This is a genomic window from Microcoleus sp. Pol7_B2, assembly GCF_036701035.1.
Taxonomy (GTDB): domain Bacteria; phylum Cyanobacteriota; class Cyanobacteriia; order Cyanobacteriales; family Microcoleaceae; genus Microcoleus.
In genome coordinates this window covers 1-51,406 of sequence record NZ_JAUBQB010000052.1, presented here as the reverse complement: position 1 = coordinate 51,406, position 51,406 = coordinate 1, and the positions used below count along the sequence as shown (strand labels likewise).

Below are 51,406 nucleotides of genomic sequence, written 5' to 3'. Positions count from 1 at the left end.
CTATTCTTTCTCTGCGCTGTGCTTATCTCAATGGTCAACTTTCCACTTGATATATGTGCAAAACTGAGATGCACCCCAACAATACTTTCCGTTGCACCGGAATTGATATCAATTGACTCCTGATAAGCTTTGGAAGCAATCATGTATCCAACGGAAGAGGGTGTAGTGGAGTAGAGCGACTTTTCTTTTTGTGATTATATTCTTCCGATACGCCAAGATAATCAGATGGTTGATATCTACCGAATATCTCAGCGAAAAGGTTAGGCAATTTTCGATAAGGAGAAACACCCATATCTTTAAGCATGATGTCAATATATTGTTGAAAGCGAGTATTAATCGCACAGGATCGCGAAGGTTCAAATTGAATATTTGCGCGTTTCCACTCGCGGATATATTCAATACTTTTTTCCATATTTTCGCAGGAAGGTAACTCAAGTTCACCACGCAAGTAAGCACATAGCCATTGTGTGGCAATTTCGACTGCTGGCACGTGCATATATCCATGATTGAACCCGGCAAAGGCAATGCCAGGAATGCGAGGATGAAGCAAGTGGCGATATAACTGCACGCCATCGGATTCGGTTTCCAACATTTTTCGATATTTATCAGGCAAAAATGGAAAAATCGGCGTTTGCGAACCCAAAGATAGAACGACTACATCGCATGGAATCTCGCAACCATTTTTCAACTTTACTGCTTCTGGCGAAAAACCAGATAATTCTGCACGGTGGGGCGAGATTTTTCCTTCTGCAATAAACGGATAGTAATTTTCAGGCGCAACCGCTGTGGCTGAACGCAAATCAGGCAATAGTTTGTGGTCTGGTTGTACAGCTTTGATTCGACCCTGGGCGGCTTCGCTTTTTCCAGAAACATTTCGCTGAACTTGAAAGCGGAAGATGGATGCAATCAAATCCCAAAAAGCTGAAACAATGAAGCCAAGGCGATTGTGCAGGAAACGTTCAATGGCGGTTGGATGCGCCCAACTTGTCATCATCACTGTCCCAAAGCGGCTGAATAATGCGTAGGTAAAATGTACGCCCAAAATCCATTCGGGGATAAGCCAGCGCGGTGTACGAAATACATGATTTACTTGCGCGCCTTGTTTTGCTGCGAAAGTCGCCATGTCCAAGGCGCTCTTTCCGAAGCCAACGATTACAACTCGTTGATTATCAAATATATCAAGCGTGTGAACATCCCGTTCAGTGATGATTTTCCCGCCGAAATCTTCGATACCTGGAAATTCAGGTTTATACTTTCCTTCTGTATATTGCCCAACTGAGATAACGACGTATCCAAATAATTTTTCGTGAACGCCGTCCTGGTTTTTATATCTTAATAGCCAGCCATCTTCTGTTTCTTTTAGTTCGATAACTTGGTGATTTAACCGCACATCAAGCTGTAGATGGTTGACCGCTTGCCCCAAATAATTCAGGATTTGTTCTCCGGTGGGATGTAAATCAGGTGTGAATGGCCAGGGAAAATCTGATAAATGATACTGTTCCCTGATATTTTGCAGGTGTACGTTTGGGTATGCAACTGCCCATACTCCGCCCATCTTTTCGGATTTCTCAAAAACAACTGCTTGGAAGCCATTTTTCTTGAGAATATTGGCTGTCGTAATGCCTGATATTCCCGCGCCAATAATGGCAATTGGCATACCGTTTTTGTATTGCATATATTTGACTCTCCTGATTAGGTAGGGTTATTAGAGTAATTCTCCTGACGGAGTGACAAAAAACCGGAAATCCTTGCACTAAGAATGGTTTAAATTGATCGCTCTCAAAAATACAGAGGCGTTGTCACCCCGTCAGATCCGCGACCTTAACCCCAACTGCTGATAGTAGCTTAGTTGGTTATAGACGCTTGGGGGAGAGGAATCCTTGCAGTCTGGCTGCTACAACCTCAGTTGAGGCGAGCTGGCACTTTCCGATCGCCCCAAGGATGTAACTAATAACTAATAACTAATAACTGCTTAATTAACCAAGCGATCGCCCCTTAAACATCAGCAACCTGCTCAACATCGGGAATCTGCGGTCGCTGCACCATCACAACCGGAATTTTCAGTTTCCTAGCCGCAGCAATTTTAGCATAAGTAGCGCCGCCGCCGCTGTTTTTGCTAACAATTGTATCCCTTTGATCTTCTAATATCAATTGCCGCTCGTCTTCCAATGAAAAAGGCTCCCTTGCTAATAACAATTTACCGTTAGGTACAGGAGTATTTAGTGCAGGATGATCGATAGCCCGCATCAAAAACCAAATAGTCACTGATGTAGGATGCGTCAGGGAAAACGATATTACCCGAAATCAGGGCACGGCACTGGCGTTTCCCTACAAATCCGGCGATCGTTACATCCGATCCGCTTGATTTTACCCTTTACCCGAAATTAGGAAACCGCAGTGCAGTTTCCCTAAAATTAACCGGGCAATCGTTATATCCGATCGCGCGAGCGCCCAGAACTCCGCAAGATTCTGATGGAGTTCTTCTCTATAATTTTCACAGTGAGGACAAACTATTCTTGACTCTACAACACGAGCGTCGAAAGTAAATTTCTCCTTCAAGTTGAGGACAAGTTTCCACCTTGACTCCAGGAAAGTCTCATCGAGAGTCTAAATGAAAATTCATCACTCTAACTGTATTGATTGCTAGATTTTACGCCATAAACTCAGGAGAGCCTTTCCTTCTGCCTCCTGCCTCCTGCCTCAAAACTCCAATTTCTAGCTTGGCTGCAAAAGTGAGATGCTCCCTACATACCTTCGCGCTCTGGCGCGATGGGGCGCGATCGACAAGATTGCTGTAAGGAAACCGCACTACCCTTTCCTGACTGCCGTTTCCTTACTCACAGTTTTTTTAAAGTCGCATAAATTTTCAGTAAATACCGATCTACACACTCCCCAAACCCAAAGTTAAAATATAGCCAATAAAAAAAAATAGCTCCTCCTAGCTGTTTTTTTTGCCCGCTAAATATTAGGGAGTGCATCTACGTGTCAATAAATAAAACGCTCAAAGGCAGAGCCACTACACCTGCCGCAGGTTTTACAATGATTGAGCTATTGATAATTATTTTAATCATAGGAATATTTTGTGCGATCGTCGCCCCCTCTTGGCTAATGTTTATCAACAATCACCGTTTAAAGCTATCGCTCGATCGAGCTTATTGGGCAATGGAACTTGCCCACAGCAACGCAAAACGCGACAAAATTTCATGGCAAGCCAGCTTCAAACAAGTAGGAGAAAATGTACAAATAGCCGTTCACCCAGCCGACATCTCCCCCGGCCAAGTAGCAGCCAGTCAATGGGAAAACCTAGAACCGCAAATTCAAATAGATACAGATGAAACAACAGTGCTCCAAGTAAATGAAAGCAACGAGCAAAAAGCAAACGGCCCAATCCGGCGCGTCATGTTCAACCACAGAGGTTGCCCCGTATCTCGAAGCGACCACGACTGCACGCTAACGAGTATAAGAGCCAAAGGAACCCTAACACTATATCATCCCAACTTAAGAAACAGCCAACGCTGCATCATTATCTCCACTCTTTTAGGACATAAACGCACCTCCAAAAGACAGCCCACAGCTCAAGACAAAAGATATTGTTACTAACTTATTTTGGAGTAGGGAAACGGCATTACCGCGGCCTCAATAGCCTTGTTGTCGATCGTTAGATCCCCGATCGCGCGCTCAATTATTTTGGGGTAGGGAAACGGCATTGCCGTGCCCTCAATAGCCTTGTTGTCGATGCTTATCTTCGAGGTCAATTCCTGACGCAACATCTCAGATATAATCAACTACTTCTTACTCGGCGCAATCTTCTCAATAGAAATCAGCGCCTCCATCACCGACTCCACAATCGGCGCCGCCACCGTACCCCCCGAACCATCCTTCGGCTCATCAATCACCGCCAAAACCACATACCGAGGAGCCTCCACAGGCATTATCCCCACAAAGCTAGTAATAATCGCCTTGTCAGAATAACCCCCACCAGCATTAGCTTTTTGAGCCGTACCCGTTTTTCCAGCAATCCGATACCCAGGAATTTGTGCAGCTTTCCCCGTACCACCATCAACCACAGTTTCCATCATTTCTAACACCTGCTTAGTAGTTTCCGGCGAAAAAACCTGCTTAGGAACCGGCCTCGGAAGCTTCCAATAAGCTTCACCGTCCCTATCAAAAAGTCCCCGCACAACGTGAGGAGTCACCAACTTGCCACCGTTAGCCAAAGCGCCGTTAAGCTGCACCAACTGCATCGGGGTAATCGAAAAACCTTGCCCAAATGCGGTAGTAGCAACTTCCACCGGAGAGTTAATAAATTGCTCTCGATTTTTAAGCTGACTGGTTACTTCAAAAGGCAAATCAGTTCCCGCAGTTTGTCCGAGTCCGAGTTTTTCTAAAGCTTGATAGTAAAGAGAAGCCTTCATACTTCTCATTACGTGTACCATCCCCACATTGCTAGAATGTTTCAAAATCTCAGTAACAGTCGAAGGGCCGCGCGCCCCTACGAATTTGTAATCGGAATTTTGGATAGTCCAGCCATCCATGAAAATTCGACCTTCGTCCTTAAACACAGTATTAGGTTTCACCGCACCCGCTTCTAGAGCGATCGCCACATTAATCGCTTTAAAAGTCGAACCAGGCTCATAAACATCAGTTACAGCCCAATTTTTATAGCGCGACAAATCGAAATTAAAATATTGATTCGGGTCATAAGAAGGTTCCGCTACAACTGACAGCAATTCTCCGTTACGGGCATCCATCACAATCACTGTGCCCCGCTTCGCATCGTGTTGCTTCATTTTTTCCTTGAGAGCAACTCGGGCAGCCCGCTGCAAGCGAGTGTCGATCGTCAATTGCAATTTCAAGTCATCAAGCTGCACAAATCCGGCCGTCAGCCGATCGGGAACCCAATTCCCATTGCTCGACCTGCTAAACTGAATCGACGGCATCGATCGTTCCAACAAATTCTGCTGGCTGTATTCCACCCCGGCTTGTCCCTTCCGTTCCCCGTCCACATAACCGAGGATATCCGCCGCCAACTCCTGCTGCGGGTAAAAACGCTGCTGCTGCCGCAGCAACTCCAAGCCATCGACCAGACTCTCTTTAATTTGGATCTGAGCGACGCGATCGGCAACCTCTTGAGGCAGAGACTCCGCAATTGTAATACCGCTTTCAGCAAGATTAAACCTGCGTATCAATTCAGTTTCCGACGTAGTTCCCGGACTCAGATCGATCGCCAGCATCGGAGCCAATTTAGCAGCAATTTCCGCCTTCGAGTGGTTAAACAACTTCGGGTGAGCGTAGAGCGTGTACACCTGTCTGTCGATCGCCAAAACATTTCCTGCGCGGTCAATTATCGGGCGTCTCGGTACAAACGGCTTCGTTTTGAGAGTTTGCTGCTGCTCCGCCTGTTTACGCAGCGCCGGAGCTCGCGTCACCTGCAAATAAAACAAATTCACAGCCAGCCCCAGCCCCCCCAGCATCAACACCGCCCACACCGCCCACAAACGGAACTTGCTGCGCTTTAAACGCTCCACCGGCCGCCCCCAAGATGCAGCCGTCTGTTGTGGCGATCGGCCGAAACTGCCCGAAGATCTAGGTTTGGCTGGTTTTTCCCGCCCAGTACGCGCGGCGAAGCTATCCCGTAAGGAATCGCCCGCCTGTTTTGTGCGTTTGAAATTCGGCGATCTGTAGCGGTCAAAACGGGGGTCGTAGCTCATGGCATTAAAAATTCAATAGCAAGTTAGAGCGTTTTAGAATTTATAATTTATAACTTAAATCTTAAAAGATAAAATTTACAACTTGGGAATGAGCAGTCCCTATCAGGGTTGGCATCACACCTAGAGTTGGATTCTGTTTTTTGAAGTGGTCTTAATTATTTTTAATCTGTAACTTCCGGTTGGAAGCAGAAAATCGATCGCGACTTGCAAAAAAGTCAAAAAGGAAATTAGAGCCTCCAATTCTCAGGCCCTCGGACACTCAGGCCCTCGGGCGCTCTCCGCTTTGACACAGGTTTAATAGCCCAGCGGTGTTTCCACACCGGCTCCCTTCTTGAGAGCGGGTTCAGAATTTGGTGCCGCAACGGGCGATCGAGTTTCAGGGGCCGGCTGCAAGAAAATCGTGTCCCCAGGATTCTGCGGAGCCAAACCGGTTTCGGGATTTTGGGCTTCTTTAGCCAGTTGGTGTTTCAAGACTTCGCTAGAAGCACTCAATTGCTGTTCCCGGAGGCGCAGAGTTTCCAGTTTTTGATACTCCTGACTCCAGCGCTGCTCGCCGTAAACAGTCAAGCCGTAGAGACTCAGAGCACCGCCCAAAAGCATAACTGCTACCACTGAGGAGGCGCGCTGTGCCTGCAGGAGCGATCGCAACCACACTGGCTGCTGCTGGCGATTGGGCAGGACTTTGATCACCGATGAGGACGATCGAGCCTGAGCCTGTTCGTCGGCTGGCGAGTAGTTGGGCAATAACGGTCCTGTCTTCGCCCGCCTAGCTCGGGCAATAGAAGTAACTTTGCTTTTGGCTGCGCCAGCAGCGGGCTTGCGGGTCGATCGGGAGCGGGGAGAATCGGGGGATCTGATAGCAGCGGTCATAGAGTTCACCAATACGTAAAGTGGGGTAGCTTCAGCTTGATTGAGGTTAAGAGTTTTTGTCTCCCAGATCGCCAGTGGTGGCCATCTGCGTTCGATCGGTTATCCTTACCAAAGATACCTCACAAGCCAACCAACCCATCCTACCACTGGTCTCTTTGACTTCAGGATTTGCCAAAAAAAAGAAATCTTTGCTGGTTAGCGAGAATCTATGTGAAATTTATGAATAAATGCAGTATTGTAATCAACGAGCGAATCGTTGAGCTATTCGTGCCAGCATTGTTTCTCAAGTACACTATTCCCTTCCTTGCGATGGGTTTTCAATGTTAAGGAGTTTTTATGAACAAGGGATTAATTCGTTTGACTTTGGTAGTGGGCTTGGCAGTAGCCCTCGGCGCCTGCGGAGGAGATACCACCAGCCCCAGCTCCCCTAGCCCCTCTCCGGGCGGTCCTGGCAGCACTGGCACTACTACTACTCCCCCTGCTTCTTCTGCATCTCCAAAGGCCACTCCAACTACTAGCCCTGCCCCTACTCCTAAAAAGCCCTAATTAGGGCTCTGCCGGAGTCGGTGCCCAACGAGCCTAGCCTCGGGGTGAAAAATGGTTCGCTCCTCGCATTTTTTCATCTCATCGGTCTAGGTCTCAAGTTGGGTGGTAGTGATTGTCTGATGCTTGTACTACTAAAGTTCAGTACGTCCCGTTACCGCAGCAAAGTCCGCTGATTCGCTGCGTTACAACAGCATTCCCTTTCAACTATAAAATTTGACTCCCGGCCTGCACGTTTTGAAACTCAAGCCTGTGACAGGATGTTTGAGGACCTTGCCAGTGCTGCTGCCTCAACTGAATATTAACCGGAGGATCTCGCAGACTCGACGAAAATTTTGCACTTGATCGAGTCTCGCTTTCCTTCCCCGCCGCTGTTCCCACAGACGAGAAAAAAGCAAGCTGAGGCTTGGATGCTCGAAGACTGGCTCGATGAAAGCATCGGCATTGCTACTCGATTTGTTGACTACGAGTTTCGCGCCGGTGCGGGCAAGCAAATCGACCCGTCTGTTTTGAGTCAGTTAAGTGATTCAATTGGCGCGGCGCCAGTTCGGTATTAACCCTGCCTCGGCAGAACTCGCTCCAGTGGCGCCTGAGTGCTGCTTTAAACCTATTGCACCGTCGCTGGTAGGATGGTGCTAGTTTGGTAGGCGATGCCTTGAACAGGGCAGATATTGCTTGCTGCTGTCGCCATGCTGAGTCCTTTAGCTTGGATTCCTCAATACCGAGTTGAGAATCCTTCGCTGTTTGAGCGTATTGCCCAAATTCACCGACTTTGTGGGGAAACCCAGCCTCCGGGAGGTGAAATTCTACCGATCGGGCGATCGTCCCTACCTGAAAATTCCAGGTAAACTATTAACTCCTCCCCAACACTTACTCTACTGGACCCTGCGGCAGCGGCAAATCGACAATAGTTTAAAAAAGTGGTATATCACATTTTAATAAAAAGTCAAGGATATTTTGGAAAAAATATAAATTTTTCAATTTGTTTTAATATTTCTATACTTAGATGTTAGCAGTAAAACCCCAGCTAGGCCACCGGCAAGGCAACCGCCTGCTGTGTGTGCAAGGGAACGGCTGGATCTGCTGGAGGCAAAATTATGCTAATCAGTGGTAGGATCAGCGATCAAAAATGTATCGAAATGTAAAGTGCAGCGCCGCTCTAGGTTTTGAAAGCCATTTAGTTAAAAGATTGAGGTAAGTAGTTTTATGCCCGCGACCGTCCCCTTTGAACAGATTGACCGCATTGTTTGGAATCAGCACCACGATCCATTTGAAGTGCTAGGCCCTCACGCGATCGAAGAAAATGGCAAAAAAGTATGGGTCGTCCGAGCTTATCTGCCGAATGCGGATGCGGTATCCGTAGTTTTGCCGGAGGCCAGGGCCGAATACCCGATGAAATCAGAGCATCACCCTCACTTTTTTGAATGTACGATCGACACCCCAGAACTAGCAAACTATCAATTGCGGGTCAAAGAAGGGGAACACGAGCGCTTCATCTACGATCCGTACGCCTTTCGATCGCCCAAACTCACAGAATTCGACCAGCACCTATTCTCAGAAGGCAATCACCACCGCATTTATGAAAAACTCGGGGCGCACCTCACCGAGGTAGGGGGGATCACAGGAGTATATTTTGCCGTTTGGGCCCCGAATGCCCGAAATGTATCAGTTTTAGGAGATTTCAACTATTGGGACGGCCGCAAACATCAAATGCGGAAATCGCAAAACGGCATCTGGGAATTATTTATTCCGGGACTATCCGTGGGAACTTCCTACAAATACGAAGTGAAAAACCAAGACGGACATCCCTACGAAAAGTCCGATCCTTATGGTTTCCAGCAAGAAGTGCGGCCGAAAACAGCATCAATTGTCACGGACTTAGACACCTACACTTGGAACGACAGCGCTTGGATGGAAAAGCGGCGGCACACGGACCAACTGACGCAGCCGGTTTCGGTTTACGAATGCCACATCGGTTCTTGGCTGCACGCCGCTACTGACGAACCCGCCGTCCTACCAAATGGGGAAATAGAACCCCCCGTGCAGGTTTCGGAACTCAATCCCGGGGCGCGCTTTCTGACTTACCGGGAATTAGCCGATCGGCTGATACCCTACGTCAAAGATTTGGGATTCACTCACATCGAAATGCTGCCCATCGCGGAACATCCTTTCGACGGTTCTTGGGGCTATCAAGTCACCGGGTATTTCGCCCCAACTTCCCGCTACGGCAAACCTGAAGATTTTATGTATTTTGTTGACCAGTGCCACGCCAACGGGATTGGCGTACTCGTGGACTGGGTACCGGGACATTTCCCCAAAGACGGCCACGGCTTGGCTTTCTTTGATGGAACTCACTTGTACGAACACGCCGACTCCCGCAAGGGCGAACACAAAGAGTGGGGAACCCTAGTCTTTAACTACGGCCGCAACGAAGTGCGGAATTTCCTAGTATCAAACGCTCTGTTCTGGTTTGACAAGTACCACATCGACGGGATTCGCGTAGATGCCGTAGCCTCGATGCTTTATTTGGATTACTGCCGCGAACCTGGAGAATGGCTGACCAACCAGTACGGGGGTCGGGAAAATATCGAGGCGGCCGATTTTCTGCGACAGGCGAATCACGTCATTTTTAGCTATTTCCCAGGGGTGCTGTCGATCGCCGAAGAATCTACCTCTTGGCCGATGGTATCTTGGCCGACGTATGTGGGGGGTTTAGGCTTCAACCTGAAGTGGAACATGGGTTGGATGCACGATATGCTCGACTATTACCACATGGACCCGTGGTTCCGCCAGTTCCACCAAAACAACATAACTTTCAGTATGTGGTACAACCACAGCGAGAATTTCATGCTGGCTTTGTCCCACGATGAAGTAGTGCACGGCAAGGCTCACATCATCGGGAAAATGCCAGGGGACGAATGGCAAAAGTTTGCAAACGTGCGGTGTTTGTTTACTTTTATGTTTACTCATCCCGGAAAGAAAACGATCTTTATGGGCATGGAGTTCGGCCAGTGGCACGAGTGGAACGTTTGGGGAGATTTGCAGTGGCAGTTGCTGCAATTCGAGCCGCACCAAAAGTTGAAGCTGTTTTTTAAAGATTTGAACAATTTGTACCGCAGCGAAAGGGCACTTTACAGTCAAGATTTTGCTGAGGATGGGTTTGAGTGGATTGATTGCAGCGACAATCGACACAGTGTCGTGGCATTTGTGCGCCGAGAGAAGGATGGGGACGACTTTGTGGTGACGGTGTGCAATTTTACGCCCCAGCCGCACTCTCACTATCGCGTAGGAGTGCCGGAACCAGGTTTCTATACGGAGTTGTTTAACAGCGACGCGCGGGAATACGGCGGCAGCAATATGGGGAATTTGGGGGGCAAATGGACTGAGGAGTGGTGGTTCCACAACAGTGCTTATTCGATCGACTTGTGTTTGCCACCTTTGGGTGTGTTAATTTTAAAGCTCGATCGGGCAAAAACAACAGCAAAATCTCAAGAGTTTTAAATTGTGAGTCGTGAGAGTTTTGAGTTAAGAAGAATCAAAACTTGATTAAACCTAAAAATTTGAGGCTATTCCGAAACCCGGTTTCTCCCAGAAATCGGGTTTTTTTTGTTTTGTTGTTGTGATGAATATCTCGACGCGGTGACAAACCCATCAAAAGGCATACTGATGGCGGAGCGTTGCATAATAGGGGGACGATTTTGATTTTTTTTGTAGGTTTGCCCATGCTCGCGAAGGCGTGTATTTTCACAGCAGGCGGCACGCTTAACCCATATTCCCCACAAGAATCATCCTCCAATTGTGCCAAGCCGAATCAATGATAATTAGGCGTAATAAACTACCATTTTTTCTGATGTGTATCAGGGCTATGTTCTTGATTATATCTATGTTCTGAGGGGGTTGTCATCCAGGGAAGTGCGTAAATCATGTTCTTTTTTAAGTGGTATTAATTACCAATGCCAATTTTTGATGACCAATTTATAATGCCCAATTTTTAATTCCGAGTATCGGAAGCCCCAAGATTATAAGAAACTTTAGACGGTTCAACTGTTACTACTTCCGAAATAGATTGTTCGGCTGCTACCTCTAAAGTTGGCAGTGGTAGATGCTTCATTTCCCAAACTTTCAGCAAAATTAGATATTCATAAAAAGCTTGCAGCGTGCACCAAGCCAATCCCGCTTGGCCGTCAAGAAATCCGCCCAGTAAAATATACATATAGAAAAAGCGCACCACAGGCCGCAAAGGCAAGCGCAAAGAAAAATCTTTCAAAGCGCGGCGCCTTTCCACCTCCGACGCGCCAAACAATAAATCCCACCAATTTACTTGACCCGCTTCTAATTGACGGAGAGTTTCAGCCGCCTCGTCAGTCGAGTAGCGGTTGTGCTTTTCAATCCAGCGGGAAAGACCTTTGCTGCAAGTATAGTGAGGGTAAGTTTCCTTCAAAAAGTGAGTAGGCCCGTTGCAGACTTCCCGTTCCGTGTGACCGTAGTCAGTAAACCACACTCGGTCTTTGCGAAAGAGACGCATTTGATAGCGGGGATATTGAGTGCTGCGGCGAATCCAGCGCTCCATAAATATTACTTTTTCAGCTACGTAATAGCCGATATATTCTTGACTTTCGATCGCCTTTAAGCATTCAGCAAACAGTGCAGGCGTCATCCGCTCGTCAGCTTCGAGGATGTAAACCCATTCGTACTTGCACGGGACTTCTTGGAGCATCCAAGTCCGCTGGCGTCCGTGAGTTTCAAAGCGGTGCTGCACTGTTTGCACGGCATAGTTCTGAACAATCTCAAGGGTGCGATCGGTGCTGAAAGAATCAACTACAATGATATCGTCACAAAGCAGCGCCGATTCAATGCAAGCGGCGATATCAATCTCTTCGTTGTAAGTCAGAATATAAATTGAGAACATTCCCAGCTTTCAGTAAGGGCAAACTATTGGGTAAACAAACTATTTCTCAGGGATGTCTCGACCAGCGCTATCCCTGCCAGCGCTGGTCAATTTTTGCGGCGGCCGAACCGCAGAATTCCCATGCTTCTCAATCCCGTCCAACCAACAGTAATGTAGCCGATCGCTAAAAGCAAACTGGTGATTCCCGTCTGCAAACTCGAATTTCTCGATCGAGTTCTTAACTCTTTCTCTTTTTGTTGCTTGCGGGTGCGAATCTCATTACGAGCTTGAGTGGGAAGTGATTGAGCTTGCTGTTCCAGGAACTTGTCGAGGGCTTTCGGGTCATTTTTCGACTCCTGAAGCACAGCTTTCAATTCCTTGGGAACCTCTGGACTCTTGAGTGCTTGTTGCAGCTTCCCGTCGTCTTCCAGCAGCGCCCCTATCTGGCTGCGACGCTGGCTTTTGAGCTGTTCTACCTGAGCTTTAAATTGAGGGCTTTTAAGTTGTGCCTCAAGTTGACCTTCCGCTTGTCCCGCTTCTTGATCGACTTGAGCCAGAGCATCCTTGAGTTCCAAACGAGTATTGTTGAGGTGAACGGGAACCAGAGATAGGTAAACTAGACCTAACAAGCTGGAAATCAACAGCGCCCAGAATCGCAAGTCCAGCCAAACGTTGCGTCGCTCAATAGAGACTCCACTGCTGCTGTCAACCCAAAAACCAGTCATCAGGAGGGCGATACCGATCAAAGGAATAATGCCCTTGTCAACTATCTGAGTTGCAGCAGTCAACTGCCAGCCTCGATTGAGAAGGTCTGAAGTTTCTCCCGGCAGCGACAGAACAAAGCAGTCAAGCAAAGCAGAGAGAATCAAGATAATCCCAACTACTTTTAGAGTTCGAGCAGCTACTGAAGAAAATTGACGGCTATTACTTGCTTTCATAATTCGTGTTAGATAATTCTACACCGTTAGATTCAATGGGGTAGTTGAGTGGATTTTGTTCAAGGAGTTAAGCTATTTTCCACCAAAATAGCTGCTTCGGGTACCGACCTCGACTTTCCTCTGGGTTTTCACAAGCTGCGGTTGCGACCCAAAAGGTCGAGTTTCTGCACAGCTATATAGAGTTGGACACAGGAGGCTGCGCGCTTCTGGGATGGCTGTAAGGCTTGGTCAAGATAGCGCCCAGAAACTGCTGCAAGCAACTGCTGGCTTCTTCTATAGTCTGGCGAATCCAGCGTAAAGATGAGCTCTGCACGCTTAGGTTCCAGCTTTTAACTAGCTTTCGCTCGCGCGGCGGTGTCAGAAATAATAGACACAGGAGGAGCGCGTTTCGCTGGGTTTCACCCCCTAGGGTTCTCACTACCCGATCGCCTGCCCGAGGCGGTGGAACTAAATCCCTTGTCTTATAGTAATTGATATAAGAGAGGGCGGGAATAAATAATTGTTTACCAACCTTTTTAACCTCCAGTTACCAACAGCAGGATACGGCAGTCACCGATAGACGAGTACCTGTTTGTGACGGAGGAATTATGTTTTGCATATCTGCTTCGCCCTCGGTAGTTTTTCCTTATCCATTCTGGGTTAAAAGTTACCATTTAGTCATTAATATTTAGTCATAAATAAATATTAATGAGTAGGATATTGAATGATTGATTTTTTAATAGCGAAAGTGCAAATATCACATTTTTTGGTAGGATAATTTTGATCGCTGTTTAAATTGGGTGGTAATGACTGCAATGATTTCTGATGTTTACACTTTGAGAGAACTTGAAAGATCGATCGCATCCGATCCGGACAAGTGGCGTCCGATCGTGTTTACTAACGGCTGCTTCGATATCCTGCACTGCGGTCACGTCCGCTATTTGCAGGCGGCAAAAAAATTGGGGCGATCGCTCGTGGTGGGATTGAATAGCGACGCCAGCGTGCAAGCTATCAAACCGCAGCAGCCGGGATTGCCACCCCGCCCGATCGTACCGGAAAATCAGCGAGCCGAAGTGTTAGGCGCTCTCAAACCAGTAGACGCCGTAGTAATTTTTTCCGAGATTACAGCAACTAAACTGATAAATATCCTGAAGCCTGATATATACGTTAAAGGAGGCGACTATCAAGTCGAAACTCTGCCGGAAGCACCGGCCGTTATCGCCGGAGGTGGCAAGATTTCCTTGATCGAAATAGAAGTTCCGAGTTCTACCAGTGCGATCGTCAAACGCATTTTACAATTAGGTACTTAACCCTTGATCGCAAACAGCAAACAGTGAGTTAAACTCAGAAGTTGCCCCATCAAAAAACACGCTTGGTACGCGCGGCGAAGCTATCCCGTAGGGAATCGCTCGTACAACTTCATCCCAATTGCTAAGCAGGAGATAATTTTAATGGAACTCACAAGCAATAACACGATCGCGGAAATCCTACAAAGACACAAAGCAGAGTTACTAGCAGACTGGCTCAAAGAACTGCAAAATACCGGGCTGCGGCGGGACGACTTGATGAGAGCCAAAGAATTGCGCTCCGAGTGTCAAGAGTTCCTGCAATTGCTCCATATTGCAGTCGGGAACGGTAACTTTAGCGACATCCAGACACCCGAATGGGAAAATATGCGGGTGCTGCTAGCAGAAGTTTCGCGATCGCGCGTTCAGAGAGGCTTTACTCCCTCAGAGATAGCGAGTTTCATTTTATGCTTCAAAAAACCATTGTTCGATCGGCTTTGTCACGAACTGACAGAAAACCGCGACGCACTTGTCGAACAACTTTGGCTTTCCACCAGTTTATTAGACCAGCTTGGCCTTTGGGTGACAGAAATTTTTCTCAAAGCTCGCGAAGAAGTCATTGAACGCCAGCAGCAAGAAATGCTCGAATTGTCAACACCCGTAGTCAAACTTTGGCAAGGCATTCTCGCTTTACCCATGATCGGGACTCTCGACAGTGCCCGCACTCAAATAGTCATGGAAACTCTGTTGCAGGAAATCATGGAAACAGGCTCAGAATTTGCAATTTTAGACATTACAGGTGTGCCGACTGTTGACACTTTAGTTGCTCAACATTTATTAAAAACTGTCGCCGCCGCCCGTTTAATGGGTACTGAGTGCATCATCAGCGGCATTCGCCCGCAAATAGCTCAAACCATAGTTCATTTGGGAGTTGACTTGCAGGATATTCTCACAAAAGCTACTTTAGCGGATGCTTTTAAAGTTGCGTTACAGCGCCAAGGTTTAACCATAAAAAATCTTAAAGAGGAAAGATAAAGATATTACATATTTGACCGAAAAAAACTCAAGTAAAAATTAACGAGTAGGTGAATTGGTGGAACGAATACCGATACTTCAAATGGGAGAATTTCTGCTAGTAACAATTCAAGTAGATATGCACGATCGCTTAGCAATGACCCTGCAAGATGACCTGACGAACCGCATAGTCAAAACAGGCGTTAAAGGTGTGTTAATTGAAATTTCTTCCCTAGAAATAGTAGATTCCTTTATCGGTCGCATTATCAACAATATCGCTAGTATGTCGCGAATTTTAGATGCGGAAACAGTTGTGGTCGGGATGCAGCCAGCGGTTGCTATTACCCTCGTTGAATTGGGGCTTTCCCTGACAGGCGTTCGCACAGCTTTAAGCGTTGAAAAAGGCATGATTTTGTTAAGAAAATCCTTGGGTTTCTCTCCTGACGAGCAAGAAGCGTAAGCAGTCGATTAATTGTCCCCTGAATGAGGCACAGGCAGTCAAGCAACCTAGTTTGTTTGTAGATACCTTGTTGACAAACTAAAGATTTCTGAGGACAGGGCTTACGCACTCAAGGGGGTTAAATCAAGGGTTTGAGATGGCTTCACTATGTTCTCTATTGAGAGAAAATCGTAGTAAGTGCGTAAGTCCTATTAGGAGAAACTAAGTTGACGAGCGTAAGTCCTATATTTTGTGGAGAAGTTCTATTTTGGTACAGTAGCCGCCATGTCAAAACGTGAGACACTAGAAATCCGATCGTCATCCGATATAGTCCACGTCCGGCAGCAAGTGCGAGCTTGGGCTGTAGCAATGGGATTCGGTTTATTAGACCAAACGAAAATCGTTACCGCAGCCAGCGAACTCGCCCGCAATACTGTAGACTACGGCAAAGGGGGAACTGTAACTCTCGAAACGCTGCAATTAGGAACCCGCAAAGGGCTGAGGCTGATATTTGAAGACAAGGGCCCGGGAATTCCAGACATCGAATTAGCACTGACCGACGGTTATACTTCTAATCACGGTTTGGGTTTGGGGCTGAGTGGTTCCAAGCGGTTGATGCACGAATTTGAGATTGTTTCCAAAGTGGGTAAGGGGACTAAAATTGCGATCGTCCGCTGGCGCTGAAGAAGTAATACGATTTGAGAGTTGAGATTTTAGATTAAAGCATTGGGAATGAATGAAGACGATCGGGGTTTGGAGCTTGCGTATAGTTGTATTATTTTTTAAATTGGTATAAAGAGTAACAAGCAAAGCCAAGAAGTGATTCTTGGAATCCCACACCATACCCGGAGAGGGTTGGCGTATTGAGGATTTCATTATGAGAACTGATAAAAAATGATAGATGCCGTAGCCTTGCCCGTAACAGAAGAAACTCAAGTCGGAGAAGCGCGGCGAATCGCAGTCGCCCTGGCGGCCGAAGTCGAATTTAATGATACCGATCGCGGTAAAGTGGCAATTGTTACCACCGAAGCAGCAAAAAACGTGGTCAAGCACGCCCGCGAAGGAGAAATTTTGCTGCGAACATTCAAAACAGCGGCAGGATATAGCATTGAAATAGTAGCGCTAGACCGGGGGCAGGGCATGGCAAATGTCGCGCTGTGTCTGCGGGACGGTTTTTCTACAGCGGGAAGCCCTGGAACTGGATTGGGGGCAATTAAACGCCTCTCTACTTTTTTTGATATTCATTCTGTACCAAAACTCGGGACAGCCTTATTAGCGCGGCTGGAACCGACCCAAAATAGCCGGGAAGCCTTCCAAAACAGCAATTACTTGGAATTTGGGGTCATCCACTTGCCCAAAGTAGGAGAGCAAATTTGCGGGGATTCCTGGGCTGCGGAAAATCACCTTGACAAAAACCTGATTTTAGTTGCTGACGGGCTCGGCTACGGGGATTTGGCGGAGGAAGCGTCTCGCGAAGCAGTGCGGGTATTTCAAGAAAACGCCAAACTCGGGCCGAAAGCAATTTTAGAGAAGGCGCACGCTGCTTTAAAAAATACCAGAGGAGCGGCTGCGGCGATCGCCCAAATAGATCCTACCCAACAAACAATTTGTTTTGCCGGAATTGGCAACATCAGCGGTGTAGTTGTCACAGATAACCAAAACCGCAGCATGGTTTCCTACAACGGCACAGTTGGACATATGATGCGAAAAGTAGCAGAATTTGTCTATCCTTGGTCGCAGCAGTCCCTACTCATCATGCACTCCGACGGTTTGGCGGCGCAGTGGAATTTAAACCGCTACCCGGGTTTAGCCTCCAGACATCCTGCTTTAATCGCAGCCGTGCTCTACCGGGACTTCAAACGCACTCGCGATGACATGACAGTTATAGTAGCTAAGATGAGAGAAGCAGCGTGAGTTACCCAATCCTGACGACGGAAGTCCGCTTTGAACAAGACATCGTACAAGTACGCCAAAGAGCTCGCCAAATTGCTAAAGGGCTGGGATTCGATTCCCAAGTACAAACCCGCATCGCCACAGCAGTTTCCGAAATTGCCCGCAATGCTTTCAAATATGCAGGCGGTGGCAAAGTAGAATTTATTGTGGAAGGGGAATCGCCCCAAATTTTTCGGACTCGGATTTCAGACACGGGGCCGGGAATTGCTGATTTACCGGCTGTGTTAAGCCCCAATTTTCGATCGCAAACCGGCGCGGGACTTGGTTTAGCAGCAGCGAAACGGTTGATGGACGAAGTGAAAATCGACTCGGCGCCCGATCGCGGAACGGCTGTACAATTAGTTAAGCAGTTTTCCAAAAATATGCCTGCGCTGAGTGCGATCGAACTAAATCAATTAGTTGACAAACTAGCGCGCCAAATTCCCGAAGATCCCTATGCCGAAATTCAGCAGCAAAATCAAGAATTACTACGCACTTTAGACGAACTCCGCCAGCGTCAAGAAGAGCTCGTACAATTAAATCAACAACTAGAAGATACCAATCGCGGAGTCCTGGCACTTTACGCTGAATTGAACGACAAAGCCGAATCTCTCCGGCGCGCCAGCGAACTCAAAACCAGCTTTCTCTCCAATATGAGCCACGAGTTTCGCACTCCGCTAACGGCAATTATGAGCCTTTCCGAAATATTGTTAAATCGCCTCGACGGAGAACTTTCAGACGAACAGGACAAGCAAGTAAATTACATTTACAAATCCGCTGAGTCTCTCGCAGAACTTGTCAACGACTCGTTAGATTTAGCCAAAGTCGAAGCCGGAAAACTAACTGTTCGCTTGGCTGATTTTGAAGTCGAAGATTTGTTCAGCGCCCTGCGAGGAATGATGCGCCCCCTGCTTCCCCAAAACTCTGCCGTTTCTCTAATTTTTGAAGAACCTCTCGAACTTCCAATCCTCACAACCGATGAGGGAAAAGTTTCTCAGATTTTGCGAAATCTGATTTCTAATGCCCTCAAATTTACTGAAGCAGGTGAAGTTCGAGTTGCTGCGGAAATAGGAGAGGAGGGAACAGTTACTTTTTCAGTGGCAGATACGGGCATTGGCATTTCTCCACGCGACCAAAGGCGGATTTTTGAAGAATTTGTCCAAATAGAAAATCCCTTGCAGAATGGCGTCAGAGGCACCGGATTGGGATTGTCTCTATGCAAAAAACTGGCGGAATTTCTAGGGGGAAGCATTGAAATCACAAGTTCACCCGGAGTTGGTTCGACTTTTTTTGTCACACTGCCAATTCTGTATCCTGGAGAGGAAGAAAACCCTTTGGAAATGTCGGCTGCTAAGGGAGATGAAATATCGCTGGCAAACGCAAATTCTCGTAGCTTGCGGGGTTCCGGGCGCTTGCCAGCGGCAGATTCAGCAGCAAAAGTTTTGATTGGGGATGATGAAGATAGTTTTTCGGTATTTGCTGAAAAACTTGCTGGCAGAAATTCATTGTACTGCGATATAAACACCCACGGTGCTGCAAATTTGCGATCGGCGGCTCTTTGAGCAACCGCCAGAAATTTTTATCGACATTATGATACTGAATCTGACCGAATTTGAGGTTTGAGAAGGGTTGAAATGCGATCGAACTACTTGTCAAATACCTGCTATCGTGATGAATTCAAAACATTTTGGATTACATCACTTTTTTGCTGTGCGGGATGCTAGACCTGCACGGTGCAAAATATTATTCCGATGCGAAGGGAAACGATATCAGGAATTGTAGCTTTTGAGAACTGAAGTCGGATGCTGCGAACGTAATTATATTTTTTCACCAAAATTTATATTGTTCATAAGAGAGGTAATTTATAGCAGGCAAGATTTATTTAATTTGCAACAGAATTTAACCTTTGTGCTGTAAAATGTAGCAGTTCTCAGTTGCCGACTATATAGTAGGGACTTACCGAGGGCCTGTTTTCGTGTCGGCGATCGGCTAAAATCCATGATAAATCTCGTTCTTAGCAAAGTTTCGATTAGTAAAAATAATGCAACAGTAGGCTCGTAATCCCAACCATACAAAATAAGCCCTTCCCAATTCTAAAATCTAAAATCTAAAATCTAAAATCTAAAATGGTATGACTTTCATCTCCCTTCAATATGCGCTGTTTCTGTTAGTTTTGTTCGCGGCTTACTGGTTGGTTCCGCTGCGGTGGTGGCGGCTGTTCATCATGTTGGCGGGTAGTTTAATTTTTTACGCTTCGCTGCAAATTTGGTACATTCCTCTGCTGTTAGTTGGTGCTTTGTTTAATTACTGCTTGGCAATGGCGATTGGGGAACCTCTGGATTGGCGGATTGCTAATGAATCTTGGAACCGCCGCCGTTTGTTGCTGCTGTGGATAGGCATCTGCCTGAATGTGTTGCTGCTTCTGGGCTTTAAGTATGTGCCTTTTTTATTGAGTTCGATCGGCACTTTGTTAAATTGGCCTTTAGCTATCGACGGGGCTGACTGGGTGAAAAGTCACGTCATCGCACCTTTGGGATTGAGTTTCTTTTGCTTTGAGTGCATTGCTTATTTGATTGACGTGTACCGAGGCGCGCCTGCTGCTACTTCGCTGCTGCACTTTGCGGCTTACAAGTTGTTTTTTCCCAAGCTGATTTCCGGCCCGATTACTCGGTATCACAACTTGATCTATCAACTGAAAACCCAGCAATTTCCGACGCCCGATCGCATTTCTGAGGGACTTTGGACGATCGCCTTTGGTGCAGTAAAAAAAGGTCTTTTCGCAGATAACTTGGGAATTTATGTCGATTTAAGCTTTACCAACTTGCAGCGGGCGGGTAGCGAGGATTTGTGGCTGGCTATTTTTGCTTACGGGCTGCAACTTTATCTCGATTTTAGTGGCTATGTTGACATGGCGCGCGGTACTGCTTTGCTGCTGGGTTGGTATTTGCCACCAAATTTTGATTTTCCTTATTTTAGTGCCAGCATAGCTGATTTTTGGCGGCGCTGGCACATGACTTTAGGCGATTGGCTACGCAATTATTTGTATTTTCCTTTGGGCGGTTCGCGAGTCGGTTTGTGGCGCACTTGTCTGAATTTGTCGATTGTCATGTTAATTGCGGGAATTTGGCACGGGGCAGCTTGGGGATTTATTGTGTGGGGGGGTTTACACGGTTTAGCTTTGGCGGTTCACAGGCTGACTGATGTGCTGTTTAAGCGGTTGCGGATCGAGTTTTTGTGGGAAAATCCGATCGGTATTGCGATCGGTTGGCTGTTGACTCAGGCGATGGTTTTTGGTAGTTGGATATTTTTCCGTCTTCCAGATTTAAAGGATTCTGGATGGGCGATTTCGCATTTGTGGGGACACACTGCTGACGTGCAGTTTGCTGAGAAAGTTTATGGCGAAGCTTTGGGTTTGGAAAGAGTGCATTTAACTTGGATGTTGGCGGCTTTGGCTGCGGCGATGCTGGGGAATTATGCGTTGAGTCGGGGTTTGAAATTGGAGTTAAATTGGCCGCTGAAATTGGTGTTAGTGCCGCTTTGTTTGTATGCGGTTTGGGTGTTGGCTCCCGAAGGGGGTTTGCCTTATATTTATTTTGATTTTTAGGGTATTATTTAATTCGCCGTAAGGTGCAGCGCACCCTACAACTACATTGATGTGCGCCCAAGTGATTCCCAGCTACCTATTAGTGTCAACTTAAGTTTTTAGTTCGCCAGTGCTCCCATTGACGCAACGGTCCGCCAGGGAATGAATTCCCTGTCTCATAGCTAAAGTCCTCTCAAAGAGGACTGAAGAACTTATTAGTCCTCAAAGCGAGGAATTTCGCTTTGAGGCTCTTGCTTCAACCGCTGCCGGACTGAGGGTTTAACGTTAAGTTGACATCAATACCCGCTACCCTACAACTCACACTCAACAGTCAACAATCATCTCGCTGCTGGGATCTACAACTGATAAGAACACCAGTCACTCCAGCTACCCACATAAAGTTTAGCATCGGGAATTCCGGCGATTTCTAAAGACAGTAAATTAACGCAAGCCGTCACCCCGGAACCGCAATAAACAATAATTTCTTCGGCTTTTTCTAATTCCGTCCACCGCTGTTTTTGTTCGGATGCAGATCGCACTTTTCCAGTTTCATCTGTCACCCCTTGCCAAGGATAGTTAACCGCACCCGGAATGTGACCTGCAATGGGGTCGATCGGCTCCCGCAAACCTTCATATCTCTCGCTTTCTCGCGAATCAACCAAAACCTTTCCCGGCAAGTCTTTACGCTCTTTCACAGCCTCGATATCTACCGCCAAATCCTGCTGCACTTGAGCAATAAATTTACCCTCGCGGGGGTCTGGCAAAGTATTTGTTACCGGATAGCCCGCAGCTTTCCAGCCGCTGAAACCGCCGTCTAACAAAGCGACTTTGCTGTGTCCCATATATCGCAGCAGCCACCACAAACGAGCGGCAAAAGCCAGCCGCGAATCGTCATAGGCGACGACTAAAGTTTCTGGTGAATTAATGCCGATCGCGCTCAATTTATCAGCTAATTCTTCAATATTTGGCAGCGGATGTCTACCCCCGTGTTTACTAACTGAACTGGCGAGGTCGCGGTTTAAATCTAAATAGAAAGCTCCGGGAATGTGACTTTCTTGATATTGTTTTTGTCCCAATTCAGGATCGGCAAGGGAAAAACGACAGTCAATAATTACAAGTTGGGGATTGTCGGTATTAGTGGCTAACCATTCAGGAGAAACGATTAAAGTGTTGTCAGTCATAATTCTTCAAATCTCTATTTTAACATTATCTAGAAGGAGATTTTTTCTCTGGTTCTGCTTTTGTGTCGGAAGGAGCTTTCTTAGAAGTTGCTTTCTCTGAAGCTCTATTTTCAGAATTGGCTTTTTTAGGAGTTGCTTTCTCCGAAGTTTCTTTTGGCGAATTGGATTTTTTAGGAGTTGCTTTTTCCGCAGGTGATTTTTCGGCTGGTGCGGGAGTTGGAGTTGGCAGAGGGGGAGTTACTGCTGCTTCTTGAGCGTAAAGCAGATATTTCTGATACTCGATTACTTTTGCTTGAGCTAGTTGATGGTTGGGGCTAGAAACTGGTACTCTTCTCATTAATGAGACCGCTTCTTGCCAGCGATCGGTAACTGTCGTCCAATCTTCCTTGGTTTTTGCCGCTCGCCCCAACTCTGCTGCTGTGAGTGCGCTGTTAACGGCTTCTCGAAAAGTATCTGGTGCAGTATCGGGTGCAGTTGATAAATTTACTGTTTCATCGGGATTATTGCCTGCAGTTGCTGTCGGCTGGTTCAAAATTTTACCCACAAACGCCACCACCGCGATCGCCAACATACCCGTTACTAACCCGACTACAATGAAAGTCGATCGCAGCCGATTCTCAAATGCCGCAAGTTCCGGCGGTTTCTCTTTCTCAATATTGCTCTGGCTTTCTGTGCGATCGTCCATATTAGCAAAAGCAGTATTTGGCACAGATTCTCCTGCAAAGCTCTGTTGTTCAAAATTGCTGTTCTCCAAACTAAACTCTTGACTCCAAGCAGCAGCAATCTGACCGCTTTCTCGGCCCTCAACCTTCACTTTGCGAATCGAATCCGGCTGCAAATTCGTCAGCTCGGTGCGGACAAAATCAACTAATGTATTTTCTATGGGTACCTCCTTGGCCTCAAGAATTACATCCAAACAGTCGCCGTCGAGATTCGCGGAGGCTGTGATGCCTTCAGATTGCAACTGGCTGTTTAGCCAAGATGCGATCGCAGTGGCGAGATTTCCCTGCTTGGCAAGTTCCTGAAAATTAAGCTCTGTCATAGCTGGACACCTGATAATGCAGAAGGTAGAAGGTAGAAGGAATGAAAAAGTCTGAAATAGTTTTTTTAAAGTTGAAAACACCCTAACTGAAATTCAACAAATAGTATAATGTATCGTGGCAAATCCAAGCTCAAAGACGCAAATTATCAGTCTCGCTCCCCCTCCGAGTCCTTGGGAAAAGACTCGCAGTCCTGACTCCCAAACGAACTCAGGTTTGTAGTGAGGAATGCAAGCCGTCTTGCTCAGCCGCCAAATACTGCTGCTGCAACCAGCTTTTTGATACCGGGCGCGCCAGTCCAGATATTGCAAGCATCGCCCCTACAACCAGCATCCGGCTAGAAAAATCCTCGATCCTGGGGATGCCATATGAGAATTTTTAGATTAAAAATTTGTGCGATCGCAGTGCCATCGACGGACAGCGAGTGATATCATCAGTTTGTCAATATTCAAGTTTTTATAGCAAATAACTCGATCGCACAATGGTAGCAATAGCAATTTTAGCGGCTGGACGCGGCACGCGCATGAAATCTGACCTGCCCAAAGTTCTACACGAATTGGGCGGTCGATCGCTAGTTGAGCGAGTCCTGCAAAGTTGTCAAGAAATTCAAATTACCAGGCGACTTGTCATCGTCGGTTATCGGGGCGAACTCGTTAAAGAATCCCTGATTCGAGGTCAAGAAATATCAGGGAAAAATCTTCAATCTCCTCCCCTAGAATTTGTCGAACAAACCGAACAATTGGGAACAGGTCACGCCATCCAACAATTGCTGCCTCACTTAGAGGGATTTCAAGGAGACTTGCTGGTCTTAAATGGGGATGTACCTTTGCTGAGGGCAGAAACTATCAAACAATTGATAGCAATTCACAAACAGCACCAAAACTCTGCTACTTTATTGACAGCTAATTTGCCGAATCCCCAAGGCTACGGTCGAGTATTTACCGACAGTCAAAACTTAGTCCAGCAAATTGTCGAAGACCGCGACTGCACACAAGCTCAAAAGCAAAATCACCGCATTAATGCAGGTGTTTACTGCTTTCATTGGCCGGATTTAGAGAAAATTTTGCCAGAATTGAAGGCAGATAATGACCAAAAAGAATATTACCTAACTGATACGGTAAATTTCCTCAGTCCGGTGATGGCGGTGGATGTAGAAGATTATCAAGAAATATTGGGAATTAACGATCGCAAACATTTAGCCACAGCTTGCGATATTTTGCAAACGCGGATAAAGGACAAGTGGATGACGGCGGGAGTGACGCTGCTCGATCCCAACAGCATCACCATTGACGATACAGTAGAGTTGCAGCCGGATGTGGTAATTGAACCGCAAACTCACTTGCGGGGAAAGACTTCGATCGCCTCTGGGAGTCGCATCGGCCCCGGCAGTTTGATCGAAAACAGTCAGATTGGGGAAAATGTGACTGTGCTTTATTCGGTGGTTTCTGACAGTATGGTTGCTGAAAATTCGCGAATTGGCCCTTACGCCCACTTGCGTGGACACGCAGAAATTGGGGCGAACTGCCGCGTCGGCAATTTTGTAGAATTGAAAAATACTCAAATAGACGATCGAACTAATGTCGCTCACTTGTCTTATTTAGGCGACGCGACTTTGGGAGAAAAAGTCAACATCGGTGCTGGGACAATTACGGCGAATTATGACGGAAAAAACAAGCACAAAACTAAAATAGGCGATCGGAGTAAAACAGGTTCTAACAGCGTGCTGGTTGCACCGATAACTTTGGGGGAAGATGTTACTGTAGCGGCGGGTTCTGTGGTGACAGAAGATGTGCCCAATGATTGTTTAGTCATGGCCCGTTCCCGGCAAGTTGTCAAACCAGGTTGGAAGTTGAAAGAACCTAAAAAGTGAACGATTGTTCACTTTTTAGATGATAAGTTTCCACCCGCAAGTTTCGCACTCGATACCAAAGAAACCGGGTTTTTATAACGGAAGCGATCGCGCTCTAGGGGAGGTTTTGGTAAAAAACCCGGTTTCTGCGTAAGTCGGCAAGCTTGAGCAATCGGGTTGATCGCGATCGGCTATTTTGTCTTATTTTTGCGCGTGCAGATAGTTGTTAATCGCTTTGGCAATTTTTTCTTGCTGGTAGAGGTTCATAGTGTTGGGCAGGGATATGCGAGATCCTCCACAAACTAACAGTCTGACTTCGTACCAAGTGTCATTCTGCCGATCTTTGGTTTGATCGACTTCCACGCCATAAATCTCGCACAGAGAGTATTCAATTACTTTACGCGCCAACAAACCCTGCTGTTTAACAGTCAAGGTTTTTAAATTTCCATCGAAGCTGTAGGTTTCATTATTTCTCAAGACGATCACTGCGGCTGCTGCGAGCAAAAATATGCCTCCTGTCCATCCCAACCAGCGATCTTCTTGGCTTAAGCGCAGCAATCGATCTTTGGCATTTTTAACATAAAAATTGATGTCAGAAGCAACAGCGTCTTGGCTTCCCCAATTAGTGGAGTTAGCAGTGAAAGGAACATAGCCAACAGAAGTCAAAAGTACCACTCTGGTTTTATAGCCGCATCTTTGAACTTTAGCTCCCTGCAAAGAAGCAAGCTCAATTTCTTTGATGTTCGACCCCAGTAAATTCGATCGCACCAACTGACAATTTCCTTGTTTGGCCTGCAATCGCTGGCAGCTCAGGGTTGCTTTATGATAATCAAAAGCCAGCCCGAACAGTCCAAAGGCTATGAATAAACAACTAGGCAACCAAAAATCAAATATGCTTTGAGTCTGAATTATTAATTCACTTGCTGTTTGCTTGATTATTTTCATTTATCTCACCTTGTGATTCCAAAAATGAGGCTACAGATCGACTTCCTGACCCGGATGAGCAGAATTGTTAACTTATATATTATTTGAAGTCGTCCTCTACCATGACCCCTTTTATTGTGCTAATAGATTAGCACTAAAAGCTCTCGCAGACAACCAAGGTCGCGAGTTTACCTGCAGCTGAGTTTAAGATACTTTTCCGTGATTTAAAGTCAATATTCCGGACAGTTGTTCATAGCTGAATGGGTTATTCTCGCTTGACTTAGAGCCACTGTGGATGATTAAATCAATAGACATCTTGCAAAAGTCATTATGAAAGGTTAAGTTCATAGTTATAGATGCCTGCAATCAGGTTGAAGCATAAACCAAATCTACGTCGGCGATTTCGGTAACGTTCCGACAGAATCCGAACAATTTTCAGTTTCCGATTGACGTGTTCAATGACAATACGTTGGGTTGCCAGAGTACGGTTTTCTTGCCGTCGAACCTTAGATAAATTAGAGCTTTTGGGCTTTTTAGTAGGGATCTGACTATTGGCAAGAAGTTTCCCAATTCCTTGATAACCCTTGTCACGCCAAAGCTTAATTGTAGTGGCTAGCCTGACTTTACTGAAGAATGAATAGTCACAAGGAATGCCTTCTGCCTTTACCACGAAGCTCTGCAAATAATTGCTCCCGTCTTTTGATTGACCACTAATTGTGACTTCAAGGTGTGATACTTTTTTGTGCCCGAAAACACTTGTCGTTTTTTTTTTGACGCTCGACTGGACTTTCGGTCACATCGACCACAACCAGTCCTAAAACTGAGTCAGGTTGTGGCAGTGCTTTCTTTCCGGGTAAGCTAAACCGACCTGAACGAATCAATGTCTTCTCTACGTGCCTCACTTGCCGGAACGCAGTGGATTCATTGATGTTCCAGCTTTGAGCAATAGACATCTCCCAAAAAGAAATGGTTGACCGATCGCTCTTAAATTATAAGGGAATTTTATACCCCAAAAAGATGAGCAAACTCCGAGAATACCTGGAAAATCATCCATCCGACACTCAAAGAATGTTGGGGATAGAGTCCGACCAACTAATAGAACTAATTACCAAGGCAAAAAACCTGTACGACCGCCACAAAAAACAGCAAGAAAATCAGAAAAGTCGGCTCATCAAACCTGGCAGCGGTCGTTCTCCTAAACTAACGAGATCAGACCAAATTCTTTTGACATTAGTGTACCTGCATAACTTACCTACTTTTCAAATACTTGGGGTAGAATTTGGCATGGGTGAATCAACCGCTAATTATATTTTTCACCACTGGGTAAAGATTTTAAGAGAGTTATTACCCGCTTCATTGTGAGAACAAGTAAAAAAAAATGATTCCGCTCGGGCATGGGTGCGGGAAATTTTGAAAGAAGTTGAGTTGCGGGGTAGATAGCTACGAGCAGCCCATACAAAGACCTACGGACAATGAAGCTCAGCAATAAAATTCCTCTGGCAAGCAAAAGAGACATACTAAAAAGAACCAGGTAATAGTCATGCCATCCGGTAAAGAGATGGTTGACGTAGTAGTAGGAGAAACCGGAGAAACAGCCGACATAAACATTTGGAGAAAGCAGCGAGCGTCATGAGAAACCTCACAAAACTTTCAAGGGGATAAAGCTTATGTAGGAGAACCATTAATTAATACTACTCATAAAAAACATCGTCAGGTATCTCTGACTCCTGCTTGCATAGAGAGCGAATAAGTCAAAGGCTAAAAAAAGAATCTTTGTCGAGCATCTAATTAGATTACTAAAGATATGGAGAGTAGCATCAGAAAGATTTCGCTTAAGAGCAAAAAATTACGCGAGAGTAATTTTGGTGGTATGTGGATTAGTAAGATGGCGAATAGGTGCGATCGTTATGTGTCAATAAAAGTGCCCACAAGCTGAAAAAAAAACAGTAAAATTTAGGTCATCAAATTGGGTAGTTTTTATCGCTTGACCGTTGAAACCCTTATGGAAGCGTTGGTTTCTGGCCGACTGTCCCTGCGGGAACCGTCCGCCAGAAACCAAGCGGGGAAAGGGATTGGAATTATGGGAGATGTCTAATGTGAAAGTAGGTACGGTACTCTCGTCAATATTGTAATGCCAGTAGTACCTGATCTTCTAAGCTCAGTTTAGGTGGACGACCGGGTTTCTGTTTCTTGCGTTTCTGTTGTTCGCTTTACTGACACCATTTCTGCAAAAGTTGTAGACCCAACGCCACATAATTTCTTGAAGGCTTCTGGCTTTAAGCTTTGCAGTTGTTCGTAAGTCATCAGTTTTTCCTCTCAATCACCTCACTATTGCCCTTATTGGAGACTTTTGCAAGAGGTCTAAGGAAAAATAGCTTCGCAAGTATAATCCTCTATCGAGCCTATAACTAGATATGCAATGGTAGCAATAAGGGCTTGCCTCAATCTTTCAATCTCGTTTTCCGTCAGCACTCAAGAGTTCCTCTACAACTCGTAAAAATTCACCCATTGTTATGTCCAGAGCATTTGTAATGTGACTAAGAACTCTAACAGATGGACTTTTCAGCCCTCGCTCAAGCTGGCTGATATAGGTTCTGTGCAGACCTGTGACTTCTGCCAGATATTCTTGGGACCAACGTTTCTCTATGCGACGACGTTGTATTTCTAATCCTAAAGTTTGGTCTAGTTTGCTAGGCTGCATAGAGAGAAATAGTAAGGTTTTGAATACAAAAGTGCTACAGACTAAAGTATTCAAGGCGGCTATATGAACACTGAACTCACTCCCCTGTGGTGGCAATGGCATCCTGGCTGTGTCCAAAAGCCCAGGTTTAACCAGCTTTTTCCCCATGCCGGGAAACTTCCCGCTAAATTAAAGAAGTAAAAAAATCATTCACATCCTACCCAGGAGATGCCATGCCTCGCGTCAGAGCACCAGAATTCCCCGGAAACTACCCCTGGTTAAACACCGAGAAACCTTTATCCATTGAATCCTTAAAAGGGCGCGTCGTCCTCCTCGACTTCTGGACGTACTGCTGCATCAACTGCTTGCACGTCCTCCCAGACTTAAAATACCTCGAACAAAAATATAAAGATTCCCTCACGGTTATCGGCGTTCACTCGGCTAAATTTGAAAACGAAAAAGAAGTAGAAAACATCCGCCAAGCTATCCTCCGCTACGATATCGAACATCCCGTAATCGTTGACAGCGGCATGAAAGTTTGGCAAAGCTACGCGGTTCGCGCTTGGCCGACTTTAATGGTGATCGATCCTGAAAGTTATGTCGTCGGCTTTGTTTCGGGTGAAGGCAATAGAGAAGCACTTGACGAGTTAGTTGGCAAGTTAATTGCTGAATACAAAGATAAAAATGCACTTAACTTTAAACAACTCAGTTTTCGCTTAGAAAAACAGCGCAAACCTGTATCAACACCGCTGGCTTTTCCCGGTAAAGTGCTGGCATTTGCGATCGCTGCAACGGAGGCAAAACAGCTTCACCCACAGGTCGCGCTTTTGGGCGAAATGAGTCAGGAAAATGAATCTGTAGATGAAACTGTATTGCCCGGGCCTGCTAATTCAGTCATACAAAACTTAGTCGGTTCTTGCTTATTTATTGCTGATTCAGGACATAATAGGATTGTTGTCAGCACCCTCGAAGGTGAGGTGCTGCACGTCATCGGTAGTGGCAAACCGGGTTTAACTGATGGGGACTTTGAAGAGGCTGAGTTTTTTGCACCTCAAGGTATGGCTTTTGATGCAGAAAGTCAAATTCTATATGTTGCTGATACGGAAAATCATGCTCTCAGAAAGATTGATTTTACGACTCAACGGGTGGAAACTGTTGCTGGTACCGGCGAACAAAGTCACGAAATTTCACCCCGCAGCGGCAAGGGTTTAGAAACGCAATTGAATTCGCCTTGGGATTTAGAAAGAGTTGGAAATAGACTTTTTATTGCAATGGCGGGTTCCCACCAAATTTGGGAAATGCAGTTAGACACTGGCACGATCGGCACTTATGCGGGTATTGGCCGAGAATCCTGTGTGGACGGGAATCTTGCAGAATCTGCTTTTTCTCAGCCCAGCGGGCTCGCTACGGATCGATCGGAGTTGTTTGTTGCCGACAGCGAAATTAGTTCGATTCGTGCTGTGGGTATAGATGAAGACCCGAAGGTTCGCACTGTTTGCGGTAGCGGTGAATTGTTTGGTTTTGGGGATAAAGATGGTCGCGGCGATCAGGTAAGATTGCAGCACTGTTTGGGTGTTGAATACGCTCAAAATTACCTCTGGGTGGCTGATACTTACAATCACAAAATTAAACGGATCGACCACCGGGGCGGTACGTGCAGAACAATGATTGGAGATGGTAAAGCAGGTTTGGTTGATGCTAAAGGTCTCAAGGCTCAATTTTTTGAACCTTCAGGGTTGAGTGCGATCGGGCCTCATTTGTTTGTTGCTGATACGAACAATCATGTAATTCGGCGAGTTGAGTTGGATACGCTGGAAGTCACAACTTTGGATTTCCCCAGTTTGTGCGCTCCGGATGTTTGTCTTCCTGATTAAGCCGATCGACCTTTTTGACATCAGGCACGGTTTTCAATTCTCCTGATTGCCAGATTGATTGTGGTAACGTAGGGTGCTCTTCGGCGCACCTTACCGCAACTTTCCAGCAAAGTAAGTTACCCTAATTATTCGTGGCGAGTGTAGTGTCTCACCAGCAATTCTGTCCTGGATGCAGAACCTTTATATTTAGGGTACAGGGGAGAAGAACACCTGACCGATATAAGTAGAACGCCAAACCACTTTTTGCGTCCAGGACTGAATTACTAAATGTTGTTAATTCCATCGCTACTAAAACCGCGATCGCCAGTAGTAAATAATCGCAAAAATCCTCGACCCTATCTAAAATTCCGAATAGCTCAGCAGCCGCACTATTTTTTCATCATCGTTCAATTCCCCGACAATTCGTCGCACGGGCTTCGGCCAGATTTTAATCAAAGTAGGAGTTGCTGAAATCTGATCTGCCTCAGCTTGGTCTGGATGTTTCAAAACATCAATTACTTTTAAAGTGTAGGGACGATCGAGGCATTTCTCTAAGAACTGGTGTAAAGTTTCGAGGGTACGTTCGGTGCTGGGGTTGCTGCCGGAAACAAACAGACGCAAAACGTACCCTTGAGTTTGTGGCGGTGGGGTGAGTGCTGTTGGTTTGGGAAGCCGAGTCTGCTGGGATTGCGGAAAGCCCAAAGGAGTTACTATCGAACTGCTCCAGTCCGATCGAGCTTCGGGGCTGGCATACTGTACAACTAAGTCGTGATTTTCCCAAAGTTCGGGGAATTGTTCGTGATAAGTAGCAATTGCCATCGGTTCGCACATTTCTTCGCTCCGGGGATGCCACACTAAGTCGCCAGTCCCAAAAATGGCGTTCAGCAGCGTTTGATGTCGCAGCACGGGGGGGTAAGCCTCGGCAGCAAGCCGCACCTGCCGATCGCCTGGATCGAGCCAGCAGTCAACGGTTGCCGTGTAGCAAGGTATCAGAAAATGCGGGGGTTCCGACAAACCGAGGATCTCCTGTAGAGCTACGCACAACTGCAAGTGCCACCGAGTTTGCTTGCGGGGGTCTATGCAATAGATTAAGTCTCCCCCTGGTGTAAACAGCGCAATTCCTTTGAAAAATTCCGGCAAAATGGGGCGATCGACTTTCAATTCACTACACCAATAAAAGTTAAAAGTTAACACTTAACTGTTAACTTTTAACTGTTAACACTCGACCTTTAGACTCGACCTCGGAGCATCTGAGCCATTTCGTTCGGGTACGGCGAGTTCTCTACACAAAGTTCTTCAGTAATCCGACCTTCTTGATAAAGGCCGTAGAGCGACTTATTCATAGTCGTCATGCCTTCATAAGTATCTTTGATCATGATTTGATTGATTTCCTCATTCTGGCCCTTCAGAATGTATTCCTTAACCACGTCGGTATTGATCAAAACGTCGTGGAAAGCAGCCCGCTTCCCGTCTGTGGTTTTGCACAGCAGTTGAGCAATAATCGCCACTAGGGATTCGGAAATGGAAACCCGTATGGCTTCCTGTTCTTCGGGCCCGAACATATCCAGAATCCGGTTCAGGGTTTTAATCGCACTGTTGGTGTGCAGGGTTCCTGCAACTAAGTGACCTGTCTGAGAGGCTTTGAGGGCGATTTCCACCGTCTCTCTGTCCCGAATTTCTCCTACTAGCATCATGTCCGGGTCTTGCCGCAGAGCGCCTTTGAGAGCGTTCATAAACTTGAGCGTGTGCCTGCCGACTTCCCGGTGCTTGATCAAGGATTTTTTGCTTTCGTGTACAAATTCTACCGGGTCTTCGATCGTGATGATATTGTAGGCTTTATTCTTATTGATGTAATCGATCATCGCAGCCAAGGTGGTAGACTTACCCGAACCTGTCGGGCCTGTCACCAAAATCAGCCCTTTGTGGTAGCCGCATATTTTCTTAAAGACCTCCGGCAGCTTCAATTCCTCCAGTGTCATTATTTTGGAAGGAATTAGCCGCAGCACCATTGCCGGCCCGGCTAAGGAGTCCATGCAACTGATCCGAATCCGCACGAACCCGAAGTCGAAAGCGCCGTCAAAGTCTAGGGTTTTTTGGAAAATTTCAATTTCTTCATCGCTCATGCACTCGCGCAACCAGCCAAAAAACGTATCTAAATCTGTTGGTGGATAGCCGATGTCGGCAATTTCGCCCCGCGTGCGGAAGCGAGGCACTTCGTTTACGCCGAGGTGAAGGTCGGATACTCCTTCATCTTTGGCTCGGAGGACTAGCTCTTTCAAAGTCGGAGATCCGCCGCTGCTAAAGCTCGGGCTTTTAGGTGTGGCGAAGGATTGCGGCGGCGGTGCTGGTGCGGGCGGCGGTGCGGGCGGCATTCCTGCTGCTCTGGGGGGCATCCCTGGAGCTGGAGGGCGGGGCATTCCTGGCGGTGGGGGAGCTCCGGGTACGGGAGGGCGAGGAGCTGGCGGATGCTGCTGTGTCATATGCGCTACCTTAAGTTGGTGAGAAGGCTGACTCGAACAGATGATTTGTGGGAGTTGGACAATGCCGATCGCCCGAAGAGCGTCTCTTGCACAAAAGCTTAACTGCTCTCCTCAGTCTATCGCAAGATCAGTTTCTACTGGTGCCATACAAAGGAAATATTCTGCCAATAGGAGGATGCGCTCACTCTTTATCTACGCCCAAATAGGGATTTTCCACATTTTTGGATAAATTTTTTAATGGAAAGAGTTTTCCGCACTAAAACAGTATAAATTGATACTTCATCCAACAATTAAGGACTTAAACCGATGAATTCTTTCGATCTGGCTTTTACTCCAGCTCTGGAGTTGGCGGAGTCGATCCGCACCCTGGAAGTGTCGCCTTTAGAAATTGTCAATCTCTACTTGGAACGGATCGATCGATTAAACCCTGAGCTGGGCAGTTATTTTACGGTAACGGCAGAGCGGGCGATCGCCCTAGCTAAATCTCAAACCGAAAAACTAGCGGGGTTAAACAAGCCACAGGAATTGCCACCTTTTTTCGGAGTGCCGATCGCCATTAAAGACTTGACACCAGTTACGGGCGTTCCGTGTACATACGGCACTCAGGCTTTGCTTGGTAACATCTCTGCCTACGACGAGTCAGTAGTATGGCGGATCAAAGCAGCGGGATTTAACATTCTGGGCAAAACAGCCACCTCTCAAATTGGCTCATTACCTTACACCGAACCAGAAGGTTTCCCGCCCGCGCGCAATCCCTGGAATTTAGACTATACGCCAGGAGGTTCCAGCGGAGGCTCAGCGGCGGCTGTAGCAGCGGGTTTGTGTGCGATCGCCCAAGGTTCAGACGGCGGCGGTTCGATTCGAGGGCCGGCTTCCTGCTGCGGTTTAGTTGGCATTAAACCGTCGCGGGGGCGAGTTTCCTGGGCACCTGTCGGAGATTACCTCAGCGGCATCTCGGCCAACGGCCCCCTGGCGCGCACAGTAGCTGACGCCGCCGCACTTTTGGATGTGATGTCAGGCTACACAACAGGCGATCCGTACTGGCTACCAGATTCAAATCCGACGTTTTTAGAGGCTTCCCGTCAACAGCAGGGTAAGCTGCGAATTGCGTTTTCTACGACTATTTCCCCTGTGGGCGAGGCTGCGCCTATCTGTCAGCAAGCGGTACTCGAAACCGTCAAGTTACTGACAGATTTGGGTCATGATGTCGAACCTGGATGCCCAGATTTTACGGGTTTAATCGAACCGTTTATCGCAATTTGGCAGTCTGGGGCGGCGGCAAGTGGCATTCCAGGCGCTGCTTTGGAACCGATGAATCGCTGGCTGTTAGAAAGAACTATTTCGGCTGGGGAATATTTGCGGGCGGTGAATCAAATGCAGGTGATTTCACGGCGGATTGTGGGATTCTTTGAAAAATTTGATGTGTTAGTTTTGCCGACTTATATGCACTCGCCAATCCGGGTTGGAGAGTGGGCGGATTTGAGTTTTGAAGAAACTTTGCAGCGGATCATTAATTGGGTTGCTCCTTGTCCGCCATTTAATGCTAGCGGTTTGCCTGCGATCGCACTTCCTGCCATTTTAGATAACAACGGTTTGCCCGTGGGAATTCAAATTATCGGGCGGCCTGCGGCGGAAGCAACTTTAATTACTTTAGCGGCACAGATGGAAGCGGCGAAACCTTTCCCGGTTTTAGATTTTAAATAGACAAGAGCAAGGCATAAAAGCAAGCACGTTTCCCTTGTTTATGGGTATTATTCCCAATCAGGACTTGTGGGTCGGAAACTAGAAACCGGCTTTTTTTCAATAATTTCTCGTCCTAAAACCCCTATTTTGCCAAGGAATCGGGTTTCTCCGGGCAAGTCCTACTTATTACCAATTACGCTGTAATTTATTGAGAATACCTCTTTAGATTGATAGATATTGTGATTATTTTATTTTAAATATAATAGCAGTTCGCTGCCAATATTTAGGGTGAAATGTATGTTAACTTCCGGGCCGATTACCGCTCCCGTTCCCGTTTTTCTAGTTCTTTTAGCAATCATGCTACTCGCGCCGCTGTTATTTGAGCGCTTGCGACTACCGGGAATAGTCGGGTTAATTATTGCGGGCGTAATTGTCGGGCCCAACGGTCTCAATTTGCTGCAACGGGACGCTACTATTGTTTTGTTAGGTACAGTAGGATTGCTGTTTTTGATGTTCCTAGCGGGACTGGAAACTAGCCTCGACGACCTCAAACTCAATGCGGACAAAGCTGTCATATTTGGGCTGGCTACTTTTTCGTTGCCGATGATATTGGGGACAGGAGCAATGCTGCTGTTGGGATATAGCTGGCTAGCTTCAATTTTAGTCGCTTCTTGTTTTGCGACGCACACGCTGTTAGCGCTGCCAATTCTCACCAAATTGGGATTGATGCGAACTCAGACTATTACTACGACTTTGGGTGGGACTTTAATTACGAATGTGTTGGGACTGTTGGTGCTGGCAATTGTTGTTAAAGCTTTCAAAGGAAATCTAACTCTCGAATTTTGGCTGTTTCTCATTCCATCTCTTGCTATCTACACTTTTGCTACTTTGTGGGGAGTCCCCAAAATAGGTCGCTGGTTTTTTAAAAAATTCGGACACGACGAAAATGCGGAATTTATTTTTGTATTGGCAACCCTATTTCTAGTTTCTTACGCAGCAGAACTAATTGAAATTGAGGCAATTATTGGGGCATTTTTATCGGGAATTGCCATTACTCAAATTATTCCCAAAATGAGTCCGCTGATGAATCGGATTGAGTTTATTGGCAACACGCTGTTTGTGCCGTTTTTTCTGATTTCTGTGGGGATGTTAATTGACCCGCTAATTTTGGTGAAGCAGCCACAGTCTTTGTTGGTGGCGGCGGTGATGATTTTAGCAGAGGTGGTGAGCAAGTTTTTGGCAGCTTGGCTACCGGGGAAATTATTTGGTTTTGAGTTTCCGAACATTATGGTAATGTTCGGTCTTTCTGTTGCTCAAGCTGCTTCTACTTTGGCGGCGATTACGGTTGCTTTTGACATTAAATTAGTCGATCGCGTAACGGTGAACGGCATCATTGCAATGATTTTAGTAACTTGTGTCGCTTCTCCTTGGATTGTATCTCGGTGGGGTCAAGAAATGCAGCAGCCGGGGTCGAGTTTGCCGACTGGTACGTCGGGAAAGCATTCATGGGGAGAGCGAGTTTTAGTGCCTGTTGCTAATCCGAATACGGAAGATAATTTGTTGCGTTTGGCTTTGATTTTAGCAAAAACATCTCAGGGAACTTTGCTGCCGCTGCATATTTTGTCCGATCGCGGGGAAGCAATTTCGCCGGCAGATAAAATGCAGCAAACTCAACTTTTGACGGCTGCGGAAACTGTGGCCCATGCGGCTGCTTGTGCGGTTGAACCGATCGCGAGGATAGATGATGCGATCGATCGCGGAATTCTGCGGAGTGCAACCGAACGCGAGGCTAGTTTAATAGTTTGCGGTTGGAAGGGGTTTTCTACGACGCGCGACAATTTTTTTGGCAGCATCATTGACACAGTGATCAGGCGATCGCCCGTACCCGTACTGATTGCTCGATTTCCCGATCCTCTCCAGAATACAGCCAGAGTTATTTTGGCGGTAACTGACAGCGAGTTGACGCGGTTTGGATTTCAGGAAACCGTGGATATTGCTAAGAGTTTGGCCGAGGAACTTAAGGCGAGTTTGCAAGTGTTGTTGGTGGCGACAAAACGGGAACAAAGCAACAAAAGTGTGGCGGAGGTGGAAATTCTTTCTGAGATACCAGTAAATCGGGTGCGGGGAAATTTTATCAAGTTAGTTTCGCAGAATTTGTTAGAACATGATTTGCTGATTTTAACAACAATTTCTCAGCAACAAAATTTGTGGGACAAACCGGGAACTCTCAAGGAACCGGAAGCGCTCGCCCGGACTCACCAAAATATTTCGATGCTTGTTGTTTATTTTCCTGTATCTTGAGGAATATTGTAACCGCAGATTACGTTATGAATCTGCATTCATCTGCGGTTAATCTTTTAGGACTAAAGCCAACTGGCAAATTAAACAAAGGTATGTAGTTGCGCTCGACTCGCTCTTTCCTAACTAAGAGCGGACAAGTGCAACTACATACCTAAAATTTAAGCTTTATTTGTGACAATTGTGTAAGTCTTATATTTAATCCTAATCCAACGGAATTGCTAACAAAATTTCAGCACCTTGGCGCGGTTCCCGAATACACTCGATCGCTCTTTTCACTCGCGAAGTTGGTATTTTTTGGGCTGCCGATTAAAAAATCTTTCAACTCATCATCATTAGCACCCGCACAAGAAGTGCACTTAGGTACGGAATGTGCGATCGGCTAGTAAATATGCGTAGAGGCTTTGCCGATCGCACTCCGAGGGAGGCAATTTCTCGGCATCTAGGACAATATCTCGGTATCTGGGAGAATTTTGAGAATATGGTGATCTACCCCCTCTAGTTCAATAAGGTAAAAATGAGCATCAGACCAAATTTCAGATGGTTTTCTTCGGTGGCGAGTGTTTTGGGTTCGATTTCGATCGGCCCTTTGAGCGGCGCGACATCCTCTGTAAAAGCAGCAGAAACGGTTGTTGTCCGCAAAGGTATTTTAGAATCGTCAATATCGGTTGCGGATTTGCGCGAACTCGCAGAAACAGGAAAAGTCCCTGCCAAACTGCAAGCTTATGCCAATCTCCTGTCTGAGGAACAGCGGAGTAAGATTTTTCGGGCGCTGCAAGCGAAAATTCCCCTAAATGTAGTCGGCCTGAGCAACTTGCTAAATACGGGCATCGGCACTGCCATCCTGACGGATTTGACTACAGTGATACCCAGGCACGACGGTGGGGGTGTGGAAGCGCTGCGAGCGGCTCTGCTGCTGGGAGCAAACGCGCCGGAAGGCTTATCGGTATTGAGTTTCATTGAGTCTTATCCGAGCTCGCGGGTCGTGGTGGATCTCGATCGAGCTTTCGCAGTTTTGGGAAATATGAACACAAGTTTTTGGCAAACTCAGCGCTTTATGGCGGCGATCGCACCTCAGTTAGCAGCGGTTAAACCCGCGTTTAAGCTGCCTTTCGATCCCACCCAGCCCGGCTCTAATGTCGTGCAGGTACGGGCGCTAGATTTGAACGATAGCGCCCGCAATCGGCGTATTCAAGTTGATGTGTATTGGTCGAAAGCTGCGACAGCAGACAAACCGACGATCGTCTTTTCTCACGGGTTGGGTTCCGTCCGCACGGATTTGCGCTACTTAGCCGAGCATTTGGCGTCTCACGGCTATGTGGTAGCAGCTTTAGAACATCCGGGCAGCAACGAGACGAATACCAATGCTGCGATGGCGGGGAAGTGTCCCTTGCTAGCTCCTCAAGAGTTTTTAGACCGTCCCAAAGACATCAGTTTTGTACTCGACGAACTGACAAAATTGAACCAAACTGATGATAATTTGCAGGGGAAAATCGCGATCGACCCATCGGTAATAATTGGCTATTCTTTCGGCGGCGCTACAGCCTTGTCCGTGGCCGGCGCCGAACTGCAATTGAGCGCACTCAAACAAAGGTGTCAGGGAGATTTGATTGGGTTCAGCTTAGGCGAAGGCATTCAGTGCGCGGCGGCAGGATTGCCCGAAGAACGGTATCAATTGCGGGATGGGAGGATTAAAAGGGCGATCGCCATGAATCCGATCACATCATTACTATTTGGAGAAACTGGTTTAAGTGCAATTCAAATTCCCACCTTAATAGTAGCATCTTCTGCAGACAAAACAACTCCCGCCTTAGCCGAACAAATTGCCGGCTTTCCGAAAATTCCCTCTCCTAAATGGCTAGTCGGTTTTGTAGGAGGAACCCACTTAAGCGTCAAAGATCCGAGTACAACTTTAAACCAAGTTCGCAGGCCAAGCACAGGAATTACCGGCGATGAAGTTGTCGGGGATCAAGCTGTTAGCATACGCAATTATATTAAAGCTGTAAGTTTGGCTACCGCCGCTCAACTGACCGCCGAATCTGACAAATATGCAGTCTTTCTAACGCCAGAATACGCGCACTTTGCTTCCACATCGGCAATCCCGGTGCGGCTGGTAACAGAAATTTCCCCTGATATTAATGCAGTAGTGCAAACTTTTATTCAAGGGAATAAGTAGTCATTAGTCATTAAGTAGGTAAGCGCCAAAAACCCATAGTATCTTGTACAGTTCTCGAGCCAGAACCTAATTATGTAGGGTGTGCTAGGCGCACCTTACCGCTATTAGTCATTAGCTAATAATCGGATGTCCGCTCCAACACTTATAATAAAGGTGTTTGTAGTGGTAGTTAGAGGGGACATCATATTGCGACTAGCACCCTTTCCTTTTGTATGCGCGGCCCCTTAGTCTCCAGCGGTATATTTTTCTTCTTAAGCTGTTTCTGATATTTTTTGTCCGTGCAAGGGCAAAATATAACAAAGCGCTTTCACAAACTCTACTCCCAAAGTGCCATGCCTAAAAAAAATCTTATCCCACTGTTGCTGCTGTTTATAGCGCTGTTTACCCTTTACGGTGACACTTTAACTTTTCTGCCCAAACCTGTAAGAGATACTAGCGTGGCAAGTCGAAAGTTCTTCGTCGGGTTGTGGCCAAATTGGTTGAGGCCGAGAGATTTCAACGAGCAAAGGCAACAGGATATTGAGAAATTGCAAAAAAGTCCTAGCCCGAACCGATAGTTTTGAGCTACCAGCGAGAAACCCGGTTTCTCTAAAAATACCTAGCCATTTTCTTGTAGGTTCGGTTAAGCGAAGCCCCACCAAACATGACGATGTGAGATTGTAGATTTGAGATTTTTCCTTCAATCTCAAATCGACTAAACTTGAGATTTTAGATTTTCCTCAAACCAGTAAGGTGTGCAATGCACACCCTACAGATAGAGGTTCTGCCTCCAGAACTGTTTTAGATTGGTTCTCCCATCTAAAATCTAAAATCTAACATCTAAAATTGATTAGGCGTGCTTTTTCAACCAGCTAAACATAGCTCGCAAATCTTTACCAACTTCTTCAATAGGATGTTCTGCTTCCTGACGGCGCATGGAGGTAAAGCCCGGTTTGCCGGATTGGTTTTCGAGAACGAATTCGCGGGCAAATTGGCCGGATTGAATTTCGCTGAGAATTTTCCGCATTTCGGCGCGGGTTTGATCCGTGACGATGCGGGGGCCGCGAGTTAAATCGCCGTATTCTGCGGTATTGGAGATGCTGTCGCGCATTTTGGCGAGGCCTCCTTCTACTATTAAGTCAACGATAAGTTTAACTTCGTGCAAACATTCAAAATAAGCTAATTCCGGTTGGTATCCGGCGTCAACTAAAGTTTCAAATCCAGCTTTAATTAAGGCGCTCAAACCGCCGCACAAAACTACTTGTTCGCCAAAAAGATCGGTTTCGGTTTCTTCGCGGAAAGTGGTTTCCAAGATGCCGGCTCTGGTGCCGCCGATACCTTTAGCATAAGCCATTGCCCGATCGCGCGCTTGACCGGAAGCATCTTGATATACTGCAAACAAACTCGGAACACCTTCCCCTTGTTCGTAAGTCCGCCGCACCAAGTGTCCGGGGCCTTTGGGGGCAACCATTACTACGTCTACATTGGCAGGGGGAACAACTTGGCCGAAGTGAATGTTAAAACCGTGAGCAAATGCTAAAACATTTCCTTCTGAAAGGTTCGGTTCGATTTGTTCTTTGTAAATAGTTTTTTGAACTTCATCGGGCAATAAAATCATGATGAAGTCAGCAGCGGCGGCTGCTTTGTCTACCGGGTGAACTGTTAAACCCGCGTCGGTTGCTTTGGCGGCAGATTTGCTACCGGGATACAAACCGACAACGACATTCATGCCACTGTCTTTGAGGTTTAGGGCGTGGGCGTGTCCTTGGGAACCGTAGCCGATGATAGCAATCGTTTTGTTGGCTAAGAGGTCTAGGTTCGCGTCGGTGTCGTAATACATACGGGCCATAATCCTTGTCTCCTGAGATGCAAATTGGGTGATTGACTGCAAAAGTCTGATTTTATCAAAGTGGGGTGCTTTTTTTGCATAAATTTTTTCAATTAAGATTTGGGCGAGGGAAAATAAAGGGCGATCACGCTGAATTTAGCAGGGTTTCTCGCAGAGTCTGCGATCGTCAAATATAATTGTCAATAGCGTGCTGTGCTGTTGAAAAAAACCCCAACTATAGCAACCCCGCCCGACGCTATGGACATTCTTAATTGCTGAAACCATTGCTGTTACTGCTTCTTCCTTCTTCCTTCTTCATTCAGCGATAACTAACTTTTTTCAGATGAAAATAAAAGCAATACATCATGTGGCGATTATTTGCTCGGATTACGAAGCGTCGAAAAAATTTTATGTAGAAGTATTGGGATGTTCCATTATCAAAGAAACTTTCCGAACCGAGAGGAATTCTTACAAATTAGATTTGCGAGTCGGAAACGGCGACACCATCGAGCTTTTCTCATTTACCCATCCTCCTGAAAGAATTAACAATCCTGAAGCTTGCGGTTTGAGACATTTAGCTTTTGCAGTGGAGGACATAGAAGCATCAGTTGCTTACTTAAAATCCAAACAAGTAGAAGTAGAAAACATTCGCCTTGACGAGATTACAGAAAAACGGTTTACATTTTTCCGAGATCCCGACAACTTACCGTTAGAAATTTATGAAATGTAGTAGCTTGTAGGGTGCGTCAGATAAACAAAACCTCTTCAAATCAAGCAATTATTGGAACTGACGCACCCTACGAATATGCTCTTGTGAGGTGGGTGCCCCGGAGAACCAGCCCCCAACATCCGGCACAATCTAAAAAAGCTTAGCACAGAGGATAAATAATGGACTATATCATCAGAAACACAATCACGGTCGGATTGCCGGCTTTAATGCTATTTATAGCCATAGCAGCTACAGGGAAAACAGGTGACGCAGCCGTTTGGTCGGGTTTGGTCAAAGTCGGCGGTTCCTTTGGTATGCTGATCGGTTTAGGTGTGTTGGTATTTGTAGGATTTGTTGCCAATTCTGTTAGTTATTTTGTGGTAGATAGCTTGCTAGTGAGATTTTATCAAAAGCGGCGAGAGTTGGAACAGCCAGAACAACTGGTAATACAAATTGATAAATTGCCGATTACCAACGACCTCAAAATCAAGCTCAAATGGACGGTGATGCACAGCAGCAACTACAAAATTCTTAGCTGGAAGCACGTAATTTCAAAATGGTTTATTCTCCCAGCAACTGTAAATGCAGTATTGTCAATAGTCGGTTATTTGGGAGAATTCAACATTTTTTTTGAATTGACTTCTCATTTTAAACTACAATATCTGGTGGTTGGTTTCTCTACTTTTATATTCTTCGCTCTCGTGCGATCAAAAAAAATATGGTTGCTGGTGAGCGCATTTTGCATTATCATTAATTTGGCGGAAATTGTTCCTTGGTATTTTCCACCGCCAGCAGTTGCAGGAGCAAATCCCGGACACAACTTGCGGATTTTGCATTCAAATGTTTTAAGGGCTAATCGACGATATTCTGAGGTGATATCGCTGGTTAAAGCAGAAAAACCTGATATCGCGGTTTTTGTAGAAGTCAACTCAACTTGGGCAAAACAGTTATCGGTTTTAAGCGAGATTTTTCCTTACTCTTCTACCCAGCAAGAATCTGAGAGATTTGGCAGTGCAATATACAGCAAGCTGCCTTTAGAAAATTCTTCGGTTAAAGCCTTTTCAAATCAAAGAAAGAGCTTGTCGGCGGATGTTAAATTTCAAGGTAAAATCATTTCTCTGATTCTTGCTCATCCGACTGTGCCAGTCAAACAGGAGAGTTTTCTCAATCGCAATAAACAGCTAGCAGCCATCGGCGAGTATGCAGCCCAAGTAAAAAATCCGCTGATTGTGGTTGGGGATTTAAATACCACAATGTGGTCGCCATTCTACAAAAATATGGTAAAAACCGGAAAACTGCGAAATGCGCGATCGGGCTTTGGCATTTTACCGACTTGGCCGACTTTTATGCCGCTGGCTTATATTCCCATCGATCACTTTCTAGTGAGCAAAGAAATTGGTGTTTTGAAGATTCGTACTGGCCGCAATGTCGGTTCGGATCATTTGCCGTTAATTACAGATTTGGTCATTTGAAGACAGGATTCGATATTTTCTAACAAATTATTGATTAACTGGATCTGGTATTGCTGAATATTTGTCTGTAGCGGCTCTTTGCTGTCTTGAAAACAGATAACTTTTCCGGCGATTTCCTTGTAGTGTTGCAGCATGGAAAAAGTATCGGTGCTGAAGCGAGCGAGATAGTTTTTAGCAGCCTCGCTGCAAATTTCCTTTACTTGATTTAGATAAGCTTCTGACGATTCAGCCGGCTTTTCATACCCAGTTCTTTTATTCAAAATATAGCTAGCACCGCCGACTACTGCGGCTCCCACAGGCCCGCCCAACAGCCAACCTAAGCCGGTTGCGATCGCCACTGGAGCAACTTCACTGTCGTTCGACTTTTGAGCTGGAGGTGGTGGCGGCTCCGGTAAGCTGACTTGTGGGGATGGAGGAAAGGAAATCAAAAGGGCGATCGGCTGTTCTTTCTCAAAGAATTCGCAAGCTTTATTTACCCATTCTGCGATCGTTTGCTGCTGCTTCAACACATCTCGCTGAAATTTTAGCTTCCATGCGTCAAAACTTCCTTCCTGGAGCGACAGCGCCATTTCCGATTGATACCGCTGCAAAAGTGTGGGCTGGTAAAGCCAAATCTCGAAGTCAGAAACGCTGGATAAAAAGCCTTTTGATATCAGTTTTTCGGCTTTTTGTTTAATTTCAATTTTGTCTTTATGCTTTTTTTGAGCTGCGGCTATTTCTGCGGTGACAGTTTCAGCTTTGGCTCGGAGAGAGTGGCAAATTTTAGTAGCTATAGCTTCTATTCTGGGCAACTTAACTGCTAGTTGTTCCTGTTGAGCTGCCACAATACTTTGCAAAGCCGATTCAAACGTGGCAATTCCTGTAGTTTGGGCGGCCGCCACATCTCCTTTCAGCCTCGCCCTCAAAGCCGGCAAAGCATCGACGCGGTAGATATTGCTGATATTGTTGGGTAAGTTCGAGCGAAAACTTTCGGCAACAAACAACAAGCGATTGTATACTTGTTTTTGCTCGTCGGGTTCGAGTAGATTGAGAAAATTGGCAACAAAGACGACAGTGTTGATGTGGCGATCGCTCAACCAATCTCTTAAGTTCTCCCGTTCCCCTAAAGTCATCAATTTGCGAGCATCTAAAACCTGCACAACCAAATCAGCCGTTAGCAATTTATCCCGAACCAAATTATCCTGTTCTTCCCGGTCATTGGTTCCCGGCAAATCCAGCAATTCCACACCCGTTTTCAGGAAAGGGTGGGGACAGTAAACATTAACAGCGGCCACATCATCCCGCATTTGTCTGGCGTCGTCAAGGATGGCGTAGCGTTTTAAAACATCAGTCCCCGCTTCGCTAACTTCCGTGCCGTCTTTCAGGGTAATTTTTGCGCGCAATTCCTCGCCGTAGTTGACATAAATGGCAGCACCTGTAGTGGGCACTAGGTCGATCGGCAAAGCACGATTTCCAAGCAAAGCATTGAGCAAAGTTGACTTGCCGTAATTAAACGGGCCAAAGACAGCAATTTGAAAAGTTGGTTTGGCGAGATAGTCGCAGATTGAGGTGGTATCTCGATACAGTTGGGAGTTTTTGTCAAGTTCGAGAATACCGAGTGCTGATTTGAGATAGTCGGTCAGGTTTTGATAAATTTCGGGTTGTTGCATATTGCTGTTTTATTTCATTTAGCGGATGCTAGGAAAGCTTGATATAGCGATTCAATACTCTGCGACTCGGCAGAAACATCAGCCTCCAATTTTTTTAACCGCTCAGATTCAGCCTGAAAATTAATCTCGCGAGATTCCTTTTGTTCGAGCAAATTATCTAACTCAGATTTCCGAGAATTAATATCCGCATTCATGCGATCGCCCACTTCTCGCCCGTAAACATCAAAACACTCTTTCACAGCATCGTGAATCGGCTGCCACTGCTCTTGAGCCACTTGCGGCAGATATTTCACCAACTCTTTTTTCGCGGCTTTCACCAACTGTTTGTTAGCTCCGTCTGCTTGCAAAACGCCAACACCAATCCCCAACAAAGCTAAATATAGCGGGCCCAAAACAACCCCCGTAAAACTCGCAAAAATTGTACTGACGCTCAACACAGTAATTAAATTGAGCAGAATATTTTTCCAGTCAAAACCCGCTCCTGCCATTGCTACGCCTGCCAGGTTTCCTGTGGTTAACGAAAACAATCCCATCGCCCATTTTGCCCAAGCTGGCGAGTTATCTTCGTTCGAGGTGCTGACTGTTGCAGGTATTTTTTGTCCAGTCAGTTTTTCGGTGATTTTTTCAGTTACTTTTGTGTAAGATGCTCCGTAATTTGCCGCACTTTGCGACAACTGCGAAAATGCTGAATTCATCTCTTGTTCTGCCGTGAGAGTCCAAGCTGCTAGTTTGTCGTTGATGTACTGCTGGAATGCTTGTCTGAGCGATGCTTCAAAGGCTTCTCGCTTGCCTTGACTGAAGAAATCCAGAAATTTCAGATGCGGTTGATACCGCAAAAAGTCTGTTTCAAAGGTATTTTCTAAGTTGAGAACGTAGGCGCGGAAAGAATCTGCGATCGTCCGCGATTTACTATCTCTAACTTCGAGAATTTCTTGTTGAAATTCATCGCGAATGTGAGTCAGCTTTTTAAACTCCGGCTCAACTGAATTAATCTTTTCCTTCAACTCATTGACATCGCGATCGAGTAATGGTAATCGGCGTCCAACAGCTTCGCGGACGCGAGCAGAAATTTGACGCGCCAAAGTCCTCGCCGGACGCAACTCCGAAATCGCCCTTTCCTGCGTCAAAAACGTATTCAGTGCCGCCATAAACTCGGGAAAACCAGTTCCTGCCAAATCCGCATCCGGGTTTTTTATCCGCAACCTGAGTGCCTTAATTGAGGTAATTGCAAACACTCGCTCGTCGTAAATATCGTGTCCTTCTGTTAAACAATATTCAGCCAAATTAGCTTGAAAAACCCGCCGCAGTTTCCCTTCGGCTTCTGCCAATTCTTCAGGATCGTCCGGGTCAATCAAACTTTCCCGCACTTGATCCCAAGCATTAATTAGAAAGAAAACGCTCAATCCGCGATTTTTGATGTAATTTTCTAAATAGCGTCTTTCACCCATTGTGCAAGGCTGAGTTGCCCTGAGTACAAACAAAATAGCGTGGCAGTTGTTGATATAACCGAGAGATAATTCGTTGCGGGCTTCTGTATCGTTCAGTCCGGGACTGTCTACTATTTCTATGCCTTTTTCCAGCAAAGGTAAGGGATATTCTACTACGGCACAGTCGATATCGGGAAATGCTGGTTTCTTTTCTTCTTCTAAGCGTTTTGCTTCAGCGGGGTCAATTGTGTAGTTTTGTTTAAAACTTTTAAAATCTAGCTGTTTTGGGCTTTTGCCGTCATTGAAATAAACGGTGACTTTTTTTTCTGACCCATAGCGCAAAATCGTCAGCAAAGCTGTACAGGGATTTACATCGCTGGGTAGTAAGTTTTCGCCGATTAACGCATTGAGAAAAGTGCTTTTGCCGCGTTTCATGTCGCCTAGCACTAGCAGGCGAAAGACTCCTTGGCGCAAGTTTTTACTGGCGACATCAATGTCGGCATTGTCTGTTTCTAAACCGAGTTTTCCCGATGCTTCTCCTCCTGCTAATTCTGATTGGTTGATAGCTGTGGCGATGTTGCTGAGGCAATCGGCAATTTCTCGGCGGACGGCGGCTACTCGCTCTAAATCGTTGAGAAAGTTGCTAGTTTCTACTTTAAGGTTCATGGGTGTTTCCTGATAGTTTCCTGCTTGAGCTTTTCAACTTCTGTCTTCTTCAATAAACATTTTGTAAGCAATCAAAGCAATTCCTCCAACTATCAGCGCAGTTGCCAGCCAAGAGGCTATGCGAACTGCAACGACAACAGCAATGACAATGCCTGTAAATTGAGCGGCTGCTATAATTTTTCGGCGCCACTGTTTGAGTTTGCCGTTAACTTGGCTGTCTGGTTCTTCGTACTTGCTCGTTAGATGTTCGGGCACTGAGCGGTCGATTTCGGCTTCTAGTTCGCGGAGCAGAATTTCTTGTTCTCGCTTGCGCAGTTCTTGTTCTTTGTGCCGAAGTTCTCTGGCTTTTTGGTCGGAAGAATCCATAAATTTTACCCGGTTTGCTGGTGGCAAAGTGTGTTATTTATTGTCAATGTTGCGGAGCGATAAGTTTTTTACAACTGTAACTCACATTTTCCGCCGTGTCGATAGATGTTAAGAAATGTAAAAAAGGGCGATTCCCTACGGGATAGCTACGCTTCACGACCAATTAAGCCGATCGCCCCCAGCGCTGCAAATCATCAATAGCCTTCGGGGCCGATAGTAGTGCGATCGCACTCCGCTTCCGACAAATCAACCAAGCGCGATCGAAATAAGTTGCATCCCGCTAATTGAGCTTTGCTTAACTTTGCTTTCTCCAAATTAGCTCGGCTCAAATCCGCATATCTCAAATCGGCATTCGTCAAATCTGCATTGTACAAATCCGCACCTTGCAAATTGGCTTTCTGCAAATTAGCACCTTGCAAATTGGCGTGACGCAAATTTGCTCTTGATAAGTTGGCTCTTGATAAAGTTGCTTCCGACAAGTTAGCTTGATAAAGTTGAATGTCGCCCAATTCAGCATCTTGCAAATCAGTTTTATAAAGATTGGCTTGAGTCAAATTTCCGTAGGGCAAATAAGCTCGCCTCAGAACGCTTCCAGAAAGATTTATTTCTGTCAGATCTGCTTGAAACAAGTTATGTTCACTTAAGTCAACGGCGTTAAAGTTTCGCTGGCCCTCAGCATACTGAGCAAGCAATTCCTCAGCGCTTAGCTTTTGCATTTTCATTCCTCATGACGACAGCTACTGCAGCCAATCCATAACAGTAATTAATGGTTATTATTCTGCGTATTTATACTTATGTATCTTCTTATGTTAAGCTTGTGTAACAACAGTCGCATTTTTTCTAAGATTTTTTTTATATTTGTAAATTTCTGCCTTGCTCAACCAGAAAGCGGTTAGTAATGTCAAGATCGATCGAGAAACCAAAGCGAATCCTCTACTGAAATATGCCAGAACATCCTCTCTCCATTGCTCAGCACTACCACGAACGGACAAAATACGACCCTGAAACCATTGCTGCTAAAAGTAAACAGCTAGATTGGACAGAGCAACCTGTGCCTTTCAAAGAATATAAAATTGGAGCGTATTTTGACCTCAAGCCTTATCTAAAAGACCCCTCGGAGGATGCCGATGCCGATCCCGATGCCGCTTGGTGGCGTCGATTATCTAGCTTGTTGCTGTGCAGCTATGGGTTGACGGCGAAAGTGCAGACGGTAGACGACAGCTACCTGTATTTGCGATCAGCACCGTCGGCGGGTGGACTCTACCCAGCAGAGATTTATTTAATCTCCCGTGGCACTGCCCAGTTGCCGGCCGGACTCTACAACTATCAGTGCAGAACTCATTCACTTGTTCATTTTTGGGACAGTCAAGTTTGGCCATCATTGCAAGCCGCTTGTTTCCAGTCGCCAGCGCTAGAAAATACCCAATTGGCGATCGCCATTACCACGGTTTTTTTCCGTTCTTCTTGGCGTTACGAAGACCGAGCTTATCGGCGAATTTTTCTAGACACCGGCCATTTATTGAGTAATATCGAGTTAGCTTGCGCCGTCAACGATTACCGACCTCACCTGATTGGAGGATTCGCCGACGAAGCTGTCAATGAATTACTGTACATCGACTCGGAGCAAGAAGGAGCGATTTGTGTAGTTGCTTTAGCCGACTTGCTAGATATTGACCAAAACTTGCCTAAATTTAAAACAGCTTTGCCCGGAAACACCACCACAGATTACCCGAAAATTTCCGAAGGTCAACTGTTAAAATACCTCCACAAAGCCACGCATTTAGAATCAGACCCTACCGGAGCCGACGGGTGGAAACTTGATGAAAGTGAAGGTGTACTAGAGGATAAATACAACTTTCCCTTTTGTACTAAGGTTTCGACGGTCACTCCTTCGATTCCTTGGGGAGTGAACCTGGAAACTTTAGAAAACACTATGCTAAAAAGGCGTTCTACCCGTGCTTATACAGGTGCTTCTTTGAGCTTGGGCGAACTGCTAGCTATGCTCGATTTTACTTACCAGCCCCAGCACTATATCGACCAAGGATTAGACGGTTCTCCAGACTATTTCGATCTAAGTTTGATCGAAACTTTTATTGCTGTTTCGGGAGTAAATGGGTTAGAAGAAGGCTGTTACTATTACGCTCCGAAAGCTCAAGAATTGCGGCAAATTCGGTTTAAAAATTTCCGCAGGGAACTGCATTTTTTGTGTTTGGGGCAAGACTTGGGGAGAGATGCGGGGGCGCTGTTGTTTCACACGGCGGATTTGAACAGGGCTGTAGCAAAATATGGCGATCGAGTTTACCGCTATTTGCACATGGACGCGGGTCATTTGGGCCAGCGGTTGAATTTAGCAGCTATGCAACTGCGTTTGGGTGTCAGCGGGATCGCGGGCTTTTTTGACGATCGCGTCAATGACGTTCTAGGTATTCCGGCAGGTGAAGCTGTGCTTTATATTACAAGTCTGGGAAGACCTCGATCGTAATAATTAGTCCTAAGTCAGCATTAGTCAGAAGGCAGAAGGTATCCTAAAAAAACCAACTCTGCTCGCGAAGTCGCTGCCACGCTTTGCGGATATGTTGAGGCTTAAATAGTTCGCTCTTGCGAATGTTCCATTCGCGTACAAGTTCGATCGCTCTTTCGGAATCCTCTGCTGCTTCCCTATTTTCCCGAACAACCCAGTGAACAGTTGCCAGCAGTTCCATTCCGTAAGGAGTTTCAAAACCGTTGATTAAGTTGCTAACACGCTCTAGTCGCTCAATAGCATCGGGGGCATTTTCTAAAAATTTCCGCGCCGCTATTTCACCGTCAGACAACACATAGATTTGTGCCTCTCTACTCCTGTCTCCATAACCTCGAATATAATGGCCTTCCAGCTTCTGCAAAACATGATTGAGATTATTTGCGTAGGGGCCGTACTTTTCTTTAACATACTGTAATCTGAGCGGTTCTCCTGCACTTTGAAGGAAGTAAGCTAGCTTTTGAATTTCGAGCATTGTCAGCCGATAACCAGGAATTCCATACAGTTGCAGCTAGCGAACAAACAAGGCACGAGCGCGAGTCATTGTTGGTTTTTCGGTAGCAACCTGCATCGTATCAGCTTCAGGAGTACCCTGCGGTTCAAACAGCAAAACTTGCACGTTAGGCAGTTCCAAAAACGCCGATTCAATGAGAGGTTTTACCGTCTTCCAAGACAAGCCGCCGTTCCCGCAACCCAGCGGAGGAACCGCAATGGAAGTGATTCCCAATTGCTTGATTTCTTGAATCAAAGCTGTTAGCCCAGATTTAATATCTTCAATTTTTGATTTTCCTCTCCAGTGACGTTTTGTGGGAAAATTAATAATGTATCGGGGATTGAATAGATTGCCAGTAGATATTACAAACATTTGTCCGGGCTGCACTTCACCAGCGCGACAAGCCTTTTCATATTGGCGGAAATTTTCGGGATATGCCTGCTTGAACTGCAAGGCAATTCCTTTGCCCATAACTCCAACACAATTAACTGTGTTGACTAGGGCTTCGGCATTTACTTTTAACAGGTTGCCTTGCTGAATTTCAATCACTTTTATTTCCCAATCTTTCTTATCTTAATAATACCAATTATTACGGACTATGACTGATGGCTTGTGTGTAAAATTTTGTAAAATATTCTCTACCTGTGTTTTTATTGTATCATTCATAACTCCGATTTCTGTTATTAGCTGCCAAGGAAAAAAGTAGCGAACCAAAAACTCGGCTTGACGCCTGCGTTTTCTGTCATTATCTTCGTTTGTGTCATTCCAGTAAAGCGAATCCATGACATCCCAATCGATCGCATCTAGATAGTTGAGGTCGTCAAAAAAATCGGTAAATGTCATGACTGCATGACCGTCAGTAAAAACAAAAGATAGGGTGCATCTCAGTTTTGCACATATATCAAGTGGAAAGTTGACCATTGAGATAAGCACAGCGCAGAGAAAGAATAGA

Annotated in this window: 43 protein-coding genes and 2 pseudogenes; 22 read left to right on the top strand and 23 right to left on the bottom strand. The window is 46.1% G+C overall.

The window, feature by feature from the left end:
* Nucleotides 1–139 precede the first annotated feature (139 nt).
* Both QUA57_RS19055 and QUA57_RS19050 read right to left on the bottom strand, forming a co-directional pair.
* Nucleotides 140–1,675 carry an NAD(P)/FAD-dependent oxidoreductase gene (locus QUA57_RS19055; protein WP_333063013.1) on the bottom strand — a complete coding sequence of 512 codons (1,536 nt, stop codon included), beginning with the start codon at nt 1,673–1,675 and terminating at the stop codon, nt 140–142.
* 320 nt (nt 1,676–1,995) lie between these two features.
* A complete protein-coding gene (locus QUA57_RS19050; protein WP_333063011.1) occupies nt 1,996–2,265 on the bottom strand; it encodes a precorrin-6A/cobalt-precorrin-6A reductase in 270 nt (89 codons plus the stop codon).
* Between the two features lie 774 nt (nt 2,266–3,039).
* Between QUA57_RS19050 and QUA57_RS19045 the strand changes: the two genes are divergently transcribed.
* On the top strand, nt 3,040–3,600 hold the full coding sequence (locus tag QUA57_RS19045) for a transcriptional regulator (protein WP_333251258.1): 561 nt from the start codon (nt 3,040–3,042) through the stop codon (nt 3,598–3,600).
* A gap of 185 nt (nt 3,601–3,785) precedes the next feature.
* Here the strand turns inward: QUA57_RS19045 and QUA57_RS19040 are convergent, their stop codons facing one another.
* Both QUA57_RS19040 and QUA57_RS19035 read right to left on the bottom strand, forming a co-directional pair.
* Nucleotides 3,786–5,711 carry a penicillin-binding protein 2 gene (locus QUA57_RS19040; RefSeq protein WP_333063007.1) on the bottom strand — a complete coding sequence of 642 codons (1,926 nt, stop codon included), beginning with the start codon at nt 5,709–5,711 and terminating at the stop codon, nt 3,786–3,788.
* A 294-nt stretch (nt 5,712–6,005) separates the two neighbouring features.
* On the bottom strand, nt 6,006–6,581 hold the full coding sequence (locus QUA57_RS19035) for a hypothetical protein (protein ID WP_333063006.1): 576 nt from the start codon (nt 6,579–6,581) through the stop codon (nt 6,006–6,008).
* A 336-nt stretch (nt 6,582–6,917) separates the two neighbouring features.
* On the opposite strand from QUA57_RS19035, the gene QUA57_RS19030 reads away from it, so the two are divergent.
* From QUA57_RS19030 to glgB, 4 genes are all read left to right on the top strand, one after another.
* Nucleotides 6,918–7,127, top strand: coding sequence for a serine protease (locus tag QUA57_RS19030; protein ID WP_333040014.1), 210 nt, complete (start codon nt 6,918–6,920; stop codon nt 7,125–7,127).
* A gap of 332 nt (nt 7,128–7,459) precedes the next feature.
* On the top strand, nt 7,460–7,681 hold the full coding sequence (locus tag QUA57_RS19025) for a hypothetical protein (protein ID WP_333063005.1): 222 nt from the start codon (nt 7,460–7,462) through the stop codon (nt 7,679–7,681).
* 132 nt (nt 7,682–7,813) lie between these two features.
* Nucleotides 7,814–7,972, top strand: a complete 159-nt coding sequence (locus tag QUA57_RS19020) for a hypothetical protein (RefSeq protein ID WP_333063003.1) — start codon at nt 7,814–7,816, stop codon at nt 7,970–7,972.
* A 358-nt stretch (nt 7,973–8,330) separates the two neighbouring features.
* Nucleotides 8,331–10,625 (top strand): 1,4-alpha-glucan branching enzyme, encoded by a 2,295-nt coding sequence (gene glgB / locus QUA57_RS19015; RefSeq protein ID WP_333063001.1) that lies wholly within the window; start codon nt 8,331–8,333, stop codon nt 10,623–10,625.
* Nucleotides 10,626–11,115: 490 nt separating this feature from the next.
* On the opposite strand, the gene QUA57_RS19010 is transcribed toward glgB, so the two are convergent.
* The 3 genes from QUA57_RS19010 to QUA57_RS19000 form a co-directional block, all read right to left on the bottom strand.
* Entirely contained in the window at nt 11,116–12,033 is a 918-nt protein-coding gene (locus QUA57_RS19010) for a glycosyltransferase family 2 protein (protein ID WP_333040020.1), read from the bottom strand.
* Nucleotides 12,034–12,119: 86 nt separating this feature from the next.
* Entirely contained in the window at nt 12,120–12,950 is an 831-nt protein-coding gene (gene hpsJ-B, locus QUA57_RS19005) for a hormogonium polysaccharide biosynthesis protein HpsJ (protein WP_333062999.1), read from the bottom strand.
* A 172-nt stretch (nt 12,951–13,122) separates the two neighbouring features.
* Nucleotides 13,123–13,263, bottom strand: coding sequence for a hypothetical protein (locus QUA57_RS19000; protein WP_333040024.1), 141 nt, complete (start codon nt 13,261–13,263; stop codon nt 13,123–13,125).
* A gap of 472 nt (nt 13,264–13,735) precedes the next feature.
* On the opposite strand from QUA57_RS19000, the gene rfaE2 reads away from it, so the two are divergent.
* The 7 genes from rfaE2 to QUA57_RS18965 all read left to right on the top strand — a co-directional run bounded on the left by rfaE2 (nt 13,736) and on the right by QUA57_RS18965 (nt 21,204).
* Nucleotides 13,736–14,239 carry a D-glycero-beta-D-manno-heptose 1-phosphate adenylyltransferase gene (gene rfaE2, locus QUA57_RS18995; protein WP_333062998.1) on the top strand — a complete coding sequence of 168 codons (504 nt, stop codon included), beginning with the start codon at nt 13,736–13,738 and terminating at the stop codon, nt 14,237–14,239.
* A 141-nt stretch (nt 14,240–14,380) separates the two neighbouring features.
* Nucleotides 14,381–15,250: an STAS domain-containing protein gene (locus QUA57_RS18990; protein WP_333040028.1), complete on the top strand. Its 870-nt coding sequence runs from the start codon at nt 14,381–14,383 to the stop codon at nt 15,248–15,250.
* A 58-nt stretch (nt 15,251–15,308) separates the two neighbouring features.
* Nucleotides 15,309–15,689 carry an STAS domain-containing protein gene (locus QUA57_RS18985; RefSeq protein WP_333040030.1) on the top strand — a complete coding sequence of 127 codons (381 nt, stop codon included), beginning with the start codon at nt 15,309–15,311 and terminating at the stop codon, nt 15,687–15,689.
* 264 nt (nt 15,690–15,953) lie between these two features.
* Nucleotides 15,954–16,352: an anti-sigma regulatory factor gene (locus tag QUA57_RS18980; protein ID WP_333040032.1), complete on the top strand. Its 399-nt coding sequence runs from the start codon at nt 15,954–15,956 to the stop codon at nt 16,350–16,352.
* Nucleotides 16,353–16,562: 210 nt separating this feature from the next.
* On the top strand, nt 16,563–17,582 hold the full coding sequence (locus QUA57_RS18975) for an ATP-binding SpoIIE family protein phosphatase (RefSeq protein WP_333062997.1): 1,020 nt from the start codon (nt 16,563–16,565) through the stop codon (nt 17,580–17,582).
* Nucleotides 17,579–19,162 (top strand): ATP-binding protein, encoded by a 1,584-nt coding sequence (locus QUA57_RS18970; RefSeq protein ID WP_333062996.1) that lies wholly within the window; start codon nt 17,579–17,581, stop codon nt 19,160–19,162. Before QUA57_RS18975 ends, QUA57_RS18970 begins: the two co-directional genes overlap by 4 nt.
* 569 nt (nt 19,163–19,731) lie before the next feature.
* Nucleotides 19,732–21,204, top strand: a complete 1,473-nt coding sequence (locus tag QUA57_RS18965; protein WP_333062994.1) for an MBOAT family protein — start codon at nt 19,732–19,734, stop codon at nt 21,202–21,204.
* A gap of 335 nt (nt 21,205–21,539) precedes the next feature.
* Here QUA57_RS18965 and QUA57_RS18960 read toward each other — a convergent pair whose 3' ends face one another.
* Both QUA57_RS18960 and QUA57_RS18955 read right to left on the bottom strand, forming a co-directional pair.
* Nucleotides 21,540–22,364, bottom strand: coding sequence for a sulfurtransferase (locus QUA57_RS18960; protein WP_333062993.1), 825 nt, complete (start codon nt 22,362–22,364; stop codon nt 21,540–21,542).
* A gap of 25 nt (nt 22,365–22,389) precedes the next feature.
* Complete coding sequence (locus QUA57_RS18955; protein WP_333062992.1) at nt 22,390–23,406, bottom strand: hypothetical protein; 1,017 nt, start codon at nt 23,404–23,406, stop codon at nt 22,390–22,392.
* Between the two features lie 479 nt (nt 23,407–23,885).
* Between QUA57_RS18955 and glmU the strand changes: the two genes are divergently transcribed.
* Complete coding sequence (glmU, locus tag QUA57_RS18950) at nt 23,886–25,274, top strand: bifunctional UDP-N-acetylglucosamine diphosphorylase/glucosamine-1-phosphate N-acetyltransferase GlmU (RefSeq protein ID WP_333062990.1); 1,389 nt, start codon at nt 23,886–23,888, stop codon at nt 25,272–25,274.
* Between the two features lie 180 nt (nt 25,275–25,454).
* Here glmU and QUA57_RS18945 read toward each other — a convergent pair whose 3' ends face one another.
* Both QUA57_RS18945 and QUA57_RS28735 read right to left on the bottom strand, forming a co-directional pair.
* Nucleotides 25,455–26,198: a hypothetical protein gene (locus QUA57_RS18945; RefSeq protein WP_333062989.1), complete on the bottom strand. Its 744-nt coding sequence runs from the start codon at nt 26,196–26,198 to the stop codon at nt 25,455–25,457.
* Between the two features lie 307 nt (nt 26,199–26,505).
* A pseudogene (locus tag QUA57_RS28735) lies at nt 26,506–26,901 on the bottom strand (transposase family protein); the annotation flags it as partial.
* A gap of 293 nt (nt 26,902–27,194) precedes the next feature.
* Between QUA57_RS28735 and QUA57_RS18940 the strand changes: the two are divergent.
* Nucleotides 27,195–27,539, top strand: coding sequence for a transposase family protein (locus QUA57_RS18940; RefSeq protein WP_333062987.1), 345 nt, complete (start codon nt 27,195–27,197; stop codon nt 27,537–27,539).
* A 392-nt stretch (nt 27,540–27,931) separates the two neighbouring features.
* A pseudogene (locus QUA57_RS18935) lies at nt 27,932–28,096 on the top strand (transposase family protein); the annotation flags it as partial.
* A gap of 244 nt (nt 28,097–28,340) precedes the next feature.
* Here the strand turns inward: QUA57_RS18935 and QUA57_RS18930 are convergent.
* Both QUA57_RS18930 and QUA57_RS18925 read right to left on the bottom strand, forming a co-directional pair.
* Complete coding sequence (locus QUA57_RS18930; protein WP_333062984.1) at nt 28,341–28,481, bottom strand: hypothetical protein; 141 nt, start codon at nt 28,479–28,481, stop codon at nt 28,341–28,343.
* Between the two features lie 145 nt (nt 28,482–28,626).
* Nucleotides 28,627–28,980 (bottom strand): helix-turn-helix transcriptional regulator, encoded by a 354-nt coding sequence (locus QUA57_RS18925; protein WP_333251255.1) that lies wholly within the window; start codon nt 28,978–28,980, stop codon nt 28,627–28,629.
* A gap of 110 nt (nt 28,981–29,090) precedes the next feature.
* Here QUA57_RS18925 and QUA57_RS18920 point away from each other — a divergent pair, with 110 nt between their 5' ends.
* A complete protein-coding gene (locus tag QUA57_RS18920; RefSeq protein WP_333040051.1) occupies nt 29,091–30,731 on the top strand; it encodes a thioredoxin-like domain-containing protein in 1,641 nt (546 codons plus the stop codon).
* A gap of 339 nt (nt 30,732–31,070) precedes the next feature.
* Here the strand turns inward: QUA57_RS18920 and QUA57_RS18915 are convergent, their stop codons facing one another.
* Complete coding sequence (locus QUA57_RS18915) at nt 31,071–31,871, bottom strand: circadian clock KaiB family protein (protein ID WP_333063017.1); 801 nt, start codon at nt 31,869–31,871, stop codon at nt 31,071–31,073.
* Between the two features lie 68 nt (nt 31,872–31,939).
* The gene (locus QUA57_RS18910) at nt 31,940–33,190 is read right to left on the bottom strand and encodes a type IV pilus twitching motility protein PilT (protein ID WP_333062982.1); all 1,251 of its coding nucleotides are present in this window, start codon (nt 33,188–33,190) and stop codon (nt 31,940–31,942) included.
* 306 nt (nt 33,191–33,496) lie between these two features.
* On the opposite strand from QUA57_RS18910, the gene QUA57_RS18905 reads away from it, so the two are divergent.
* From QUA57_RS18905 to QUA57_RS18895, 3 genes are all read left to right on the top strand, one after another.
* Nucleotides 33,497–34,894 carry an amidase gene (locus QUA57_RS18905; protein WP_333062980.1) on the top strand — a complete coding sequence of 466 codons (1,398 nt, stop codon included), beginning with the start codon at nt 33,497–33,499 and terminating at the stop codon, nt 34,892–34,894.
* A gap of 276 nt (nt 34,895–35,170) precedes the next feature.
* Nucleotides 35,171–37,174, top strand: coding sequence for a cation:proton antiporter domain-containing protein (locus tag QUA57_RS18900; protein WP_333062978.1), 2,004 nt, complete (start codon nt 35,171–35,173; stop codon nt 37,172–37,174).
* 514 nt (nt 37,175–37,688) lie between these two features.
* Entirely contained in the window at nt 37,689–39,347 is a 1,659-nt protein-coding gene (locus tag QUA57_RS18895) for an alpha/beta hydrolase (RefSeq protein WP_333062974.1), read from the top strand.
* An 829-nt stretch (nt 39,348–40,176) separates the two neighbouring features.
* On the opposite strand, the gene ilvC is transcribed toward QUA57_RS18895, so the two are convergent.
* Nucleotides 40,177–41,208, bottom strand: a complete 1,032-nt coding sequence (gene ilvC, locus QUA57_RS18890) for a ketol-acid reductoisomerase (protein ID WP_333063016.1) — start codon at nt 41,206–41,208, stop codon at nt 40,177–40,179.
* Nucleotides 41,209–41,497: 289 nt separating this feature from the next.
* On the opposite strand from ilvC, the gene gloA2 reads away from it, so the two are divergent.
* Nucleotides 41,498–41,884, top strand: a complete 387-nt coding sequence (gene gloA2, locus QUA57_RS18885) for an SMU1112c/YaeR family gloxylase I-like metalloprotein (protein ID WP_333062972.1) — start codon at nt 41,498–41,500, stop codon at nt 41,882–41,884.
* A 158-nt stretch (nt 41,885–42,042) separates the two neighbouring features.
* Nucleotides 42,043–43,335 (top strand): endonuclease/exonuclease/phosphatase family protein, encoded by a 1,293-nt coding sequence (locus QUA57_RS18880; RefSeq protein ID WP_333062970.1) that lies wholly within the window; start codon nt 42,043–42,045, stop codon nt 43,333–43,335.
* Here QUA57_RS18880 and QUA57_RS18875 read toward each other — a convergent pair.
* From QUA57_RS18875 to QUA57_RS18860, 4 genes are all read right to left on the bottom strand, one after another.
* Entirely contained in the window at nt 43,302–44,984 is a 1,683-nt protein-coding gene (locus QUA57_RS18875) for a dynamin family protein (protein WP_333062968.1), read from the bottom strand. The two genes, QUA57_RS18880 and QUA57_RS18875, sit on opposite strands and share 34 nt — an antisense overlap.
* 14 nt (nt 44,985–44,998) lie before the next feature.
* On the bottom strand, nt 44,999–47,077 hold the full coding sequence (locus QUA57_RS18870; RefSeq protein WP_333062966.1) for a dynamin family protein: 2,079 nt from the start codon (nt 47,075–47,077) through the stop codon (nt 44,999–45,001).
* Between the two features lie 33 nt (nt 47,078–47,110).
* Nucleotides 47,111–47,443: a hypothetical protein gene (locus tag QUA57_RS18865; RefSeq protein ID WP_333062964.1), complete on the bottom strand. Its 333-nt coding sequence runs from the start codon at nt 47,441–47,443 to the stop codon at nt 47,111–47,113.
* Nucleotides 47,444–47,637: 194 nt separating this feature from the next.
* Complete coding sequence (locus QUA57_RS18860) at nt 47,638–48,159, bottom strand: pentapeptide repeat-containing protein (RefSeq protein ID WP_333040082.1); 522 nt, start codon at nt 48,157–48,159, stop codon at nt 47,638–47,640.
* A gap of 227 nt (nt 48,160–48,386) precedes the next feature.
* Here QUA57_RS18860 and QUA57_RS18855 point away from each other — a divergent pair, with 227 nt between their 5' ends.
* Nucleotides 48,387–49,925: a SagB/ThcOx family dehydrogenase gene (locus tag QUA57_RS18855; RefSeq protein ID WP_333062962.1), complete on the top strand. Its 1,539-nt coding sequence runs from the start codon at nt 48,387–48,389 to the stop codon at nt 49,923–49,925.
* A gap of 43 nt (nt 49,926–49,968) precedes the next feature.
* Here QUA57_RS18855 and QUA57_RS18850 read toward each other — a convergent pair whose 3' ends face one another.
* From QUA57_RS18850 to QUA57_RS18840, 3 genes are all read right to left on the bottom strand, one after another.
* Nucleotides 49,969–50,436: a hypothetical protein gene (locus QUA57_RS18850; protein ID WP_333062960.1), complete on the bottom strand. Its 468-nt coding sequence runs from the start codon at nt 50,434–50,436 to the stop codon at nt 49,969–49,971.
* Nucleotides 50,437–50,472: 36 nt separating this feature from the next.
* On the bottom strand, nt 50,473–51,003 hold the full coding sequence (darG, locus tag QUA57_RS18845; protein WP_333062958.1) for a type II toxin-antitoxin system antitoxin DNA ADP-ribosyl glycohydrolase DarG: 531 nt from the start codon (nt 51,001–51,003) through the stop codon (nt 50,473–50,475).
* Nucleotides 51,004–51,027: 24 nt separating this feature from the next.
* Nucleotides 51,028–51,406, bottom strand: a 379-nt coding sequence (locus tag QUA57_RS18840) for a DUF4433 domain-containing protein (RefSeq protein ID WP_333251252.1), incomplete at its 5' end; no start/stop codon positions are given.

What these genes read in the sequence shown, in the direction of transcription:
- QUA57_RS18880 (WP_333062970.1), top strand. Translation starts at nt 42,043, where the DNA reads ATGGACTATATCATCAGAAACACAATCACGGTCGGATTGCCGGCTTTA.
- QUA57_RS19040 (WP_333063007.1), bottom strand. Translation starts at nt 5,711, where the DNA reads ATGAGCTACGACCCCCGTTTTGACCGCTACAGATCGCCGAATTTCAAA.
- hpsJ-B (WP_333062999.1), bottom strand. Translation starts at nt 12,950, where the DNA reads ATGAAAGCAAGTAATAGCCGTCAATTTTCTTCAGTAGCTGCTCGAACT.
- QUA57_RS18875 (WP_333062968.1), bottom strand. Translation starts at nt 44,984, where the DNA reads ATGCAACAACCCGAAATTTATCAAAACCTGACCGACTATCTCAAATCA.
- QUA57_RS18980 (WP_333040032.1), top strand. Translation starts at nt 15,954, where the DNA reads ATGTCAAAACGTGAGACACTAGAAATCCGATCGTCATCCGATATAGTC.
- QUA57_RS18945 (WP_333062989.1), bottom strand. Translation starts at nt 26,198, where the DNA reads ATGAAAATAATCAAGCAAACAGCAAGTGAATTAATAATTCAGACTCAA.
- QUA57_RS18955 (WP_333062992.1), bottom strand. Translation starts at nt 23,406, where the DNA reads ATGACAGAGCTTAATTTTCAGGAACTTGCCAAGCAGGGAAATCTCGCC.
- QUA57_RS18960 (WP_333062993.1), bottom strand. Translation starts at nt 22,364, where the DNA reads ATGACTGACAACACTTTAATCGTTTCTCCTGAATGGTTAGCCACTAAT.
- QUA57_RS18860 (WP_333040082.1), bottom strand. Translation starts at nt 48,159, where the DNA reads ATGCAAAAGCTAAGCGCTGAGGAATTGCTTGCTCAGTATGCTGAGGGC.
- QUA57_RS18965 (WP_333062994.1), top strand. Translation starts at nt 19,732, where the DNA reads ATGACTTTCATCTCCCTTCAATATGCGCTGTTTCTGTTAGTTTTGTTC.
- gloA2 (WP_333062972.1), top strand. Translation starts at nt 41,498, where the DNA reads ATGAAAATAAAAGCAATACATCATGTGGCGATTATTTGCTCGGATTAC.
- QUA57_RS19030 (WP_333040014.1), top strand. Translation starts at nt 6,918, where the DNA reads ATGAACAAGGGATTAATTCGTTTGACTTTGGTAGTGGGCTTGGCAGTA.
- QUA57_RS18895 (WP_333062974.1), top strand. Translation starts at nt 37,689, where the DNA reads ATGAGCATCAGACCAAATTTCAGATGGTTTTCTTCGGTGGCGAGTGTT.
- QUA57_RS18865 (WP_333062964.1), bottom strand. Translation starts at nt 47,443, where the DNA reads ATGGATTCTTCCGACCAAAAAGCCAGAGAACTTCGGCACAAAGAACAA.
- glgB (WP_333063001.1), top strand. Translation starts at nt 8,331, where the DNA reads ATGCCCGCGACCGTCCCCTTTGAACAGATTGACCGCATTGTTTGGAAT.
- QUA57_RS19045 (WP_333251258.1), top strand. Translation starts at nt 3,040, where the DNA reads ATGATTGAGCTATTGATAATTATTTTAATCATAGGAATATTTTGTGCG.
- QUA57_RS18925 (WP_333251255.1), bottom strand. Translation starts at nt 28,980, where the DNA reads ATGCCATTGCCACCACAGGGGAGTGAGTTCAGTGTTCATATAGCCGCC.
- rfaE2 (WP_333062998.1), top strand. Translation starts at nt 13,736, where the DNA reads ATGACTGCAATGATTTCTGATGTTTACACTTTGAGAGAACTTGAAAGA.
- QUA57_RS18940 (WP_333062987.1), top strand. Translation starts at nt 27,195, where the DNA reads ATGAGCAAACTCCGAGAATACCTGGAAAATCATCCATCCGACACTCAA.
- QUA57_RS19055 (WP_333063013.1), bottom strand. Translation starts at nt 1,675, where the DNA reads ATGCAATACAAAAACGGTATGCCAATTGCCATTATTGGCGCGGGAATA.
- QUA57_RS18870 (WP_333062966.1), bottom strand. Translation starts at nt 47,077, where the DNA reads ATGAACCTTAAAGTAGAAACTAGCAACTTTCTCAACGATTTAGAGCGA.
- QUA57_RS18975 (WP_333062997.1), top strand. Translation starts at nt 16,563, where the DNA reads ATGATAGATGCCGTAGCCTTGCCCGTAACAGAAGAAACTCAAGTCGGA.
- QUA57_RS18900 (WP_333062978.1), top strand. Translation starts at nt 35,171, where the DNA reads ATGTTAACTTCCGGGCCGATTACCGCTCCCGTTCCCGTTTTTCTAGTT.
- QUA57_RS19010 (WP_333040020.1), bottom strand. Translation starts at nt 12,033, where the DNA reads ATGTTCTCAATTTATATTCTGACTTACAACGAAGAGATTGATATCGCC.
- QUA57_RS18910 (WP_333062982.1), bottom strand. Translation starts at nt 33,190, where the DNA reads ATGACACAGCAGCATCCGCCAGCTCCTCGCCCTCCCGTACCCGGAGCT.
- QUA57_RS19020 (WP_333063003.1), top strand. Translation starts at nt 7,814, where the DNA reads ATGCTGAGTCCTTTAGCTTGGATTCCTCAATACCGAGTTGAGAATCCT.
- QUA57_RS18855 (WP_333062962.1), top strand. Translation starts at nt 48,387, where the DNA reads ATGCCAGAACATCCTCTCTCCATTGCTCAGCACTACCACGAACGGACA.
- QUA57_RS18930 (WP_333062984.1), bottom strand. Translation starts at nt 28,481, where the DNA reads ATGACTTACGAACAACTGCAAAGCTTAAAGCCAGAAGCCTTCAAGAAA.
- glmU (WP_333062990.1), top strand. Translation starts at nt 23,886, where the DNA reads ATGGTAGCAATAGCAATTTTAGCGGCTGGACGCGGCACGCGCATGAAA.
- QUA57_RS18990 (WP_333040028.1), top strand. Translation starts at nt 14,381, where the DNA reads ATGGAACTCACAAGCAATAACACGATCGCGGAAATCCTACAAAGACAC.
- QUA57_RS18850 (WP_333062960.1), bottom strand. Translation starts at nt 50,436, where the DNA reads ATGCTCGAAATTCAAAAGCTAGCTTACTTCCTTCAAAGTGCAGGAGAA.
- QUA57_RS18920 (WP_333040051.1), top strand. Translation starts at nt 29,091, where the DNA reads ATGCCTCGCGTCAGAGCACCAGAATTCCCCGGAAACTACCCCTGGTTA.
- QUA57_RS18905 (WP_333062980.1), top strand. Translation starts at nt 33,497, where the DNA reads ATGAATTCTTTCGATCTGGCTTTTACTCCAGCTCTGGAGTTGGCGGAG.
- QUA57_RS19035 (WP_333063006.1), bottom strand. Translation starts at nt 6,581, where the DNA reads ATGACCGCTGCTATCAGATCCCCCGATTCTCCCCGCTCCCGATCGACC.